Annotated in this window: 60 protein-coding genes and 1 tRNA gene (1 of these 61 only partly in view); 19 read left to right on the top strand and 42 right to left on the bottom strand. The window is 62.6% G+C overall.

Annotation, left to right across the window (positions count from 1 at the left end):
* Window positions 1–1,099: the 5' portion of an FAD-dependent monooxygenase gene (locus LZ605_RS02365; RefSeq protein ID WP_249843625.1), read on the bottom strand. 500 nt of this gene lie to the left of the window's left edge; the window shows 1,099 of its 1,599 coding nt (coding positions 1–1,099); it begins with the start codon at window positions 1,097–1,099; its stop codon lies beyond the left edge, outside the window.
* Window positions 1,100–1,181: 82 nt separating this feature from the next.
* On the opposite strand from LZ605_RS02365, the gene LZ605_RS02360 reads away from it, so the two are divergent.
* From LZ605_RS02360 to LZ605_RS02345, 4 genes are all read left to right on the top strand, one after another.
* Complete coding sequence (locus LZ605_RS02360) at window positions 1,182–1,826, top strand: TetR/AcrR family transcriptional regulator (protein WP_249843624.1); 645 nt, start codon at window positions 1,182–1,184, stop codon at window positions 1,824–1,826.
* Window positions 1,827–1,899: 73 nt separating this feature from the next.
* A complete protein-coding gene (locus tag LZ605_RS02355) occupies window positions 1,900–4,041 on the top strand; it encodes a TonB-dependent siderophore receptor (RefSeq protein ID WP_249843623.1) in 2,142 nt (713 codons plus the stop codon).
* A gap of 83 nt (window positions 4,042–4,124) precedes the next feature.
* On the top strand, window positions 4,125–4,793 hold the full coding sequence (locus LZ605_RS02350) for a hypothetical protein (protein WP_249843622.1): 669 nt from the start codon (window positions 4,125–4,127) through the stop codon (window positions 4,791–4,793).
* 103 nt (window positions 4,794–4,896) lie between these two features.
* Window positions 4,897–5,604 (top strand): hypothetical protein, encoded by a 708-nt coding sequence (locus LZ605_RS02345; protein WP_249843621.1) that lies wholly within the window; start codon window positions 4,897–4,899, stop codon window positions 5,602–5,604.
* Window positions 5,605–5,752: 148 nt separating this feature from the next.
* Here LZ605_RS02345 and LZ605_RS02340 read toward each other — a convergent pair whose 3' ends face one another.
* Together LZ605_RS02340 and LZ605_RS02335 are read right to left on the bottom strand one after the other, a co-directional pair.
* Window positions 5,753–5,905: a hypothetical protein gene (locus LZ605_RS02340; protein ID WP_249843620.1), complete on the bottom strand. Its 153-nt coding sequence runs from the start codon at window positions 5,903–5,905 to the stop codon at window positions 5,753–5,755.
* Window positions 5,906–6,293: 388 nt separating this feature from the next.
* Window positions 6,294–6,641 carry a winged helix-turn-helix transcriptional regulator gene (locus LZ605_RS02335; protein WP_249843619.1) on the bottom strand — a complete coding sequence of 116 codons (348 nt, stop codon included), beginning with the start codon at window positions 6,639–6,641 and terminating at the stop codon, window positions 6,294–6,296.
* Between the two features lie 102 nt (window positions 6,642–6,743).
* On the opposite strand from LZ605_RS02335, the gene LZ605_RS02330 reads away from it, so the two are divergent.
* The 3 genes from LZ605_RS02330 to LZ605_RS02320 all read left to right on the top strand — a co-directional run bounded on the left by LZ605_RS02330 (window position 6,744) and on the right by LZ605_RS02320 (window position 11,148).
* Window positions 6,744–7,733 (top strand): MDR family oxidoreductase, encoded by a 990-nt coding sequence (locus tag LZ605_RS02330; protein WP_249843618.1) that lies wholly within the window; start codon window positions 6,744–6,746, stop codon window positions 7,731–7,733.
* Between the two features lie 149 nt (window positions 7,734–7,882).
* Complete coding sequence (locus LZ605_RS02325; protein ID WP_249844983.1) at window positions 7,883–10,636, top strand: UvrD-helicase domain-containing protein; 2,754 nt, start codon at window positions 7,883–7,885, stop codon at window positions 10,634–10,636.
* Between the two features lie 128 nt (window positions 10,637–10,764).
* Window positions 10,765–11,148, top strand: coding sequence for a DUF6713 family protein (locus tag LZ605_RS02320; protein ID WP_249843617.1), 384 nt, complete (start codon window positions 10,765–10,767; stop codon window positions 11,146–11,148).
* Window positions 11,149–11,439: 291 nt separating this feature from the next.
* On the opposite strand, the gene LZ605_RS02315 is transcribed toward LZ605_RS02320, so the two are convergent.
* On the bottom strand, window positions 11,440–12,234 hold the full coding sequence (locus LZ605_RS02315; RefSeq protein ID WP_006375262.1) for a M15 family metallopeptidase: 795 nt from the start codon (window positions 12,232–12,234) through the stop codon (window positions 11,440–11,442).
* 256 nt (window positions 12,235–12,490) lie between these two features.
* Here LZ605_RS02315 and LZ605_RS02310 point away from each other — a divergent pair, with 256 nt between their 5' ends.
* From LZ605_RS02310 to LZ605_RS02300, 3 genes are all read left to right on the top strand, one after another.
* Window positions 12,491–14,251, top strand: a complete 1,761-nt coding sequence (locus tag LZ605_RS02310) for an adhesin (RefSeq protein WP_049398256.1) — start codon at window positions 12,491–12,493, stop codon at window positions 14,249–14,251.
* Between the two features lie 176 nt (window positions 14,252–14,427).
* The gene (locus LZ605_RS02305) at window positions 14,428–14,883 is read left to right on the top strand and encodes a GIY-YIG nuclease family protein (RefSeq protein ID WP_006375340.1); all 456 of its coding nucleotides are present in this window, start codon (window positions 14,428–14,430) and stop codon (window positions 14,881–14,883) included.
* Window positions 14,884–14,961: 78 nt separating this feature from the next.
* Window positions 14,962–15,552 (top strand): hypothetical protein, encoded by a 591-nt coding sequence (locus tag LZ605_RS02300; RefSeq protein WP_032971082.1) that lies wholly within the window; start codon window positions 14,962–14,964, stop codon window positions 15,550–15,552.
* A 4-nt stretch (window positions 15,553–15,556) separates the two neighbouring features.
* Here the strand turns inward: LZ605_RS02300 and mobF are convergent, their stop codons facing one another.
* The 11 genes from mobF to LZ605_RS02245 all read right to left on the bottom strand — a co-directional run bounded on the left by mobF (window position 15,557) and on the right by LZ605_RS02245 (window position 27,965).
* Complete coding sequence (mobF, locus tag LZ605_RS02295) at window positions 15,557–18,385, bottom strand: MobF family relaxase (protein WP_006375342.1); 2,829 nt, start codon at window positions 18,383–18,385, stop codon at window positions 15,557–15,559.
* Window positions 18,386–18,449: 64 nt separating this feature from the next.
* Window positions 18,450–20,336 carry a helicase HerA-like domain-containing protein gene (locus tag LZ605_RS02290; protein ID WP_006375344.1) on the bottom strand — a complete coding sequence of 629 codons (1,887 nt, stop codon included), beginning with the start codon at window positions 20,334–20,336 and terminating at the stop codon, window positions 18,450–18,452.
* A complete protein-coding gene (locus LZ605_RS02285) occupies window positions 20,314–21,135 on the bottom strand; it encodes an ankyrin repeat domain-containing protein (RefSeq protein ID WP_224481860.1) in 822 nt (273 codons plus the stop codon). Before LZ605_RS02285 ends, LZ605_RS02290 begins: the two co-directional genes overlap by 23 nt.
* 50 nt (window positions 21,136–21,185) lie before the next feature.
* A tRNA-Tyr gene (locus LZ605_RS02280) sits at window positions 21,186–21,272 on the bottom strand.
* A 151-nt stretch (window positions 21,273–21,423) separates the two neighbouring features.
* A complete protein-coding gene (locus tag LZ605_RS02275; protein WP_032971083.1) occupies window positions 21,424–21,627 on the bottom strand; it encodes a hypothetical protein in 204 nt (67 codons plus the stop codon).
* A 137-nt stretch (window positions 21,628–21,764) separates the two neighbouring features.
* Entirely contained in the window at window positions 21,765–22,289 is a 525-nt protein-coding gene (locus tag LZ605_RS02270; RefSeq protein WP_249843616.1) for a hypothetical protein, read from the bottom strand.
* Between the two features lie 86 nt (window positions 22,290–22,375).
* Window positions 22,376–25,354, bottom strand: a complete 2,979-nt coding sequence (locus LZ605_RS02265) for a TraM recognition domain-containing protein (RefSeq protein ID WP_006375350.1) — start codon at window positions 25,352–25,354, stop codon at window positions 22,376–22,378.
* A 23-nt stretch (window positions 25,355–25,377) separates the two neighbouring features.
* Window positions 25,378–25,710, bottom strand: a complete 333-nt coding sequence (locus LZ605_RS02260) for a hypothetical protein (protein ID WP_006375352.1) — start codon at window positions 25,708–25,710, stop codon at window positions 25,378–25,380.
* Window positions 25,711–25,775: 65 nt separating this feature from the next.
* Window positions 25,776–26,840 (bottom strand): hypothetical protein, encoded by a 1,065-nt coding sequence (locus LZ605_RS02255; RefSeq protein ID WP_224481862.1) that lies wholly within the window; start codon window positions 26,838–26,840, stop codon window positions 25,776–25,778.
* Between the two features lie 59 nt (window positions 26,841–26,899).
* Window positions 26,900–27,535, bottom strand: coding sequence for a hypothetical protein (locus LZ605_RS02250; RefSeq protein WP_006375355.1), 636 nt, complete (start codon window positions 27,533–27,535; stop codon window positions 26,900–26,902).
* A 28-nt stretch (window positions 27,536–27,563) separates the two neighbouring features.
* Window positions 27,564–27,965 carry a hypothetical protein gene (locus tag LZ605_RS02245; protein ID WP_006375357.1) on the bottom strand — a complete coding sequence of 134 codons (402 nt, stop codon included), beginning with the start codon at window positions 27,963–27,965 and terminating at the stop codon, window positions 27,564–27,566.
* A 765-nt stretch (window positions 27,966–28,730) separates the two neighbouring features.
* Here LZ605_RS02245 and LZ605_RS02240 point away from each other — a divergent pair.
* The 3 genes from LZ605_RS02240 to LZ605_RS02230 all read left to right on the top strand — a co-directional run bounded on the left by LZ605_RS02240 (window position 28,731) and on the right by LZ605_RS02230 (window position 30,989).
* Complete coding sequence (locus LZ605_RS02240; RefSeq protein WP_006375359.1) at window positions 28,731–29,822, top strand: hypothetical protein; 1,092 nt, start codon at window positions 28,731–28,733, stop codon at window positions 29,820–29,822.
* Between the two features lie 5 nt (window positions 29,823–29,827).
* The gene (locus LZ605_RS02235) at window positions 29,828–30,724 is read left to right on the top strand and encodes an HNH endonuclease (protein WP_032971086.1); all 897 of its coding nucleotides are present in this window, start codon (window positions 29,828–29,830) and stop codon (window positions 30,722–30,724) included.
* 118 nt (window positions 30,725–30,842) lie between these two features.
* Entirely contained in the window at window positions 30,843–30,989 is a 147-nt protein-coding gene (locus LZ605_RS02230) for a hypothetical protein (RefSeq protein ID WP_154354769.1), read from the top strand.
* Between the two features lie 40 nt (window positions 30,990–31,029).
* On the opposite strand, the gene LZ605_RS02225 is transcribed toward LZ605_RS02230, so the two are convergent.
* The 5 genes from LZ605_RS02225 to LZ605_RS02205 form a co-directional block, all read right to left on the bottom strand.
* Complete coding sequence (locus tag LZ605_RS02225) at window positions 31,030–32,136, bottom strand: hypothetical protein (RefSeq protein WP_224481863.1); 1,107 nt, start codon at window positions 32,134–32,136, stop codon at window positions 31,030–31,032.
* 2 nt (window positions 32,137–32,138) lie between these two features.
* Window positions 32,139–32,708: a hypothetical protein gene (locus LZ605_RS02220; RefSeq protein WP_224481864.1), complete on the bottom strand. Its 570-nt coding sequence runs from the start codon at window positions 32,706–32,708 to the stop codon at window positions 32,139–32,141.
* Window positions 32,709–32,743: 35 nt separating this feature from the next.
* On the bottom strand, window positions 32,744–33,340 hold the full coding sequence (locus LZ605_RS02215; RefSeq protein WP_006375366.1) for a ParA family protein: 597 nt from the start codon (window positions 33,338–33,340) through the stop codon (window positions 32,744–32,746).
* A gap of 114 nt (window positions 33,341–33,454) precedes the next feature.
* Window positions 33,455–33,919, bottom strand: coding sequence for a hypothetical protein (locus LZ605_RS02210; protein WP_006375367.1), 465 nt, complete (start codon window positions 33,917–33,919; stop codon window positions 33,455–33,457).
* Complete coding sequence (locus LZ605_RS02205; protein ID WP_006375368.1) at window positions 33,910–34,083, bottom strand: hypothetical protein; 174 nt, start codon at window positions 34,081–34,083, stop codon at window positions 33,910–33,912. Before LZ605_RS02205 ends, LZ605_RS02210 begins: the two co-directional genes overlap by 10 nt.
* A gap of 165 nt (window positions 34,084–34,248) precedes the next feature.
* Here LZ605_RS02205 and LZ605_RS02200 point away from each other — a divergent pair, with 165 nt between their 5' ends.
* Entirely contained in the window at window positions 34,249–36,036 is a 1,788-nt protein-coding gene (locus LZ605_RS02200) for a type II secretion system protein (RefSeq protein ID WP_080355149.1), read from the top strand.
* A gap of 161 nt (window positions 36,037–36,197) precedes the next feature.
* Here the strand turns inward: LZ605_RS02200 and LZ605_RS02195 are convergent, their stop codons facing one another.
* The 5 genes from LZ605_RS02195 to LZ605_RS02175 all read right to left on the bottom strand — a co-directional run bounded on the left by LZ605_RS02195 (window position 36,198) and on the right by LZ605_RS02175 (window position 39,736).
* Window positions 36,198–36,959, bottom strand: a complete 762-nt coding sequence (locus LZ605_RS02195; RefSeq protein WP_006375415.1) for a hypothetical protein — start codon at window positions 36,957–36,959, stop codon at window positions 36,198–36,200.
* On the bottom strand, window positions 36,956–37,873 hold the full coding sequence (locus tag LZ605_RS02190; protein ID WP_049400418.1) for a hypothetical protein: 918 nt from the start codon (window positions 37,871–37,873) through the stop codon (window positions 36,956–36,958). The genes LZ605_RS02195 and LZ605_RS02190 overlap by 4 nt, the downstream gene beginning before the upstream one ends.
* Window positions 37,874–37,961: 88 nt before the next feature.
* A complete protein-coding gene (locus tag LZ605_RS02185) occupies window positions 37,962–38,402 on the bottom strand; it encodes a DUF6573 family protein (protein WP_049400419.1) in 441 nt (146 codons plus the stop codon).
* 243 nt (window positions 38,403–38,645) lie between these two features.
* Window positions 38,646–39,209, bottom strand: a complete 564-nt coding sequence (locus tag LZ605_RS02180) for a GNAT family N-acetyltransferase (RefSeq protein ID WP_049400420.1) — start codon at window positions 39,207–39,209, stop codon at window positions 38,646–38,648.
* A complete protein-coding gene (locus tag LZ605_RS02175) occupies window positions 39,206–39,736 on the bottom strand; it encodes a hypothetical protein (protein WP_224481865.1) in 531 nt (176 codons plus the stop codon). Before LZ605_RS02175 ends, LZ605_RS02180 begins: the two co-directional genes overlap by 4 nt.
* A gap of 258 nt (window positions 39,737–39,994) precedes the next feature.
* Here LZ605_RS02175 and LZ605_RS23145 point away from each other — a divergent pair, with 258 nt between their 5' ends.
* Both LZ605_RS23145 and LZ605_RS02170 read left to right on the top strand, forming a co-directional pair.
* Window positions 39,995–40,288 (top strand): transposase, encoded by a 294-nt coding sequence (locus LZ605_RS23145; protein WP_019338990.1) that lies wholly within the window; start codon window positions 39,995–39,997, stop codon window positions 40,286–40,288.
* Window positions 40,285–41,118, top strand: a complete 834-nt coding sequence (locus LZ605_RS02170; RefSeq protein WP_404830271.1) for an IS3 family transposase — start codon at window positions 40,285–40,287, stop codon at window positions 41,116–41,118. The genes LZ605_RS23145 and LZ605_RS02170 overlap by 4 nt, the downstream gene beginning before the upstream one ends.
* Window positions 41,119–41,545: 427 nt before the next feature.
* Here LZ605_RS02170 and LZ605_RS02165 read toward each other — a convergent pair whose 3' ends face one another.
* The 9 genes from LZ605_RS02165 to LZ605_RS02125 all read right to left on the bottom strand — a co-directional run bounded on the left by LZ605_RS02165 (window position 41,546) and on the right by LZ605_RS02125 (window position 45,926).
* On the bottom strand, window positions 41,546–42,034 hold the full coding sequence (locus LZ605_RS02165) for a hypothetical protein (protein ID WP_049400423.1): 489 nt from the start codon (window positions 42,032–42,034) through the stop codon (window positions 41,546–41,548).
* Window positions 42,027–42,386, bottom strand: a complete 360-nt coding sequence (locus LZ605_RS02160; protein ID WP_152906877.1) for a hypothetical protein — start codon at window positions 42,384–42,386, stop codon at window positions 42,027–42,029. Before LZ605_RS02160 ends, LZ605_RS02165 begins: the two co-directional genes overlap by 8 nt.
* Before the next feature lie 13 nt (window positions 42,387–42,399).
* The gene (locus tag LZ605_RS02155) at window positions 42,400–42,621 is read right to left on the bottom strand and encodes a hypothetical protein (protein ID WP_024956690.1); all 222 of its coding nucleotides are present in this window, start codon (window positions 42,619–42,621) and stop codon (window positions 42,400–42,402) included.
* Window positions 42,622–42,659: 38 nt separating this feature from the next.
* On the bottom strand, window positions 42,660–43,157 hold the full coding sequence (locus LZ605_RS02150) for a hypothetical protein (RefSeq protein ID WP_049400425.1): 498 nt from the start codon (window positions 43,155–43,157) through the stop codon (window positions 42,660–42,662).
* The gene (locus LZ605_RS02145; protein ID WP_141098915.1) at window positions 43,154–43,429 is read right to left on the bottom strand and encodes a hypothetical protein; all 276 of its coding nucleotides are present in this window, start codon (window positions 43,427–43,429) and stop codon (window positions 43,154–43,156) included. Before LZ605_RS02145 ends, LZ605_RS02150 begins: the two co-directional genes overlap by 4 nt.
* Before the next feature lie 37 nt (window positions 43,430–43,466).
* Window positions 43,467–43,871 (bottom strand): hypothetical protein, encoded by a 405-nt coding sequence (locus tag LZ605_RS02140; RefSeq protein ID WP_088475618.1) that lies wholly within the window; start codon window positions 43,869–43,871, stop codon window positions 43,467–43,469.
* A gap of 293 nt (window positions 43,872–44,164) precedes the next feature.
* On the bottom strand, window positions 44,165–44,647 hold the full coding sequence (locus LZ605_RS02135) for a hypothetical protein (protein ID WP_049400428.1): 483 nt from the start codon (window positions 44,645–44,647) through the stop codon (window positions 44,165–44,167).
* Between the two features lie 59 nt (window positions 44,648–44,706).
* The gene (locus tag LZ605_RS02130; RefSeq protein ID WP_046272117.1) at window positions 44,707–45,069 is read right to left on the bottom strand and encodes a hypothetical protein; all 363 of its coding nucleotides are present in this window, start codon (window positions 45,067–45,069) and stop codon (window positions 44,707–44,709) included.
* Window positions 45,066–45,926, bottom strand: coding sequence for a hypothetical protein (locus tag LZ605_RS02125; RefSeq protein WP_046272118.1), 861 nt, complete (start codon window positions 45,924–45,926; stop codon window positions 45,066–45,068). The genes LZ605_RS02130 and LZ605_RS02125 overlap by 4 nt, the downstream gene beginning before the upstream one ends.
* Window positions 45,927–45,943: 17 nt before the next feature.
* On the opposite strand from LZ605_RS02125, the gene LZ605_RS02120 reads away from it, so the two are divergent.
* Window positions 45,944–46,393: a helix-turn-helix domain-containing protein gene (locus tag LZ605_RS02120; RefSeq protein ID WP_306803804.1), complete on the top strand. Its 450-nt coding sequence runs from the start codon at window positions 45,944–45,946 to the stop codon at window positions 46,391–46,393.
* A gap of 46 nt (window positions 46,394–46,439) precedes the next feature.
* Here the strand turns inward: LZ605_RS02120 and LZ605_RS02115 are convergent, their stop codons facing one another.
* A complete protein-coding gene (locus LZ605_RS02115) occupies window positions 46,440–46,937 on the bottom strand; it encodes a hypothetical protein (RefSeq protein ID WP_046272120.1) in 498 nt (165 codons plus the stop codon).
* Window positions 46,938–47,201: 264 nt separating this feature from the next.
* Between LZ605_RS02115 and LZ605_RS02110 the strand changes: the two genes are divergently transcribed.
* Complete coding sequence (locus LZ605_RS02110) at window positions 47,202–47,699, top strand: hypothetical protein (RefSeq protein ID WP_141098879.1); 498 nt, start codon at window positions 47,202–47,204, stop codon at window positions 47,697–47,699.
* 162 nt (window positions 47,700–47,861) lie between these two features.
* Here LZ605_RS02110 and LZ605_RS02105 read toward each other — a convergent pair whose 3' ends face one another.
* The 4 genes from LZ605_RS02105 to LZ605_RS02090 form a co-directional block, all read right to left on the bottom strand.
* The gene (locus LZ605_RS02105; protein WP_046272122.1) at window positions 47,862–48,059 is read right to left on the bottom strand and encodes a hypothetical protein; all 198 of its coding nucleotides are present in this window, start codon (window positions 48,057–48,059) and stop codon (window positions 47,862–47,864) included.
* Window positions 48,056–48,244 carry a hypothetical protein gene (locus LZ605_RS02100; RefSeq protein ID WP_152663647.1) on the bottom strand — a complete coding sequence of 63 codons (189 nt, stop codon included), beginning with the start codon at window positions 48,242–48,244 and terminating at the stop codon, window positions 48,056–48,058. The genes LZ605_RS02105 and LZ605_RS02100 overlap by 4 nt, the downstream gene beginning before the upstream one ends.
* The gene (locus LZ605_RS02095) at window positions 48,225–48,593 is read right to left on the bottom strand and encodes a hypothetical protein (protein ID WP_046272124.1); all 369 of its coding nucleotides are present in this window, start codon (window positions 48,591–48,593) and stop codon (window positions 48,225–48,227) included. The genes LZ605_RS02100 and LZ605_RS02095 overlap by 20 nt, the downstream gene beginning before the upstream one ends.
* A gap of 222 nt (window positions 48,594–48,815) precedes the next feature.
* The gene (locus LZ605_RS02090; protein ID WP_153643641.1) at window positions 48,816–48,983 is read right to left on the bottom strand and encodes a hypothetical protein; all 168 of its coding nucleotides are present in this window, start codon (window positions 48,981–48,983) and stop codon (window positions 48,816–48,818) included.
* Between the two features lie 241 nt (window positions 48,984–49,224).
* On the opposite strand from LZ605_RS02090, the gene LZ605_RS02085 reads away from it, so the two are divergent.
* Entirely contained in the window at window positions 49,225–50,670 is a 1,446-nt protein-coding gene (locus tag LZ605_RS02085) for an EAL domain-containing protein (RefSeq protein ID WP_046272226.1), read from the top strand.
* 478 nt (window positions 50,671–51,148) lie between these two features.
* Here LZ605_RS02085 and LZ605_RS02080 read toward each other — a convergent pair whose 3' ends face one another.
* The 3 genes from LZ605_RS02080 to LZ605_RS02070 all read right to left on the bottom strand — a co-directional run bounded on the left by LZ605_RS02080 (window position 51,149) and on the right by LZ605_RS02070 (window position 52,816).
* Window positions 51,149–51,355, bottom strand: a complete 207-nt coding sequence (locus tag LZ605_RS02080) for a hypothetical protein (RefSeq protein WP_153643642.1) — start codon at window positions 51,353–51,355, stop codon at window positions 51,149–51,151.
* Window positions 51,356–51,919: 564 nt separating this feature from the next.
* Window positions 51,920–52,534 carry a hypothetical protein gene (locus tag LZ605_RS02075; protein WP_032971128.1) on the bottom strand — a complete coding sequence of 205 codons (615 nt, stop codon included), beginning with the start codon at window positions 52,532–52,534 and terminating at the stop codon, window positions 51,920–51,922.
* A gap of 48 nt (window positions 52,535–52,582) precedes the next feature.
* Complete coding sequence (locus tag LZ605_RS02070) at window positions 52,583–52,816, bottom strand: hypothetical protein (protein ID WP_106468504.1); 234 nt, start codon at window positions 52,814–52,816, stop codon at window positions 52,583–52,585.
* Window positions 52,817–53,508 lie beyond the last annotated feature (692 nt).

Genomic DNA, 53,508 nt, shown 5'->3' with positions numbered 1-53,508 from the left:
GCATCAGCGCCACCTGCGCGCGCGACCAGTCCAGCACCCGCGCGCCGATCGGATGCCGCTCGGCGCCATAGCTGTCCAGCAGCGTGCTGTCGGCCTCACCGTGCACCACGGCCGCCAGCTTCCAGCCAAGATTCATCGCATCGCCGATGCCCAGGTTCAGGCCCTGCCCGCCCAGCGGCGAATGCACATGCGCGGCATCACCGGCCAGCAGCACGCGCCCGTTGCGATAGTTCGTCGCCTGGCGCGCACCATCGGTCCATGTGCTGTGCAGCTTCAGCGCGGTGAGGGTGGCCTCTCGCCCGGAAATGCGCCGCAGCAGGGCCTGCGCCGTCTCTCGATCGAGCAGCGTGCGATGGCCTGCGCCACCATCGAAATCAGCCAATGCCAGCACGCCGGGCGGATTGAAATTGCACATGCCGTGCGCGGTGTACTGGCGGCCCGGCGTCAGCACCGAAGGGTCGTCCAGTTCCACCAGCAACGAATGCCCGGTGAACTCCGGGTCGGTGCCGGCGAAGCTGAAGCCGCACTGCTTGCGCACGGTGCTGCGGCCGCCATCGCAGCCGACCAGCCAGGCGGCGCGCACCGGTCCGGCGGCGGTCTCGATGGTCACTTCCGCGTCGCCCGCCTGCACGGCCTGCAGCGCGCAGCCACGTTCGATGCGCACCCCCAGCGCGACCGCGCGTTCGCTCAGCACGGTTTCCAGCGCGTGCAGTTCCACCGCCATCTGGGTGCCAACCGGTGTAGCGAGGCGATACGGCCAGCGCCCGCGGTCAACGTTGTCCAGAGCGAACGGGATGCCGGCAAAGTGACCGCCCAGCGGCCGCGACTGCGCCAACCAATGCGCGGTACCGGGTGGCGGTGCGCCCTTGTCGGGCTTGAGCACCTGGGTCGCGGCCACCGCCTCGAGCAGGCCACGCCGGTCCAGCGCCTCCAGGGTGGGCGCATTCAAGCCGCGCAGACCGAACGGCAAGCGCTTCAGCGGCGACTGCGGCGATGCGGCCGCTTCCAGCACCAGCACCGAACAGCCGGCCAGGGCCAGCTCGCAGGACAGGAACAGGCCGACCGGACCCGCTCCGGCAATAACCACGTCGTACCACATGAGGATTCCTCGTGAGCACCGGGCCGGCGCTCTGGCGGTCACAATGTTACACTCGGTGTACGTTTTCACAAGTGAACCGCCGATGACCCCGCCCCCTGGCCGCCGTGAGCAGCGCAAAGCCGAGACCCGACAGGTGATTTCCGACGTCGCCACCGGGTTGATCATCGAGCGTGGCTTCGAAGCGGTGTCGATGTCGGACATTGCCGAGGCCGCCGGCGTCTCGCGCAAGACGGTGTTCAACTACTTCGCCAGCAAGGAAGACCTGGTCTTCGACCGCGACGAAGAGGCGCGCGCACTGCTGCGCGAAGGCATGGCCGAGCGCAGCAGCATGACGCCCCTGGCCGCGTTCCAGTCGCTGCTATGCAGCCTGCTGCACAGTGGCCACCCCCTGCTGCGGATCAACGCTGGCGCCGCAGCGTTCTGGGCCACGGTGGCCGACAGCCCGGTGCTGATCGCGCACGCGCGGCGCCTGCAGGCGCAGCTCACCGACGATCTGGCGCAGTTGATGGCCACCGCGGCCGGTCGCCCACCCCAGGATGCCGAGGCCCGGCTGGGCGCGGCGATGCTGCTGGCCTCGGTGGTGGCCGCCTACGAAAAGGGCCTGGCCAGCCACGCGCTGGGCGAGGATCCGCGCGAGGCGATGCTGCAGTTGATGGTGCGCGGCGCCACCGGCGTGCTGGTCGCGCTGGCCGGTACCCCCTACACCGACCCCGGCGCACGTCCATAGCGCATTCGGGGGATAGGTCACGAAGTATTGCAAATGCTACTCTTTCTCATTTGCAGCCACCTCCCCGCACGCCATGCCCTCTCCCCTGCTCCGCCCGCACGCCCTGTACCTGGCGCTGACGCTACCCCTGGCCACGCTCTGCCAGGCAGCCGAACCCTCCCCTCCAGCCGCTACAGCGCTGGACAAGGTGGAAGTGCGTGGCCGTGCGCAGACCCTGTACCGGGTGGACGATGCCGCGGTCGGTACCCGCACCGACACGCCGCTGGAGCTCGTTCCGCAATCGATCCAGGTGGTACCACGCGAGCTGATCGACGATCAGGCGGCGCGCCAGGTCACCGACCTGTACCGCAGCATCAGCGGCATCAGCTTCTTCAGCTATGCCGGCGTCACCCTGCGCGGCTTCCGCCAGGAGAACGTGCTGTACGACGGCCTGCGCGGCGACCCGTACGCCGGCTTCTCGGTGCCGCAGCTGTTCAACATCGAACGGGTGGAGGTCCTGAAGGGACCGGCCGGGGCGCTCTATGGTGGCGGTGATGCCGGAGGCGTCATCAACTACGTCACGCGCAAGCCGAAGGCCAGCGCCGAGCGCCGCATCGAAGTGCAGATGGGCAACAAGGATTTCCGCGCCGGCTCCATCGAAGGCACCGGCCCGTTGAACGCCGGTGGCAGCGTACGCTACCGCGCCGGGCTGTATGCCGATACCGAGCAGGGCGTGCGCTGGAACGCCGACAGCGAAAGCGTGATCGGTGATGCCTCGCTGGCCTTCGATGTCGGCCAGACCGGCGAGCTGGTGCTGCAGTTCACCGACATCACCCAGAACCTGGGCGGCAACCGCCTGCGCGGCGTGCCGGTGAACGATGCCGGCACCTTCCTGACCGACCGCCGCTGGAACCACAACGAGGCCAGCGACTTCCTCGACATGCGCGCGAAGGTGGCGTTGGCGCAGTACCGTTTCGCGCCGCGTGACAATCTGGATGTGGACCTCGCCGCACGCTGGTTCAGCAACAACGAGCACCAGATGTACCACGAGCCGATGGGTCTGATCGACCGCGACCGCGATGGCGTGGCCGAGTGGATGACCCGCCAGCTGCGCAACCAGGTCCGCGACAACCAGGCGTTCACCGCGAGCGGTAATGCCGTGTGGCGCCTTGACACCGGCCGAATCGGCCACAAGGTGCTGTTCGGCGCCGATGTGTACCAGCTCGACGCCGACTTCACTGCACAGACGGCCAACAGCGCTGACCTCGCGCGTGGCGCCGGCCCGGTGCGTGGCATCGACCTGTTCCACCCGGTGTACGGCGCCAGCACCTGGCACGACTACAACCTGGCCGCCCTGCCCTGGCGCAGCACTTCAACCCGCAGCACACGCTACGGCGCCTACCTGCAGGACGAACTCGCACTGGGACAGCGCTGGCACGTGCTGGCCGGGCTGCGCTGGGATGGCTTCAAGGATGAGGATCGTCTCGGCGCCAGCAGTGTCGATGGCAACGATCTGAGCTGGCGGCTCGGCAGCACGTTCACCGTTCGCCAGGGGCTGAACCTGTATGCCAACGTGGCCAGTGGCTTCGTTCCGCAGAGCGCGGCGAACCAGAACCCGGCCGCCGGCGGCCCGTTCGACGCCGAGCGCAGCAAGCAGTGGGAAATCGGCCTGAAGTCGCTGCTGGCCGAGCGCGTGAGCGTGAACATGGCGGCCTACCGCATCGACCGCAGCAACATCGTGCAGGCCACCGGCGAGGTGACCGGCGGCGTGAACCAGCTGGCCGCACTGGGCCTGGTGCGCAGCACCGGCATGGAGCTGGACCTGCTGGCCGATGTCACCGAGCGCTGGGTGCTGAACCTGACCTACGCCTACAACGATGCGCGGGTGAAGGACGCCGGCCCGGGCGGCATCACCAACGCCTCCGGCGACCGCTTCGCCAATGCGCCGCGCAACAAGGTGGGGTTGTGGACGCGCTACGACCTGCCGGCGATCAACTCCGCCATCGGCTTCGGCGCCGACCATGTCGGCGAGCGCGTCAGCCTCGACGGGCAGACGGTGAAGGCCTATACCGTGTTCGACATGAGCTGGAAGACCACCTGGAAGCAGTGGCAGTTCCAGGCCAACGTCAAGAACCTGTTCGACAAGGTGTATGCCGCCAGTGGCTTCATCGCACGCAACGGGCACTTCCCGGGCGAACCGCGACGGGTGTATGTGCAGGCCGCTTACACCTTCTGAGCGGCGGCCCTTGTCGGGCCGGGCCCAGACCCGGCTGCACCCGGCGTGATCTAATGGCCTCCCCATGGATGAGGCCTGATGCAATGACACGGATCCGTACCCTGCACCAGCGTGCATTGCCCTTTGCGCTGCTGCCCCTGCTTGCCGCGTGCCAGAACGAACAGGTCAGTGCATTCTTCAATCCTCCGCAGGACGTTCAGGCCAGCAGCGAATTCCGCATGAGTACCCCGCCGGGGCTGGTGCACAGCAACCTGCTGTCCTCGGCAGCGGTGAACGACGGCCAGGCCCGGGTGGATTCGGGCGGGCCGGGCTATCTCGATATCCGCTTTTTCCCCATCACCCATGCCGATGCGCTGGATACCATGGGCCCGCAGTGGCCGTCCTCGCAGCGCGACAGCGATCCCGATCTCGGCAACGTCGATTTCAGCAGCCACTTCGTGTTTCTGGTGGCGCACCCGGAACTGACCGGCTACGCCGCGATGCGCAGCGGTCAATACGCCACGTTCTTCAGCTCGGTGAAGGTTGCCTACCTGGACGACCGCGTGGTGGTGCATCTGGATGCGTCGCGGCTGGGCGACATCAGCCCGATGGCACTGCTCGGCAGCCCGTGGGCCGGCAAGCTCTACACGCTTGAGCGGCGTGGCCGCAAGCAGTTGGAGGTGAAGCTGTACGACAATCGCTACCAGTTCACGCTGGTGCCGGAGGTGGTGCCGCAGGTGGTGTCTGAGATTCCGCCGCCCAGGGTGAGCTGACCAGCTCCATTGGGGCCGATCAGACCCATGCAGATGCGCATAAGCCAGAGCGAACGCGCCTCCTGATTCCTGGAATTCTTCTCTAGAGAAACTGGAAAAAATCATGAATCCACGCACTTGGGCATTCTCCATCAAAGGCCCGCGAAGCTCGATTGAATGCCTACCCAGAACGTGCCCGTGGTGGTCGCTGAAAGTCGTCCACGTAGACGGCACCGTGGAGCGGGAAGCGTCTATTCCCGGTTCGGAGGCCTTCACAGACTACGACCATCACACCGACCTTGCGTTGGAAATCGTTGTTCTGATGAATGGAGTTGCAGTCTCCTGCGGACACTCTGGACTTATCGAAATAGACAAGCACGTTGAGTACTGCGAAGCAGGAAAGCGGACGCCAACTACGCCGCTCAGGCTCATCATCAAGAATACGAATCTAGGTGGATTCGGCGCTACGCCCCAAGCGTTGCCGGGTCTTGAAAATGCATCAATCGAGAACATCGGAACCATAAAGAAGTTGATGCTCTATTGGGGCCAGTCGAACTCGGAAACCTATGAGGGACTCTACAAGATCTACGAATTCATCAAAACATCCTACCCGCAGCTACTGGATGAGATGAAACACGAAATCAGCAGAAGGAAGATTTCGCAGCTTACTCAGACCTGTAACAGCATGTCATCAGGACCGACAGCACGGCACGCCGATGTTTCGCACCCTCCCGTGGAGCGCCCGATGGAGCTTTCGGAGATCAGGCGAATCGTCCGTACTCTTTCCGATGCGTTTCTAAAGCACCTGAAAGGCACCTCGGCCATTCGATGAAGTGCAGACACGTCACGGCCATGTGCTGCGGGCTCACTGACTGAAAAGATGACACGGGAACCGCCTGAATCTGAACGAGCGGCGAGCAGGACGCAGGATCGCAAACAGGCTTTCCCGACCCTGCCCGCCATCACCTGTTACAGAAATGTCAGGGAACAAGACAGCACTCGACCTGCAGCGACAGCGCCTCGCAGGCGTCGAACAGACCATCGATCAACGCTGCGGATGGACAGCTGCGCGGGTCATCGTTCTCACGCGCGACATGTGCGGCATGCAGCACTGGTATCACGGCTGCTTCCATGTAGCGGAAGTCATTGGCAAGAATGAAATAAGAACGGCGGTATCGGATTGCTCGACCGCACGCTCGTCTGGACCACCAGCGCCGCGCTTGGACGGGAAGAATAGGATATCCAGTTGACTACCAGGTGGTCCTTTCCGGATATACGCCAGACAACCCGGAGAATGGAGCGGTGGGACAGAAGCGTGTATTCAGCGCCTGCTTCCACCTGCGTCAACGCGCCGATGGCCGCGAGTTGAAGCCTGTCGTGGTGAGCTGTGGGAAGGTGCCTCCATCTCCGCTGCCCCCGTCTTGAGCGAAGGGCCAATGGTCTGCGCGGCACAGAGCACGATCGAATGAATCGCTGCGGCAGAAGCTTCATCGCACTTCCGGCCTCGTCGGTGCCGAGCCTTCAGCTGTCCCCACGCGCACTCTGGTAACCGCGATAGGTTTCACCCCATTCCCGCATCGCCAGCAGTACCGGCACCAGCGTGCGCCCGAATTCGGAAAGCTCGTATTCCACCTTGGGCGGCACCTCGGGATAGACATGGCGGATCACCACCCCGTCGGCCTCCAGTTCCCGCAGCTGGCTGGTCAGCATCGACTGGGTGGCGTTGGGTACCCGCCGCGTCAACTCCATGAAACGCCGCTTGCCGGCCATCAAGTGAAAAAGAATGATCGGCTTCCACACGCCGCCCATCACCGACAACGTGACTTCCACGGCACAACCGCTCTTGCCATCCCAACGCCTGCTACGCATGCATACTCCGGAAAACCATAGTACCTATGAAAAAACATCGTTCTTGTTGCGATAACGGTGCGAGCCTAGCATGGACCCATCCACTGAACGTGAGGCCCTTCCATGAGTTTCAAGGCACTACTGACCCGTAAAACCGACGACGGCGTTTCCACCGGACTGGTCGACTTCGATGAAGCGGACCTGATGGACGGCGACGTGCTGGTGCAGGTCGAGTACTCCACGCTCAACTACAAGGATGCGCTTGCCCTCACCGGCACGCGTCCAGTGATCCGGACATACCCGTTGATTCCGGGCATCGACCTGGCTGGCGTGGTACTGGAATCGAGCAATGCCGGTTTCCAGCCCGGTGACCGGGTCGTGTTGAACGGGTGGGATCTCAGCATGGGCCACCACGGCGGCCTCGCCCAGCGCGCCCGCGTTCGTGGCGAATGGCTGAACAAGATTCCGGACACCCTCACCACCCGCGATGCGATGGCTATCGGTACCGCCGGCTATACCGCCATGCTGTGCGTACTGGCATTGGAAGATGCGGGCGTGAGACCCGATAAGGGCGACGTGCTGGTAACGGGGGCCAACGGAGGCGTCGGCTCGATCGCGGTGGCGATCCTGTCCAAGCTGGGCTATCGCGTGGTAGCCGCAACCGGGCGCCCGGAACACGCCGGGTATCTGCACGCACTGGGTGCAGCGCAGATCATCGACCGCGCGCAGCTTTCAGAACCCCGCGACAGGCCAGTGAGTGCCGAGCGCTGGGCAGGCGTGGTGGATGTGGCCGGCGGCCCTACCCTCGTCAACGCCATTGCGGAGACGAAGTATCGAGGCGCAGTGGCCGCCTGTGGAATGGCACAGAGCGATGCCCTGCATGGCTCGGTGCTGCCCTTCATTCTCCGCAATGTGACCCTTGCGGGCGTGGATTCGGTGAATGCGCCGCAGGAGGTTCGCCAGCGCGCCTGGGATCGCCTCGCCACCGATCTGGATCCGCAGAAGCTGGAAAGCACCGTGCAGCAGATTGGTCTCGCCGAAGTGCTGGACGTCTATGAGCAGATCATTCCGGGCAAGGTGCGCGGACGGATCGTCGTGGATGTGAACGCCTGACGCCTGTTACGTCAGCGGTGGTGCAACGCCACCGCTGGCAGCTGGCCTGCCCGGCCAGACGCCCTGTGCACGGCACCAAGCCCCCTTATCATGGGGCTGTAAGGGTGCTTTACGCCCAGTGACGTACGCAAGGCAGTATCTGGATGTCTATGGAATGGCGCCCCTCGGGCTGGGGCCAGCGTGTGACCCGCTCGCCGGACTGGCGACTGCGGCTGGATGGCGAGCATGTCGAGCTTCTGATTGGAGGCCGGCAGTACTCGCAGCGCGTGGATCACAACCAGCGCGTGCGGGTGCTTCCGGGCGTGTTGTGGGCCAAGGTGGCGCTGCAGACCGAGGACGGCCAAACGCTGTCCGTGGATGGCCTGCCGAACCGCCAGGCTTCCCACCTCTCGACTGCTGTCCAGAACGTGCTCTTTGCGCGCACCACGCGCGGGCGCAAGGCGCTCTTTGAGGAGATCCTTGAGCAGATCCAGTCATGGCTGAGCGCGGCGGACGCGATGACCGATCGGGGTCACGCCAGCCGCCGCTGGATCACCCACGAGCAACAGCAGGCGCTGCTGGCTGAACGGCCTGCTCTGCCACTCTCCCCAGATGAGCTGGAGAGGCTGTTTCTCGATGCGAACGTGCACGACGACCTGCGCTCCAGCCGCCATCTGGCCGCGATGGAAGCACTCAATGACTGGCATCGGGATTGGCCCGCTGCCTGGGCCGAGGCCAACGAGGCCATGACCCAGCGCGAGCTGGTGCTGGCCAAGGACCTGCTGGACCACGTCGAGAGCAGGCCACTGACCGAAGAGCAGGCGCGCGCGGTCATCTGCTTCGACAACCGGGTACAGGTGGTGGCCTCGGCCGGCTCCGGCAAGACCTCCACCCTGGTTGCCAAGGCCGCCTACGCGATTGATCGCGGCTTCGTCGAGCCCGAGCGCGTGCTGATGCTCGCCTTCAACAAGGACGCAGCCGAGGAACTGGAAGCGCGTGCGCAGCGCGCGTTCCAGCGGCTTGGCATGACCGACGCCGTGGTGGAAGCTCGGACCTTCCATGCGCTGGGCCTGGCCATCATCGCCAGGGCCACGGGGCGCAAGCCCGATATCCCGGATTGGGCCACTGACGCCACGCTGGGCTTCAACAAGCTCGCCGAACTGGTGGACGACCTGAAGGACCGCTCGAGCCACTTCCGCACCCAGTGGGACATGTTCCGCCTGGTGTTCGGCCGCGACCTTCCCCCGTTCGGCGCCGAGATGCTGGCCGACGGCTACGACCGCGATGGCACGCCCTACATCCGCACCCTGCAGGGTGAGCGGGTGAAGAGTCTGGAAGAATGCGTCATTGCCGACTGGCTGTTCTACAACGGCGTGGCCTACGACTACGAGCGGCGCTACGAGTTCGATACCGCGACCGACACCCACCGCCAGTATCGCCCGGACTTCTATTACCCCGACGCCGCGCTGTATCACGAGCACTTTGCGCTGGATGCCGACGGTCAGCCGCCGAAGCATTTCGCCAACTACAGTGAAGGCATGCACTGGAAGCGCCAGCAACATGCTGCGCGCGGCACCTCACTGGTCGAAACAACCTCGTTTGGCCTTCGTAGCGGCCATGCGCTGCAGCACCTGGCGCGGGCGCTTGGCGAGTCTGATGTCGAACTGGACCCGAACCCGGACCGCGCGCTTCCCGAACAGGGCGCAAAGCCGATGCCGGACGCTGACCTGATCGGGCTGATGCGCACGTTCATCGCCCACGCCAAGAGCAACTGCCTGACGCTGGAGGACATGGCCGGGCGCCTGCGGCAGATGCCCGAAGACCAGTTCAAGGAACGGCACCGGCGTTTCCTGGAGATCGCCGGGCCGGTCTTCCAGGCCTGGGACAACGCGCTGGCCGACGAGCGCGGCATCGACTTCGAAGACATGCTCAACATGGCCGCAGGGCTGCTGGAACAGGGCCGGTACGAGTCCCCCTACGAGCTGGTGATGGCCGACGAATTCCAGGATGCCTCACGCGCCCGTGCCCGCCTCTGCCGCGCGTTGGTCAGTCAATCCGGTCGCCATCTGTTCGCGGTGGGCGATGATTGGCAGTCGATCAACCGCTTTGCCGGTGCCGATGTTTCAGTGATGACCGGCTTCCCGGAGTGGATGGCGCAAGGCCAGGTACTCAAGCTGGAACAGACCTTCCGCTGCCCGCAAGCGCTGTGCGATGTTTCCAGCCGCTTCATCAGCCGCAACCCCGCGCAGATGGCCAAGGCGGTCCGCTCGGCGACGCCGGCGGTGGGCCCGGTGCTGCAGGCGTTCCAGCTGGCCCGCCGTGAGGAAGTGCAGGACGGGGTTCGCCAGTACCTGGCCACGCTGCACCAGCAACTGCTGTCCGGCGCATTGCCTCGCGGCCGCACCGGTCGCGTGACGGTGTTCATTCTGGGCCGCTACCGGAATGAGCGCAGTGCCTTGCCTGCGGACTGGAAGACCGCGTTTGGCAGCACGATGGAGGTCGAGTTCCTGACCGCGCATCGTTCGAAGGGGCGCGAGGCCGACTACGTGATTCTGCCGGGGATGGTGAATCGTGGCTTCCCGAGCCTGCGCTCGGATGATCCGGTACTTTCGCTGGCGATGCCCGAAGGCGATGCCTTCCCGCTGGGCGAAGAGCGACGGTTGTTCTATGTGGCGCTGACGCGTGCGCGGCGCTCGGTGGCGATGTTCACCCTGCAGGGCAAGCACTCGCCGTTCCTCGATGAGCTGGTGCAGGACGGCGTGGTGGAAGTGACGAGCCTTTCGGGTGTGGCGATCAATGAGGAACGCTGCCCGGTATGCAAGGTGGGGGTGTTCGTGGAGCGGAATGGGCCGCATGGGGCTTTCAGATCGTGCTCCAGCTATCCGTTGTGCCATAACAAGCCCAAGGGTGGCCGCCGCGCATGAGTGCCTCTTTCTGTCTCTTCGTGGCGATGCGTGTACTGGCCTCACGATCATTCTGAGCTTCGCCCACGCCGGAGATCGACCCTCCATTCCGGCTGCTAGACTTGGCCGACGTTCAAACGGACGACCCTATGGAACGGTGGTATCTGGCAACACTGCTGGCGTTGATCCTGCACCAGATCGATGCCGCGTTCTGGCAGGAGTGGGCCCTGTTCGGTGTTCCCGGCGGCGTCCAGGGATTTCTGGTTTTCAACCTTATCGCCGTCGGCGCGCTGCTGCATGGCTACCGCCAGGTGGTGCTGGCCAAGCCTTCGGCGCGGGCCTATGCCCGTCTGTGCGGGGCAGTGGGCGCCGGCACCGCCATGATCCATGTGGGTTTCGCCGCGGCCGGCCGTGACGAGTTTCTGCTTCCTCTCTCGATCGCAACCCTGGCGGCATGCCTGGCGGCCGGTGCCGGCCTGCTCGTGCAAAGCCGCCGTGCTACGGCTCGCGTGCAGGTCGAGGGCTTGGACTGAAGAAACGAAAAAGCCCCTGAATGCAGGGGCTTTTTACAAGGAATGGCGGAGAGAGTGGGACTTCCTTGAGAAGTGCCCTCACCCCTTGGACGGCTTGGGTTTCACGAATCTGGGAGGTGCCCTTGAATGTGCCCACGATGAGCATACCCCTTGCGGTGCAACGGATCCAGCCGTTTTTGCCGCCCTTGGGATCGCCAATCTCGATCTTCTCCAAACCGGCGCGATCAGGGCAGATGACCCGTTCGCCCCCACTCTCCGCCGAAAAGGGAAGCAATCCGGTGGACCGCTTCCTCATGTGTGCCTCAGGGCAATTGGGGCCATGGGACAGGACGCCTCAGCAAACGGTTCTGGACGGAGTCCTTTCAACGGCGGCCTTACGCCATAGCTCCATGGCCGGCTCACCGTCGCCCACGACACACTGCAAAGCACGGATTCGCACGCCCAGTCCGGCGCCAGCTCGGAATCGACGCTCCAGGCCCAACGGGGTGCTTTCGGTGCGTCAGACACTGACTCGGCCTTGGCAATCACTGTTTGCAGCGATCGGCGGGGGGCAGATCCGCCACGAATGGCTACCAGGCACTCGCTGCGCATCTCGACGTGGGGCATGTCCTTGAAGCTCTTCCAAGCCCCGCCCCACCTCAATCCCGCCTGCTGGGCGAGCTCACCGAAGCGTTGGTAGCCCTGCCGCACCTGCTCGTCCTTCAGGTCCCAAGAAGGGCGCCCGCGCTTGTAGATGACCATGTCCGCGGCCCAACCGTGGTTGTGGCAGCTGCTGCCTGGCCCCACCTGGGTCACGCCCTTTTGGCTGGCGAGCAGCTCGGCCTGGCGCTGTTTAGAACGGTAGCCCTCCATCAGCCGCAGGTCGTAGCCCTCGTCCTTCATCTGCAAGGCGATGCGTTCCAGCGCTGAGCGAAGCTCGGGCTGGACACCGTCCCACTGCGGGGCGTCTTTGTGGCGGTGGAACAGGCGTTTGAAAAACCCAGGCTTCTTCCCGTGGACCTCAACGGAATCGGTGGCTGGCGCGTGCGCGTGGACCAAGACGGGTGCGCTGGCCAGTGCGAGCGCGAGCAACAAGCGTTGAAACATGAGTAGGCCTCCTTACTCACATGAGCGATACACCCATGCAAGCGGAGAATCGAAAACGCGCAAGGGGGCTTGCGGAATTTTTTCCCTGTCGTAGAAGAACAGGGGTGGGGAAAAGTCGGCCCCACCGCTTCCTGGCGCACCGGCCCCTCCTGCCGTTGCGCCGGGAAGTTTCGTTGGGGGGGGGCTTGCGCATTCCAGGATCTGATCTATTCGTGAGTGCACACGCTCACTCATTTCAGACCCAGGAGGCCACCCCATGAAACGCTCCCTCATCCACTGCGCTTTGCTGGCAGGCCTTGTTGCTGGCACGGCGCAAGCCCAGGTTCAAGTGGGCAACGGTGCCGTTGCCACCAAACCCGAGACCACTGCGGTAGGCGACCGCGCCCAATCGTTGACCGTTGGGGCCACGACCATCGGGGCGGACGCCCTCGCCGACGGCGGGATAATGGTGGATGAAAATGGCGTTCCGGGTGAGTGCCTGGGGGCCACTGCGGTGGGCAATCGCGCCACCGCTCGCGGATGCCATACAACCGCTCTGGGGTTCTCGAGCGAAGCGCAGGGCTCAAATGCGCTCGCCATTGGCTCTCGCGCACAGGCATTTGCGGTTTACGCCGTCGCCGTCGGACCCCAAGCCCAAGCCACCGGCGATTCCGCGGTGGCCATTGGCGGGCACAGCCTGGCCAGCGGGATCACCGGTGTGGCCATCGGCTCTAGTGCCCGCGCGCTCGGGGATGGCGGGACCGCTGTAGGCTCAACCGCAAGAGCCGATGGAAACGGCGCGGCGGCTTTCGGGGCCGGGGCGAATGCTCAAGGCGATCGCAACCTCGCGTTGGGCGCCGCATCCCAGACCGAGGGCGAAGGTGCATCCGCCGTGGGGCCCGGTGCCAACGCAACCGCCGACTTTGCCGGCGCCTACGGTTACAGCGCTGGCGTTGCCGGCGAGGCCGGCACCGCCGTGGGTCCATGGGCACAGGCGTTTGCGCCCTACTCTGCCGCCTTCGGCGCGTCTGCCACGGCCAACGCCACAGAAAGTGTGGCATTGGGGCCCCGTGCCGTGGCCAACGCATGGGGATGCGTGGCCGTGGGCGCCAACACCACGTGCGATGAAGAAGACACTGCAGCCTTTGGCAACCGCCGCTTGACCCAAGTTGCCTTGGGCAAAGCGGACGACGACGCCGTGGCCGTCAGCCAACTGCGGACCGCCGTGGAAACCTTGGGCGCTGGCGCCTCCATGGTGAACGGCTTGATCGTGGCGCCGAACTACCAGCTGAGCAGCGGTAACAACTACACCACCGTGGCCGGTGCCATCTACGATCTCGATGGGCGCGTTCACCAGCTGGAACAAAACCCTGGCGGCGGTGGTGGCACCCCCGGTCCACAGGGCCCCACCGGTCCGCAAGGCCCAGCAGGCAAGGACGGTAAGGACGGAGGAAGCAGCACCACGGTGGCCGGGGCCAACATCGAGGTCACTGACAACGGGGACGGCACCCAAACCGTTGGCTTGAAAGACAACGTTGGACTGTCCGAAAAGGGCTCGGTCCAGGTGGCCAAGGCCATCCACAACAGCGACGGCTTCACTGTCCAGGGCGGTCCATCGGTCACCAGATCCGGGATCAACGCCGGCAACCAGCGGGTAACCGGGGTGGCAGCGGGGGCGATCGCCGCAGGGTCCACGGACGCGATCAACGGTGGCCAATTGTGGGATTACCAGCGGCAGCAAGACGACCGCTGGAACCTGACGGACCGCCGTTTCCGCCAGCTCGACAAGCGGGTGAGCGGTATCTGCGCCATGGCCCAAGCCAACGCCCAGATGGCCACCTCGACGTCGGCCATCCATGGGGAGAACCGCAACCGCTTGGCCGTAGGCGTAGGTGGCTGCAGCGGCCAAGCCGCCATTTCCATCGGCTACACCCGCGACGTGACCACCCCACGCGGATCCCCATCGGCCTTCTCGATCGGGGTTTCCCGCAGCGGGCAGGACACGGCCATGGGCGCAGCCTGGGCCATCGGCTGGTAACGAATGTCAGCAGCGAAAAGGAGGTGATCGTGTCTCGGCAAGGGCCCTTCGGGGCCCTTGTTCGTTGCCAAGTGCTTACATGAATGCCTATAGGCGTCTCGAACCCTTCGCAGCAGGCTTGCCAACTCAAGATTCTGATCTATTCGTGAGTGGGTCGTTTTACTCACGGAGAGACCATGCCCCACCGCCACAACCTCGGACGCAGCGAGAAGTATCACGCACTGCCCCGCACCCTTTACGCCCTGCTGTTCGACGACGGGGGCTGCTACATCGGCCAAAGCTCGAACCCGCAGCAGCGGGAGAAGCAGCACCGCTCCCCCAAAGGCGGCTGGCACCGTCCCTTCCGGTTCCATGCGCTGGAGGTGGTGACCGCCACCAGGGCGGAAGCCGAAGCGTATGAGCAGGCGTGGCGGGTGAAGGCCTCCCGGGAGGGGTGGCGCATCTACGCTAAGCCGCCAGGGATTGTGGTCAACCCCCACCGTCGGGCAACGCCCCACGTGCGATGGCTGGCCCATCAGCGGCGGTGGCAGCTGGGAACACCGGTGAAAGCCCCTTCCGAATGCGTGGGGTGGTGGCCGTGGGTAGTGGCGGGGACCAGTGTCTTATTGCTGGCCCGCTGCATCACTGGGTAAACGTAGACGCCATTCCCCCGTTGACAAGTTGAACGACTCTTGCCTCAGAATGGGCTTTCAAACAAAGCACCTAAAAAAATGAAGACCACCCCCAACGTTTACATCATCGAATCCCTTTATCCGAATGATGAGGGCAATGGCCGGTTTGAGGGTGTCTTCTTAGCTCAGATTCTTCGTCTCCACGGGAAGGAGACCAAGTATTCGTATGTCCGCACTCGAAAGGAGTTCAAGGCAGCAGTTCGAGATTTCAGGGCCTCAGGATACAGATACCTGCACATCTCTGCTCATGGGGACAAGAACGGCATCGACACGACCAATCAAGAAGGAGTCACCTATCAGCGACTGGCTGAACTTCTGTCTGGCATCCCAAAGAACTGCCGCCTATTCATGTCCTCATGCGAAGTAGTTCATGAAGAATCCGCTGAGGCATTGGTTACCGAGGGCAGATTCCGCTCGCTTCTTGGCCCGCGAAATCGTATCAAGTTTCACGACAGCGCAGCGACATGGGCCGCCATCTACCACCTCATCTTCAAAGCGAAATCAACATCCATGGCGGACTCAAGGATTTCTACCATCATGAAATCCATCATTGAACTCTATGCGGTCAATTTCGCTTTCTTCACAGAGACTGATGACGGGGAAATCGAAGACCGACTGGCAATGGACTAACCATTCAATGGTTGTGCACTGCGCCCCGATGCTTTTCTACCGGCACCTGGGTTTGCGATTTCAATCCTGCCAACAACTCTTCCACGTCCTGGACCAGGTTATGCACCGGGACGGCCTGCCTCTTGGACAGTCCGACGCTCAGCGCCATTTCTTTGTGCCGTTCGGTTCCCAGCCGTTCGGCCAAGCGATCCATCACGTTGTCCGTCGTATACATGCGGTAGCTGCCTTTGGTGAGGCGGGTGAACGCCACCAAGGCAGACTGCTGGTCGAGCATGCCCATGTTCGTGGCCAGGTGGTAAACCTCGGATTTCCCCTGCCCCTGCGCCTTGTGAACGGTCATGGCATACCGGTGGGCCAAGGCGTTGTGCTCGCTGGTGTTGAACTTCAGGATGCGCCCGTCCTCTTTCGGGTTCGAAGAGTCGATGCGCACCACCAGGTCGTAGCCACCGGATTTGTCCTTCCGAATGCTCTCCACCGTGCCCTCGGTGCCGTTGATGACGCCCAAGTCGTTGTTGGTCGCCGTGAACATCACACGGTCGCGGCGTGAGAGCGTCAGGTCCTCCCACTGCCCTTTCACGATCGAGCGGAAGGTGAATTCCTCCTTGTCCAGCACGCCTTGTTCCTGGAGCCCCTTTCGGATTCCTGTGGTGAGCGCCTTGACTTCAGAGCGCGTGTGGGCCAAGACCAGCTTCTCGTCCATGGGCGTCTTGTCTTTCAAGTAATCGTCCACCAACGCTTTGATGGCCTGCTTGTCCGTGCCGAAGTCGTCGATGCAGTCGCGTTGCTTGAGGTTGTTCAGGATTTCTTCGCCCATATGGAATGTGCCTTGGCGGCTGCGGTGCCCGCGTCGCATGTTCTTGACCTTTCCCTCGGCGTCCCGCTCGTAGAAGCTGTTGGCGGTGGTCAGGTCATCAGCGTTCTTCTGCCGGCGGATTTCGGTCAGTTTCTTGTCCCCCAAGGCCATCTTCGCGAGCTCAAAGCCGTTGCCCGCAGCGATGGGCTGAAGCTGGTCACTGTCTCCCTGCATGACAAGCTTGGCGCCCACCCCCTGGCAGTAGGTCATGAGTTTCAAGGTGTCATCGGTGGCCACCATGCCGGCTTCATCGAGCACCACCACGTCCTTCTTCGTCAGAGCAACCTTGCCCTGCCGGATCTGGGAAAAGAACTTTGCAACAGACATGCAGGGCATCCCGGACTCTTCTTCCAGCTTGGCCGCGGCTTTACCCGACACGGCCAAGCCCATCAACTGCTTTCCTTCGGCTTCGAAGCACTGCTTGTAGACCTCGGCCACGGTGGTCTTGCCGGTGCCGGCCAACCCCGACATGACCCCCACACCGGCCGTGCCGTAAGTGAGGTGACCGATGGCGGCTTTCTGCTCCTCTGTGAGGGTGAACCCCTTTCGCTTTTCGTAAGCGGCGATCTCCCGATCCACGGTGGAGCGGAAAAGCTTCAGGTCCGTCTCGCTCTCTCGCTCCTTCGAGCGGCGGATGATCTCGGCCTCCAATTCGACCATCCAGGTGGCGGAAAAACGGTCCTCACTGTGCCTTCGTGCCAGCCTAGCGCCACGGTCCTCTTTGTGGAGGTATTCGGGTTTCACGCGCACCAGATCGTCCTGCTCGGTGAACTCTTTCACCATTTGGAGAACCTCTTCCGAGTTCTTTTGCCCGGCGAACTCCATCCCCAACTCCCGGACCAGGTTATGCTCGCAGAACATCGCCTCGTTCTCGTGCATGCGCTTCAAAACCTCGTCAAACGTATGCGGGTCCAGGTGCTGGCCTTTCGTCTGCTTGAGCGACTGGGTGGTGGGAACCAGCTCCGGGTGCTCTTTAGCGATGTTGGACAAGGTTTGCTGCCAGTCCTTGACCACCTGCTCGAAGGGCGGTTCTTCCTTCTTCTTGCGGGTGGCCTTGCAGGCCTCGTCGTGGCTGGCGTTGGGGTGTTCTTTGACGTAGTCCAGGATTTCCTGGCGGCGGGTCTTCATCTTAAGCACCAGCTCCCGGTCGATTCCGGCAATCGTGGTGAGAATCTGGCCCGTCTCGTGCCCCATCACGTCCACCTCCCGTTCCCGCTGGATCCCATAGCCCAACGCTTTCATTGCGTTGTAGAGCTCGGCCTTGTAGAGGTGATCCGCAGCGCGGGTGTGACGATAGATCTCAATTGCGTCGTAGGTGCCCCACCGACCGTCCTCGCCCCTCGAAACCCCGAACACAAGATGATGGGTGTGCAGGTCGGATTCCACGTTCCGGTTGCTGACGTGGTCGGCGGCTGCCCAAACCAATCCCGCCGTGCCTATAACGTCTACGCCCGCTTCTCCGCGCCGGGTCTCTACCTTGCTCTCGATGTAGCGCATCGCGACGGCGCAGGCCTGGCGGTGGGCCTCCAGGATGGCCAGCTTCTCGCGATCATCCGCCAGCGCGAACGCCACGCTCACGTCCCCGGGGGCGGAAATGGTCAGATCGAACCCCACCCGATGGCCCCCCTCCCACTTCTCCATCGGCTTGCCGTCGTCGTCCAACCGCACGTTTCCCCAGCGATCCGTTTTGATAACCAATTGGGGCTCCTTGCCCGCGTTTTTGCACAACGGCCTTCCGGTGGGAGAAAAGCCCTTGCCAAGCTTTTCCATCACCTCACGGGTGACCGGCTGCCCTTCCAGGCCGAGTTCGGCGGCGAGCTTGCCGCCCCAGTTGAGCGTCTGCCGCGGATCGGGACCGCTGCCGGCGTAATAGGCCACGGCGCTGTCGATGGTCAGGCGCTCGGTGGCCAGCATGTAGTCGAACATGTTGCCACTGTGCGAGTTTTGGCCCTTGGCATTGATGGGCGTGCGATTGATCATGGGGCTCCCCTAAAGAACGTTGACTGTTCCAAGGTCCCAGAAAACGGAGAGTTGGCAAGGCCGCTCACCGCTGGAAAAGCGCGTCGATTTCCTCCGGTGTCATGGTCAATACCCGCTGCACCGCATCGATGCCTTCGGCGGTGGTTGGGAAGGCGGACGCGCCAGCGCTTGCAGGGGACGCGGCCGGTGATGGCCCTTCACCCTCGACCACCGGGCCAGCTGGCTTGGTGGTCCACGCAGCGGCCACCTGCCCCTCGCGAACCGTTGGGTGGCTCTTCCCGGGCCATGTCAGCAACAGCACGTCCCCACCCATCTGCACGATCGCCTCGATGCCCCACGTCTCGGGACCGTAGCGCTTGCCTTTTCGGAAACCCAGCCGATCGGTGAGCTCACCGCTGGAAACCAACGCGCGGCTTTCTTCGTGGACTTGGGCTTTGTCCTCGTGCCCACGCCAGGCGATTTTTCGCTTGCCGAGCTGGCTGGCCAGCTTGTCCCGGGTCGCCCCCATTTGCACTTGGCACACCACGTGGGTCCCCACCAGCGACGAGAAGGCCTGGGCGGTCTTGTCCCCATAGACCAACTCAATCTGGGAGTGATCCTGGACCGCCATGATGGCCACCACTCCTTTGCTGCGTCCCAACGCCAGCAAGGGATCGATGTTCAAGCGCCCGGCGCTGGTCAGCTCGTCGAACACGAAGTAGAGCCCACGCCCGCCCTCGTTGTCCGGCAAGCCTGGCCCAATGAGATCCGGCACGGCCACGTTGATCATGGCGGCGATGTAGGCCTTCGTCAGGGTTGGGTCCGGTCCGGATTGAACGATGACCTGCTTGCGCCCGTTGTAGTCGTCCCGTATCCACTCGGTCATCGAGAAACGGCGCTTGCCAACCTTGGGCCATGCGATGGCCAGATCGTCGATAAGGCGGGTGAAGCCCCCCAAGGAAGACAGCACGCTGGACGTGGTCTGGCTTTCCGGGTCACGCACCAGTGCGGCGCCGCGGGGGTAATGCGGGCGCATGCCTGCGGCCATCTCCGCGGCCGGACGGCGCACCACGGCCGCCAGATCGCGCCACCCCCACTGGCCAGGCCGGGTGTTTTGGAGCTCGCGCACGCACCCAATTAACAAGTCCTGGGCGGCCATGCTCCAGAACTTTGCGTTGCCGTCGCCCTCCGGGATGATCGAGGCAGCGAACGCCGCCGCTTGGGTCGGGGTCCGCACGTCGGCGGCGACGTCCCACACGTGGGAGCGCGCATCGAAGGGCGACACGATGATGGGCCTTTTGAAAATCGACGTGAAATCACCCTTGATGTCGTAAAGGAACAGCTTTGCGTCCCTCTTTCGCGTCAGTTGTTCCAGGATGTGCTTGAGGATGACGCTCTTGCCCGAACCCACCGAGCCGGTGATCAGGACGTGGCGCGCCCAATGCTTTTTAGACAGCAACAGATCGGGGTGGAGGGACAGGGCGAAGGGATCCGCCTCGGCTTCCTTGGGTGTCATCAAGCGGTGCCGGGCTTCGTCCACGGCCTCTTTTCCTTCCAGCAACCGCGGTCCGGACAGGTGCCAGGTGTTGCTCACCGGCTCGGTCGCCTTGAGGAACACCCGCAGACCGAGGCCCGCCGCCAGCAGAAGCGACACCCCGATCCGGGACCATGTCGCCACTGGGTGGTGGTAGGACACCAGTTCGATGAACTCCCGTGCCGGAGCACGTGCCGAGATGCCAGCGGTCAGGAAGTGAAAAGCGGTCACCAGACCACCTTTCAAAGCATCGGCGAAGCGGATGAGCGAGCCATCGGGATTCGGCAAGAGCCAGGCAACGCCCATGCTCCCCACGTAGGCCAAGCCAAAAACGAATGCACCGGCAAGAACGGCGCGGTGCCAGTATCGGACCGGCTGGGAAGGCGCAACGCTGCCGGGCACGTCACCCAGCGCGTCAAAGGGCTTGGGTTTGCTCATGTCGGTGCATGCGCGTTGGGGTCCGCCCTCGCCACCCTGGCTGCTCAGGATTGGCGCCGTGGGCCATCAAGTGGAGGCAGGCCCGGGCGTGCTTGTGAAGGGCGGCAAGGTGGAGCGGTGCCCACCCGTGGCCGTTGAGGGCCGCCACATCAGCGCCGGCTTGGACCAGCGGGGTGACCAGCAAGGCGCGACCAAACCGGGCCGCATGATGCAGTGGCGTGTTGCCGCTGGCATCGGGCAGCCGGGCGTCCGCGCCCATGCCGATGCAGGCCAGCAGTGCTGCTTCGTGGCCCGCCCGGGACGCCCCCACGAGCCAGCCCTGCCATGGTGCGTTCTCCCGCAACCGGTTTGCATCGGACTGCCGTGCCCGCGCTTCCTCCACCGCCATCGCCATGCCTTGGAAGAGCGAGACGTGCTCTGCCATGGACAACCCAGCCACCCTCTCTGCCAAGGTGCTGTAAACCATCGGCTCGTCACGGTCTGCCAAGCGCCTCTCGTAAGCACGCACCAGGTTCTGGGTGGACGCCCGCGTGGGCGCGTCGAACCCAAGCCTATGCAAGCCCCAGCGCAGGTCCACTTGGGGCACATCATCGTGCTTCCGCTGGCGGACCTGCCAGACCAGATCGCCCAACCGACCCTCGACAGGGGCAACGCTCAGGGCGTGGGCACGCGCCAACACTTGCGAATCGTGAAGGCCTTTGGACGCATCGGCTTCGCGCGCGAGCGCGCCCGTCAAGGCCTCCGCTCGCTGGAGGCCCAGGGGACGCAAGAGGCGCAACAGGGATTCTTGGGTGTCCATCCCCATGGTTGTAGCGTTGAATCGCTGGCCGTCAAGCCAACACGCAGAAATGGTGGGTCAGGCAGGACTTGAACCTGCAGGGGAGTGAACCAGCAGTTTTACAGACTGCCCCGGCTTCGTTACCGGACTACTGACCCGAACGCTAAACGCTGTCGGGTGGGCCAAAGACGATCCAACCCAACATGTAGAAAATCAGCGCGGGGTAGAACCAGAAATCAAACCCATCCCAGTCAAACCGGCGCCAACGCTTCCTGCACCTTGCACGCAGCTTGAGCCAGCGCCGGCTGCTCACCGGAAGGAAGTCTGGACCACTACCCCGATGGTCACAAAGCCCGCCACCGCCATGGCCACCACTTTGAGCAGAACCGGAACGGCCGGGGGGTAGACGAGAACAGCCGCTGCGAAGGCCGCGGTCAGCAGGAACAAGCTGGTCAGCAGTGGAACCGCGTTTTCGAAAGCGAAGTCTTTGAGGGCATTGAACAACGTGGACATGGTGGCTCTCCTTTTGGCTTTATGAGTAGGTCTACCTACTCTTTACAAAACCAGTAAAGCACCATCAAACTGGACGTCAAGACGCAAAAATGCCCGATTCTGCGCAGAACCGGGCAGATTTGAACATCGATGAAAAATTACTGTCGGAAGACGTTCGGTTGGGCCTGCTTCTGGTGCTTCTCCCAATCGTAATTGGCAGCGTAGTCCTTCATGAAAGCCACCTCCTTCAACGAACTGCGGGCGTAATCGGCGTATCCCAGGCGCCCAGGTCCGTTCTCCATCCGCTGCTCACGGGTCAACATGGGAGGGGTCTCCTCCCGCTGGGCCCCGCGTTGCTGCCGCCACTGCGCAACGGTCGCATGAACCACCTGCTCGTGCTTGTCGTCCGGCTTTGCATCACGAACGGCTTTGTCGGCCTCCTGGATCTTTGCCTGGAGCGCGGCGATCTGATCGGGCGAGGCCTTCTCTGCCCAATCCAGAACGCGCTGTCGGCGTTGCTCGATGGCGTCTTGGTCTTGGGCCACGTTCTGCTCGAAGTCGGCCCGGGCCGCGCTGTCCTTCTGGGGCGGTGGGCGATCGACCAGAAGCCGCTCGTTGCGCTGCGCCTGGAGTGCTCGCAGCTCGGTCATTTCTTCGATGGGTTGGGAGAGGGTGTTGCTCATGTTTGTTTCCTCCGCTGGGGTGAATAGGCTCATCGTTGATCAATCCGCAGGTTTGGCAAGGGGGCAAACCCCCTCGCCTATCCGCATCAATCCGCGTCGGGCAGCAGCTCCGCCAGGTCGAAGCGCTTGATGCCGGCACGGCTCAGCGCCACGATGGCGTGACCGCGGGGCTCAAGAAGAGCGGAGTATTCTTCCTGCAGGAAGAGCGGCTGCACCTCGCGCTTGCCCCCGGTGGGCATGTCGATGTCGCGCGCGATCTCGTCTTGGCCCAGCGTGTCCTCCGATCCAATCCGCCAGCGGCGACCCGTCACGGCGTCGATGCGCGAAGCCGTCAACCGCCCGGCCCCTTCCATTCGCATCTTGTCGTAGGCGGACGCGTAGGCATGATCCGGGTCGTTGAGCACGGAGTGGCGCCAATTGTTCATGCCGCCTTGGTAGTCGATGCCCCGGGTGCGCTGTTTGAACGTGGTCAACGTTGCCTGTCCGAACCGCTTTTCCAGGTATTCGTGGGTGTTGTGCGAGCACTTCAGCGCGATCACCGATTGCATCGTGTTGGCCATCAGCTCCGCCTCGTTGACTGATCCAAAGGCGTTGACCAAGCTTTCAAACCCTTGCGTTGCAAGCACGGGCATCAACCCCAGCGAGCGCGAAACGGAGAACAGGTTGATGTCATCGGCCGTCAACAACAGGTGGGCCTCGTCCATCATCAACATCACCTCGGTTTGCCCAGGCAACGCTTCGCGCCACTTGTCGCCGAATGCACCACGCGCCTTGATTCCGTTCATGACCCGCTGTTTGAGCAGGCGCATCATCATTTCACCCGCTTCACCGAATTGGGTGGGGGGCAAGAAGAGGCCTACCATGGCTCCATAGAGTGCGTCGGACACGTCCACCTCGCCCGTCTCAATCGAATGCCAAGGCATGTCCGTCTTGCTGTCCCGCAGCTTTTCGCCCCGCAAGAGCTTCTCCAGCAGCCCTCGTGAGTTGAGCGTGAACGATTGTCTCTGTTCCGGATGCATCGCGGGAATCTCCTGGAACGCCCATTCCAGCGAGCTCTGCAGCTGAGACATGGGACGGAAGAGGTCTGGATGGATGGTTTCGGGAGCGTTGTCCTGACGAAGGCGGTGCTGCTGCAGGTAAGCCGCATAGGCCAGCCGCCCCTCTTCTTCATGGCTCGTGTCCGCCTCTTCCAGGCCCAAGTATTTCACCACCTCCATCAGCTTTGCATTGGCACGAGGCGCGGGGCTGGCGGGAATCACGCGTTCCACAATGGACAACAACTTGATGTGGTGGAATGGCGTGTAATGCCATTGCCTGTCGTCGCTCACCGGGATTCGATGGATGGCGATCTGCTCGGCGATCCGCTCGATCAACGCCTCAGTCTCGGCCACGTCCTCGCCCAGCTTTCGCTGTTTGACCAGCTCAAGCTCCGCGTTCATCTGTGCACGCTCCAACCCTTCCAGCTTGGCCGAGCACCAGGACCTGTAAGCCATCTCGTGATCCACGAGCGCACGAAGGATGATGCCCGTGTGGTAGAGAAACGCATCGCCACCATCCGTCCAAAGCTTGGATTTCTCGTCCACGCGCCCACCGGATGCGCCGCGCAATGCCCGCACGATCTGATCCGGCGCCAACCCTTCATAGGGCCCCACGCGCATTCCTGGCTTGACGACGATGTCGAACAATCCTTCCAGATCCGCGATGATTGCTCCGTCTTTACCGTCGGCAATGAGAGCACCGCCGGCCAGCTTCTGCCGCGTCAAACGCTCCCTTACATCGCCTTGTTCCGACGCCACACACGCCATTGCCAAGGCGGCTTTACGGAACCGACGAGCGATGGGTCGCAACGCGGCATAGGATTTGCCCGAACCGATGGCCCCGAACACGAGCAGGCCCTGCTGGCAATCGCGCCATGAGAACATCATCACGGTGCCCAAGTCGGGCGAGTAGCCATAACCTTTGTCGGACAGATGCCCCGTGGCGCGCCCGATGGTGATCAGCGGGGTCTTGTCCCGCAGGGCCGCCTCGGCTTGCTGTTCACGTGCCTTGACGTGTGAGTTGATCAACGCCCCTTGGGTGGCCAGGTTGTTGTCGTTGTTCTGCAGGTAGAGCCGGGCGGCGTTTTGGACAAAGTTGCCTTCGGCGTATTGCATCGCATACATGCAGGCCAACACGTAAGGTGCCGCCTCGCCCAAGCCAAACGGCAGGACCTTGGCGACAACCAAGGCGGCAAAGATGAGGCCCACCCACTGCATCGCTTGAATGAAGCGCGCGGCTGTCCCGCCAATGACGCCCCGGTGCGGGTGCGAGGCCGCCGCCACAAAGCAAACCACAAACAGGACGCCGACCAAGCCAAAGGCCCACCACAGGTAGGTCTTGGCCATCTGGGCATACACAGCCATGCCGCCGGCTTGCATTGCCACCTCGGTGCCGCCCTTGCTGTCGCCGACCATGAACTGAAGCGCCATCGGAACCCATTGCAGCAGCACCAGGGCTTTCAGGGCCTCCTTCATGCCCTCGCCTTGCTTGAGGGCGATGAAGTATGGAATGGTCAGCAGCAGAGCGGCCCAGCCGGCCCAACCGATGAGGCTCACCAGGAAGGTTGCCAGAACGCCGATCACGGGGAAGGCCAGATACATCAAGGGAGTGGCCAGGCTGTCGCCGCCCTGCCCCATGTCGTTGCCCTGCAAGAAGCCCTCGGCACGCCGCCCACGCTTCGTCGTGATGATCCGCGATTGGGTGTCACGCAAATCCTCCGGAACCTTCGGCCACCACTCCTGGAACTCGTCCTCGCTGCGTCCTTCGGGCACCTTGAACACCTGGGCGTTCTCGTCCCAGACCGCGCCGCATTCCTTCGCGAAATCCCGATCAGCCTCCGGCACATCGAGCTCTCGGCTGCGAACGCGATCGGTCACGTCAAAGCGACCCACGAGGTTTTCATACTCCTCGTGGGACTGGACGATGATTTCTTCTTTCACGCCCGAAGGCTCGCCGCTCTTCCGTCGGAACTTGCGGCCCAAGCCACTCGTCCAGTCAAGCACGTTGAACAAACTGATTGCTTCCATCTCTGTTTCCCTCCCCTGTCAAATCAACGAAGCCAATGCGCCAAGACGGCAAGCACCAAGCAAAGCGGCGCGCACGCCAGGAAGCCCGCCTTGGCCACCCAGCGCTCTGCGACCTGCTCAACCTTGCTCGCGTAGAGCCGATCCTTGGTCCACGCCTCATACGCGGCGTCGTCTCTGACCGGAGGCCTGCGATCGGCGCGCAAGTAGTAGAAAGTGCGGCGGACGCCTTCGCTCAGGTGGCCCATGCCAAACGATTCAGGGCTGCCGAGGAACAAGCGCCCGTGCAGGTTCAGCCACTTTGAGCCGAAGTGAAGTTTTCCGGGTTCCCGGTATTGCGTGAACAGCCACTTGAACATGTCGCCCCCTTATTCGTGAGTAGGTCACTTCTTTCTAGATCGAATCCGCGGATGCGCAAGGGGGATCAGTCGATCCCCGACTTCTTCGCCCAAGCGTCCAGGTCTGCGTTGGCTTTTTGCTGCCAGTCATTCCTTGGCTCGGCGGCGGGTGCGGGGGCCGTCCTCGGCAATGGGGCGGTCGCACGTTTCGGCGAAGGCTTGGGCTGGGACGCAATCAGCGCTGTCGTCGTTACCGGGGGAGCGTCGACCGGCTCTGGCTTCTCGATCGCAGGTTCTGGCTCGGCCTGCTCTGGAAGCACTGCTGGAACGGGCGGGACCACGGGGTCCTCCACCACCTTGGGCAGCTGCTCGGGAACGGCTGGAGTGGCAACCGGCATCAAGGGAGGCGGTGTGCTCGGAGGCACCTGGTTGTTCTTCCCAAGCAAGAAGTAGATCGCCCCCGCGGCCAATACCACCGCCACCACACCGGCCAAGACCCAAGGCAAACGAGAGCGGGGGCTGGGTTGGATTGGAGTTACTGGCTGCTCTGGTGACGCGGCCTCCGGGGGCCGGTTGGACCCTTCAAGCACCGCGGGAACGGACAGGACTTCCACTGCGTCCTGCTGAGACAGATTGACCAAGGCTGCCGTATCTTCATTGCTCAACGCCTTGGCGTCCACCGATGGGCCACCCAATCCATCTGCAACCTGTGCGCCAGGCTCTCCAAATTCATCAACCAGTTCCCAAACGGTGCACATTCCCTTATCACCCGCTCCTACGAGAACCGGTGCAGCTGCATCGGACGTCAGTTGCCTGACCAACATTTCCTGCTCCACGGTGAGCGGAGCGTCTTGAGGCTTCTCTTCGACACCACGATGTTCCTGGGCTTCTCGGGTGCGCTTTGCGTCCAGTTGCGCCTTGGCTTGCTTCGCCTTCTCTGCAGCGGCAACAAAGCCCTTCTGGGTCAACTCGGCAGTGCGCTTGCTGATCACCCCGGCCCAGTGACCGGCAGCTTTCAGGTTTTCTTTCACGCCATCGGAAACCAGCCGCTCTTCCTGCGTGGGCGAAGCGGTTGGGGTTGCCTTGGCACGCTCAAGCAGTTCCTTGCGCTTGCGCTGAAGGATTCTTTGGTTCTTTTCTTCTGGGGTCATGTGGGCTCCTCGGAAGGGGGAAGGAAGCCCGAGCATCGATCGACACCCGGGCACTGAGATCACCGGACGTCAGGCACCGGGGTAACGACGATCACGGGCTCACCGCTGCCGCAGCGGTCGTCCACCGTGACCTTGGACAGCGCGCCACGCTTGGCCAGCTCAACGATGGGCACCTGGCAGGCGGCCTTGTCGGCGCCTTTGAACACCACCGTCAACCCGTTGCTGGACTTGTTCAACAGACCCGCGAACTTGTCGAGGAAGGCCCGAGTTTCGCTGTCCAACCGCTTCATGTCGGTGGGGTTGTAGTTCAAGCGCAACGAATCCAGGACGGCTTCCTGCTTGCCATCCACGGTTTCGGTCTTGGTGACCACTTCGGCCTTCATGCCAGCCGCACGGGCGGCGTCGGCGGCCTGCTCGGCGTGCTCCCGCTGCTGCTTCACGTAGGACGCCGAAGCCCCCACTGCAGCACCGGCGGCGCAAGCGCCCAGGGCCTTGTCTTTCTTGCCCGTGAGCAAGGCGATGGCTCCGCCGGCCACGCAGCCGATGCCACCGGCTTTGAACAGACGCTTCTTGTCGGCATTGGGCTTGCCATCGTCCTCCGCGGCATGGACCGCATCAGGGGCGGCTTGGGCGGAAACCTGAAGCGGCAAGAACGCCGCCAGGCAGAGAGTGAGAGGAACGGAAAAACGTTTCATGGGATGGATCTCCTGCTGTGGGGGAAAATTAGGTGCGTGGAGCAGTCATGGGTCCGGTTGCGGGCACCTTGGCCGCACCAGAACCTTTTGGAGAGGGTTGCGAGAGGGCCGCCGTCACGACCTTGCGAAGCGCTTTTTCGTAGCGCTGAATGGCGCTGTCCTGCTCCGCCTTCGTTTCGTCTCGCAACCGCCGCAGGTCTTCTTGGAGCGCACTCCGGAACAGCGCGTTCTCTTCCCGCAGATCGTCAATGAGGCGCTCCAGCTGAGCGTTGGCGTTCTCCAGCACGCTCACCACGGACGTGGCGGTGTTGTGTCGCTCCAGCGCCTCTCGCACGTAAGCGCTGAACCCACTGCCCGATTCACGGGCAAGCCGCTGAGCAAGTTTCAGCTGCCCACGGTCGAGGTTTACGTTTTGACGAACGAACGCCATTGGTCGAGTAACTCCGTTTCGGGATTACTCCACCGATACCGCGAATCTCGGAGTTGGCAAGGCCCCACGTCAGGAGCCTGAAAAACATGGGCCAAACGAGCTAACAAGCACTGACACTGTCTCCATTCGGTGGTGACATGGCCAGGCCTTGATTGCATTGAGGTTTCGGCAGGCGTTACAGCGATTCTTGGGCGAAAAACGCACTCCCACTTCAGTGCGTCATGTGTATGACGACTCTGGGGAACCGTCCGGGCTCCTGCTTCTCTGCCACTGCCGACATTGCTTCCACACACGTTGGGCTCTTGCAGTTGCTTTTCGGCGGCCCCTTGCGTGTTGCCCCAGGTGCGCTATTGGTGGTCTACGCCCCTCGCCCCACAGGACCATCGCCCACACCATGCCCACGCAACGCTCCCGCTCTTCCACCCCTCACGCCCACCGATGCCCCACCCCGGGAATCCGTGCGGAGTTTCTCAGCCCACTATTTCGCATTGCCTCGAATCCCCAGGACAGGTTGCCCTCGCCCACCCGCCGCACCACCCCACGACACCCAAGCCACGTTGGTTTTAGTCAAACGTGTGCAATGCCCTTGGATACACCGACACCGTGTTTTCCGAATCGCAAGTGGGCAGCCAAAGAACCCCTGGAAGGAAAGCGCGGAGCCCTCGCCCCATTTCGTTTTAGTCAAACAAGGGTGCGCGCCATGGCCTTCATTCACCGCCATTGGCCCATCAATGATCCACCTGCTTTCGTTTCAGGAGTGCTCCCATGACCACCGCTGACCTGGACGCGTTTGCCCGTCGCGTGCTGGCCTTCCATGCCGTCCGTGCGCCTGCCACTCCCCGTTGGGCGCTGGACGTGGCCCGCCGTTCCGAACGCCCTGTGTGCGCTTTCTGCACCGCCCCCCTGGACTTGGATCGTCGCCACGCCTGGGGGCTTTCACCGCTCGTTCCGTTGAGCCAGGGCGGCCCAACGGACACCGAGAACCTGCGCATGGCTTGCAAGCGCTGCATCACCGAGCGGGGCAGCCGTGACCTGTTGGCCTGGCCCGAGTTGAGCCAGCGGCTGCCACCAGACACCTTGGACGCCTTGCTGGCCGACCGGCTGTTTGTCCTGCAGCGCTCCAACAACCACCTGGTCGAGGTGGGGCGCTTTGCCAAGCCAGCCACCGTCCTTGCCCAGCTCCAAGAGCGCTGGATGCACCCCCGGTTCCTCGTCCACGTGGAGCGGCATTCGGACAGCTGGATGTTGGGGTGGCCACTGGCCCAGCGTGCCCATCTGACGCGAAACGACTTGGCCGCGCTCTTGCGCAACGTGCACCAGGGCGAATGGCTGGAACACCCCGAGGTGGTGGCCTTCCGGTTGACCGCGGATGTTTTTCAATTGGCGGTGTGGCAACTGATTGCCCTCCACGCGTTGGTCATTCCCCTGCCTTTGGGGACTGCTCCCCCTCCCGACCGCACCTTTGAGAACCGGTGGATGGCCCGGTATCCAAGCCTGCGCCAGATCCGCCTGCGGCGACAGGGCGCGCACGAAACACTGTGGCCCAGCATGGGCAAAGACCACGTCCCGGCTTACAGCGACAAGCCCAATGCGGTTCGCATGCGGACCCAGCGTCAAGCCACACGTGAGGGGGAAACGAAAGCCCAGTGGTTGGAAGCAAGGCGGCGTTTGGCGAAGCGAGACGCGGGCGTGGCCAAAGGGACGTTGAGGGCATGGCTGCCTGGAGAGCGGGCCGCGCTGCAGGCAGACGTGGACGATCTGGCGGCGGCGTGGTTGAAAGCCCGCAAGCGCCAGTCGAAAGGGCGCCCGGACACCAGGGATCCCTTACCATTGAGGCAAGCTCAGACAATCAATTGACCGACATGGATGAAAAGGATCAGGACAAGGGAAGCGACAGTAAGGCTAACCGGACCCCGTCGAAGCCTCAGCGGCGAAAGAAGAAGTGGAAGGAGCAATTCAACAAGCCCTTCAGCAGCCTGTTCACCATCCGCGCTGACGAAGATGGAAACCCGCCGGAGCTGGAGGAATACCTGGTTCGTCAACACCTGCAAAAGGGGCTGAGCCACCTTCGGATGAGCAGCCGGGATATTAGGTCCGCGCTGAAGGTATACAGCCTTACCGAGCTGAACCAACTCTGGAACATGCGCGAAAAGAAGCTCAAGTATGTGGAGGACGCCGCACTTCTGTTGGCGCACATCCGGCACCGGTCCGGGATTGACCTTCAGCTGCGCCCGGCATCCGAGCTTTTCAGTCACGACGTGATCCAAGCCCTCCAAGGCGTGCTTGAGGAAAGCGGGCGATTAAGGGTGGAAAAGCCATTGCCCCCCGCTCCTGACGCTGTCGCAGCAGAGGGAAAGCGAATGGAGCAGGTCCTCCGTGTGATCCGAGAGGGCCAAGCCGAGTTTCGCAAACGCCTGGTCGATCACTACGGAGCGGTGTGCATGGTCACCGGCACCGCCCTGGCAAGCGTCATCGACGCGGCCCACATCGTCCCCTACAACGGGGCATCTACCAACGCCTTGAGCAACGGGCTACTGCTACGGAAGGACATCCACGCGTTGTTCGATGCGGGCCTGTTGACCATCGGGCCGGACCTGGTCGTTTACGTCACTGCTGGGGTGGATGATCCCTACTACCGTTCGTTGGACGGGAAGGATCTTACGTTAACCGCCCCACCGAAGATGTCCAAGGAAGCTTTAAGAAAGAGGCTGGTGGGGCACGGGTCGTCCGAGTTAAACAGCACCGCCCTACCGGGATAGCCGGTGCTTGGCCCCCGTATTCCCCACGGATTCGTCAAACTTCCAAGATTCCTAACCCACTCCCCCCGCTCTCCCTCCTACGCTGACCGCTCACCCAACCTCCTGAAAGGAGAACACAATGAGCAACAGCAAGAAGAAGCCAATGACGCAGACGGCCCAGCGACGCATCCAAAGCGCGGTGGATCGGCAACCCAGCCCCTCTCCTCAGCAACGGGCGTTCAAGGCCAAAGCAGCCTCAGTGGTTGCGAAGCGGAACGGCAAGTGAGCCATGGCGGCTTCGCCTCGAAGTGAGGGGAGCCGCTTCATCATTTGCTCTGCGAGAACTGGGACCAGTAGGGTTGGACCCATGGGGTTTTGACCCGCCCCTGGTTGCACAGAGCATTCCACCATTGGTTGTAGCGCTCACCGGCCAGCATTACCGCCTCCACACCCTGCTCTTCCACCCTCCCCCACGCTTGGGCTGCAGCATAGAGACGGCGCATCGTCCATGACACGTCTTTCCCCGAAACGTGTCCGACGTGCGCGATCACCGATAGCACATCCTCTTCTCGAAGCGCTTTGGTTCCATTGCGCCAACGCACCACCCAGGACTGGCCTCCGGATTCAGGCGGGCCGCCCATGAGCGCGTCCTCGATCTCCCTGACCTTCGGCAAACTCTCTGGCAGGTCACGCCCGCGTGCGGCAAGCGCCAAGGCGAAGTAGATGTCCAAAAGTCGGTGCTGAACCCGCTTCCTCGCCCCACTTCCGGGCGAATCAATCAAAAGTGCCACCAAGCTGTTGATCTCACCCGCGTTAGCCATCAGGGGAGTGGTGAGGTCGTGATCCATCTGAGCCAATAGCAGGAGCAACCCGTCCAAGCCTGGATCGAGCCGGCTGTCCGGCTGCATAGCTCCCGCGGGTAGCCCAATTACCTCTGCTGCCGCTTTGACCACCGCCACGGAAAGGCCATCCCTGGATAGCCGCCCGTGCACAACATCTGCGGAAACCTCATCTAAGGCAACTGCTAGTGCTTCCAAGCGGTCTCCACCCGCGATGCCAACTGTCTGGTGGAAAAAACTGCATGGAGGAAGCGTTGGATATTCGGCCAGCGCGCGTGCGGCTCGCTCCATTGCACGGGCTTGGCGCTCCGCACACTCCGGCATCAGTTCAGTGTGGCTTTGCTGGACGTAAGCAACCAGACCATCGCAGACCTGCTGCCGCTTCTTAGGCCTGCGTGGAATCCCGATCTCCCACGTCTTGGCGGAGACCTTAAAAATCTTGAGCACCCGATCAGAAAGCGTGCGCTTGTCTGCCCAGATTCCCATCGAGTGAAGCAGCCAACCCGTCAGCGGCTGTGCCGTCATGCCTGGGATACGCCAGGTTTTGGCCCAGATCGCGTCCTCTTGATCAGCGTTCAGAGGGGCAAGTGCCACGCTCAGTAGATCTTACCGTTCTTGCTCATCCCCAGATTCCGCACCGCCACCCTGGCGGCCTTGCGGACCTCCGCGTGCTCGTCCACCGGCGAGCTCACGATTAGCAGCGTGTTGTCCTGGATGAGCGACGCGGCCGCGTAGTCTGCCAGCGCCACCATGGCGGTGGTCAACGCGACTTCACTACCGGCGTCCTCCGAATCGTCAAAGCCGAACAGCTTGGCGATGTTCTCGCGGAGCTTTGGCGGGATAGTCACCATGGCCCGGTGGTGGCGCAGCCCATCCTCCCGACGGCGGTAGTCGTGCAGCGTGACCGATCGGGGCATGACCATGTGAACCCGCTTGCCTCCCACGCTTCCTGCCTTCTGGCTGTCGTCGTAGTCAAAGTAGGACTTGCGCTGCGGGTAGTCGCCCGGCCCCAGCAACAGGTGCTCCGGGATGCGGGCGACAGTCGAAGTGTCCGCTTTGCTGGCCCGGCGGGGTTTGGCATGGGTCACGTCCTTGACGTCATCCAAGGTGCGCTTGACGGCCTTCTTCGTGGCAGCCTTCTTGGCAGGAGCTTTGCGAGTGGCCATGGGTAGGTCTGGGAGGGAAACCAAGGGAAGCTCCATCATGCCGCAGCCCTCCGGCCTGCACCAGCGACAAGGATGTCGTGCACCCGGACAGCCAGGGCGTGGATCTCCTCCTGGGCCACCCGGGCCCAGCGACCGTTGGCGTCGAACACGGTCTTTCCCTCCTCGTAGCAGTCCGCAAACAACGCTCGATCGCGCACCAGGATCGCTCCCGACATCTTGGGGTGCTCCAGGCGGCGGCGATGGGCTGCCCGCTTCTCGTTGGCCCTATTGGCGATCGGCAGATAACGCTTCCCCTTTTTCTCCAGCACATCCACGGTTCGCAGGAAAATGACAAAACTCGCCACATCGAGCAACGTGGGCACCAGGTAAAGATCGGCATCCGGGAGTGCTTCGTTATCAGGCATGTCGTTACGCATGTCCATGATCTCGATATCGAAGCCGGGGGAGCGTGAGCGGGATACGGTAAAAGGTGTTTCGTCCGACAGCCCGGAGAATGCCAGGCATGAACTCTGCCTGTCCCGGTCGTTGACCAACACACGCAGGTTGGGGTCACGGGCATAGCACCCGGCAAGATTCAGGGCCAGCGTCGTGCGGCCGACGCCACCCTTGAGTGAGAAGTTGCACAGGCGCATACGGCATCCTTTCGTGAGTAGATAGGGGTTCCTACCGAATCTACCCCGACGCCACCGTTGCGCAAGTGCATGTTTTTGCAACCCTTTCGGGCCGTTCAGGCCTTGGATTCTTTTCTATTCTTCCCGCGAGGCGACTGGACGACGGCAGTCCCACCGCAGCGTGTGGGCGACGCTTGAAGGCGAGCAATGCAAATCGAACGGCTGGGAGGCCATCCATGCTTTGACAGACGGTGGTGCTGCGCCATGCAGTGCTTCAATGATCGTCCAGCGTTGCTTTGCCGGACCAAACTCCGCGAACACGTCCGCCCCGGCTTCGGCCAGGATTCCGGCCATCTTGTCGTAGCACTGCCGTTTGTGTGGGTGGTCCTGGTTTACGTGCCACGCCATGCAAGCGACGTGGAAAGCGGTTATTCCGTTGGGCCCCACCGGGTGGTCCAAGGACGGGAAAGCCGTTAGGCCCCTCCAAGCCTCCAGGCGCGCCTCGCGGACAGCAGCGATGGCTTCTCTCAGCGCCCAAGGGTTGCAGTGCTCAATGGCCTGTAACAGTCGTTCTGCAAGCCGGTGGACGGTCATTTCCATTTCAGCTCCTTCCGCAGTTGGCGCTCGAAGTGGCGTTGTTGGCGGGCCAGCCGGGCTTGCCGGCGAAGCTTGCCTTCGGGCAGGAACGCGGGAGCCGTGGGTGGGATGTGCGCGAAGGGAAGGCCAGCAATGGGGCGGGCCGAGCGGGTGGGGCTTTCAATCATGGCGGCGGTCTCTTGGGTTATTTAAATCGGTCTTCGTGAGTAGGTCGCCCCACTCCCCTAACTCCATGCAACCAGACCACCGAGCAATGTCAAGATGGAAAATCCAACTTTTTTTGACTAGAAACAGGGGCTTGCGGAATCCAAGGTGCATCGCATGCTGAATGCATGACGCACACGATCCGCCCCCGCTGTTCGCCCACCCTCACCCGCCTTTCCAAGGGCGTGCGCAGCGCGCTGGGCTTCACCCTCACCGAGACCTTGCTGGCGCTGGGCGTTGTGACCGCCGCCACAGGCGCGATGTTCCTGTTCTTCGGGCAGGTCGATGCAAAGGCCAAGCTGGCCAGCGAAACGCGCAACCTGCGCGAGCTGTCCCGACGCATCGAGAGCAGTTTTGGGATGGTGGGGACGTTTCGCGGGGTGAGCACCACGGCCGTGGTGGTCGATGGCTTGGCCCCTGAATCCCAACTCGGCGCCGGGGAAAGCGTCTTGACCAACGCGTGGGGCGGCGCGGTGAACGTCCAGCCCTACACCGTCGAACGCTTCGGGGATTCGTTCTCCGTCAGCTACGCCGGCCTTGATCGTCAAGCGTGCGTGGCCCTGGTCGCGGCCAACGCGGGCGGGGTGTGGGACGCGCAGGTGTCGGACGTGTCGGTGATTCGAAACACCGGCGGCCAGCTCGACGTCGGATTGCTGAGCCGCACGTGTGCGGACAAATCGCGCGTGGTCTTCGTCTACCACAGCGGGTTGTTGGGGGGCGAATGGACCGGATCACCGCTGGTGTTGCCAGCTGCAACGCCCCCGGTCACCCCACCCGCTTCTCCGCCCGTGGGATCCCCGGTGGGGCCCGTAGGTCCGGTGCCACCTTCCACGGGGGTGTCGCCCCCAACCGCCCCGCCACCAAGCGTTCCTCCCACGACACCCCCACCGGTCACGCCGCCCGCCCCCCCGGTGAGCGTGACGCCTCCGGCCCCACCGAGTTCACCCCCGGCCACACCGCCACCGACAAGCACGGTGCCGTCTTGCCAGGAGTGGAGCGAGAACCGAACGATCAATTGCCCATCGGGCCAGGTCGGCCAGGTGTTCCAGAACCGCCGTCACCACTGCGGACCCGACCCGAGCGTTTACGAGGCGTGGGCTGGGTCCACGACGGCCGGCAGTTGGACCACGACCAGCAGCGCCTGCGCGCCGTGCCCTGCTCCCGAGACGCGCAACGTGGGATGCCCTGCAGGTCAGTTTGGCGCGATTGGGCAGCAGCGGACCTTCGCGTGCACGGGCACCGGTTCGTGGAACGCGTGGACCCAGACCAACACCACCTGCGCGGCTTGCCCAGCGCCTTTCCCACAAGCCGAAACCCAGTGGGTCGCCGCGAGTGCCGCTTGCCCGGCAGGCCAGAGTGGATCGCACACGTGGCAGGCCGAGCAGCGGCGGACGAGGACCGGGTCATACAACTGCCCAGCCACCACGTGGTCGCTGCCCAGCCCGACGTTCACCACTTGGACAAATTGGGCGGAGACTGGGTTTCGTCGCAACGAGGCCAATACATGCACCCCCAACGCACCACCTCCGACGTTTCCCGAATACACCGGGCGATCTTGGCATTCGTGGGGAGACGGAGGGCACTACGGCTGGGCGATCTTCTGCAACGCTCCCCGGACCCTGGCCGAGCTTCAAGCCACCTCGTTGGCATGCACTTGGCAATACGAAACGAACGACACCCCCACGTTTACGCCAGAGCCACCTGGCGTGACCCGCCCAACACCGGCTTTGGAAGCCTGTGTCTACGCGCTGCGCGCCAACTTGACTCCGATGCCAGGTTACGGCTTCGTCAACCACCCAGGCACCGCGGTTTGGCCGGCGGCTTGCTCGTGCAGCGTCGTGGGTCCAGGCGCGCGGTTCTACTGGCAAGACCTGGGAGCGAGCGACTGGGTGGGCTTTGAATTCAAGTGCCCTTGACGGCAAAGAAGGCGGGGGCATCCCTCACGTTGGAAGTGGCAAAGCTTCGGATTTCCAAAACCGACCGGAGGCGATGCCCTCGCACCAAGCGTGCTTTCCAGAAGGCAGGTGGCTTGGCCACCTGCGGCGGCTTCTGGGCTCTTCGCTGTTGTGCTTCGAAGTCAAAGCCCAGCCAAGGTTTTCCACATCGCCTTGCCCTGGGCTTCGTGAACCGACGCGTATTGCTGCGGATCCCAACGGGTTCCGGTCAAGAGCAGCCCCAGCTCTGCCACGATGGCCTGACAGCGATCGCCAAAAGCCAAGACCTCATTGAAGGTCAACCCAAGCGTGTTGATGTCAAACGCGCCAGGCTCCTCGTCCAGCTTGCGCATTTCCAGGTGGGCATGGTGCTTGTCCCGGAGGGTCTTGATTTTCGCTGCCACGGGATCAGCCGAAAGGATCACCATTTCATTGGAGACCCTTTCCCAGCCACTATCGAAGCGCGAGTAGTTCTCGTCCCGATCGTTCTGTCTGAACTTCTCCTGGAAAACAGCCGAGCTTTCGGGCGGCAGGTCACTGATCGGTTCGTCGTGGAAGTGATCGAAGATGCGACCGTAGCGCTCCCGGTAGTGCTCCCTGATCGCGGGATCTGCTTGAAGCTTTCGCCAGAGGTTGGTCAGGCTACCGGACCGCGAATCGTTATCCAGAAAAAGCCGTGACTGATCGCGCACCAGGTCTTGTCCAAGAAGCGGCGCCAAGTGGTTCCAGGCATTGGCCCCCGGCGTCTTGTCCAGCTTGGCTTTCAGCCCTGCCTGAATCTCGGGGTCTTGAATGAGTGGGGACAGAATGTGCCGGCGCTCGTCGAGGATGTGGCACTCCTGCGTGAGCACCCGAACGAATCCATCGATTTGGCGAATACGTTGTTCCAGTTCCTCAGGCTTCATTCTTGCTCCGCCTCCAGCGGCACCTGCTGGAACCGCACCTGCAGCCGCTTGATGAGCGCACGGGTTTCCGCGTTCGGAGCGCGCGTGGACACCAGCACCGCCTCCCCGTTGGGCACGTGGCGGATGGCCTTCTGCTCGGCCCGGAGAACGGCGCGGTATTTCACCGCTTGATAGACGCCTCGCTGGAGTTCGTCCTCCGAGCACTTGCTGGTTTTAACTTCCACCGCCAGGCGATGTCTTCCGTTATCGAAATGCGCGTCCAGTCGGTCACCCGAGCTCAACAACTTCTCGTTGCTCCCCATGGGGAAGCACCCAAAGTCCTCGAACTCTTCGGGATGGCTGGCCATCCACGCCTTCAACGCTTTGTGCTCGTCGCTCTCTGGCCGCCCCCCCTCCTGGACTTTAGGAAGGGGAAGAGGCGCATCCGCTGCCACCTCTTCAACCGCCCCGGCGGACGGGGTCAGCATGGTGGCTCCCAGAGCGCGGGCGACCCGGTCCCAATTGGGATAGGTGAAAACGTCTTCCATCGCCTCTCGCAAGTGCGCACGGCGCTCTTCCTCGGTGTCCAGCTTCTTCCCCGCGAAGTAAGCTGGCGAGATGGTGATCGCCCCCTCGCCAGGGTGTTTCGTGTTCTTGTTGACGACGATTGCGTGGAGGGGCGGGATGGGTTCCTTCCACTGCTCGCTGAGCCACTGCAGGGCCTGGGCCACTCCCCCGGCGACGGTGCCGTAGAGGTCTTTGCGGGGTTTGATCTCGTGTCCGAAGGTGTCGTGCAGCTCTTGGGCCAGGTCGCTGTAGGAATGAGCTTCGCCCTCCTGCGCCCACCGGATGAGGATGGGCAGCGCGTCCGGGATAACCCGGCTCCGCCAGGGTGTGCGTGCAAACTCCACCTTCGACCAATCGAACTTTTCCATCCCCTACTCCTCCCTTGTCGTCCCGCCATGGTAGCTGCGGGACCAGCACGGGAAAACGATGAGGGCCGGTGTCCTGCCCCCTCCCTTCTCAATCCTCGTTGGGCAGCATGATGCTGACCACCGGTTCCAAGGCGTCCCCGGGCCCGCACAGCGCTTTCAAGGTGATCTGGCGATGGGTCGACCGCGTCAGGCCCGACCCGGTCGCCGGGTGGGCTTCGTTCGACAACCAGTCGCCGGCGTCGGGCAGAGCCACGTGGAGCTGGTAGTGGATCTCCGAACCGTTGCCCTGCTGCCGCTTGATGGCCACGTGGAGCATGAAAAGCACGTCCCAGAGCCGGCCGTCCACCGACTGGCCGCGCAGTTCCAACCCTATGGGCACTTCCACGTAGCGAGACCACGCAGCGCGGGTGATGGTCACGGGAAGCTTGAAGCCGGCTTCTTTGGCCACATCGGACACGTCCACCAGGACGCCGTCCTCGATTGCCTGGGCGCGGGTGTAAGAATGGATGAGGTCGGAAGGCTCGAACATGTTGTTCCTCGCTTGGTAAGTGATGGCCCGCCCAGGGCATCCGGTCGGGATGTCCTGGAATGGGAAACCCACCGCCCCACCGCTCGGCGCGGTCAAGGGAGGAAATGGAAGGGCTGGCGCGGCCCGCAGCGCAGCGAGGACACGGGCCCTGGAATGGCCCTTGACCGGAGGAGCCGGGAGATGGGGCCGCGCGGAGCGCAAGGGGCTTGAATGGCGTGCCGCGATCGGCACACCGACTGGCCCTCAATCGGCCCGCCTGAATCCTCCAAGGAGGCGCTGCCACCAGGACCGGGGAACCGCTTCCGCGTTCTCTGGCAATGGAAACGCCCTGTCCCAGTCCAACTCGATCGGATCGCCGCCACTGGTGCGCACGAAGCCATGGGCCTTCAATGCCTCAATGGCGACGCTGGACGTCGCGTAGCACCGTGCGAAGACCCTGCCTTCCCCCGATGAACTGGCCAACGCGTGGCGCACCAATGCCTTGAAGCAACCACGCCGGGTGAATTCTGGTCGCGTGCCGGCGAGATGGAGCTCGTAGCCTTCGCGATCATGCATGCAGATCAGAAACGCCGCCGGCTGACCCTCCCAGGTCGCAACCCTCACGTCGCCGTCCACCCTGCAAACCTCCGGTCGATTGTGTCGCAGCTTCATCATCGTCAAGAAGCCGACATGAAGCAGCCCTTCCACCAAGGGAACCGCTTGGGCGCTGAGGGTTTCCCGGAAATGCCCTTGCCGTGCTCCGTCGCGAAGCAGAGCAGCTATCCATGCGGCATCTTCTGCAACAGCGGAACGAATGGAAATGGTCATACGTATGAGCAAACCTGGGGAACGTTGTTCATCCAACCACTCTGCGCCGCGGACGCTTCAGCGGTGAGCGGGCCCAAACCGCGGATGAAGCGAAGAGACGCCAGTTGGACGTCGTCCTGGGGCCAATACGGGCCATCCGGCGAAAACACGAAGTGGTCCCCTTGAAGGGCCCCGCAGGTGGTGCAATGGTGGGCCAAGTAGGTTTGCCCGGACGTCCGGGTGGCGTCGAAGCGAAGCCAAGGGGCGTGGCCGGCAACGAACGCAGCGGCCTCCTCGTTCAAGCGCTCGATGTAGCGCAACAAAGCACCCTCCCCCTGATCCACCAACCCTTCGTCGTCGTGCTCCTCGAACGAGGGCACCCAGACCGCGGCGGTGGGAGTGGGGGCATGGCAGAAATGGCACTCGGTCTGAGCGAGCAGCAGGCCGTAGGCCGGGGCGTGGAGGATGGATGCAGGGGCTTCATGGGTCATGGAGCCATTTTGCCCGGCCCGTGTATCAACCGGTGAGACGAGCTTGCGTTGAATCATGGGTGTTGCGGAGCGTGCCACGCTGCGAACCCAGCCACGCCATCTGCTTGTATTCGTCTCTACTGAGCAACTTGGACACCCCCAACCACTGCACCAGATGGTAGTGCGCAATCGTTCGTGGGTAGCGCTGAATCCCCTCGTGCAACAGTTTTGGCAGGAAACACACAGAACCATCCTGTCGCTCGTAAGCGTAGTAGTGTGGTGGTCTAATCAACTTGGACACTCGATAGGATCAATTTCGAGCATCGAGGTAGACCCATGGCAAAACAGATCACTCAGGGCATGAGGGATGAGGCGGTTCGCCTTGTCGTTGTGGAGGGGCAGACAGTCAGGGACGTCTGCCAGCTGATGGATGTCGGCCCGACGGCGCTGAGGCGCTGGATCGAGCAATGGCGGCGAAAGCATGACCCTCAGGCCGAGGCACCGCCGGTGGATGCCCAGGTCAGAATCGCCGAGCTGGAGGCCCAGAATCGCAGGCTCAAGGAGGAGCGCGACCTGCTAAAAAAATCCATCGCCTTCTTCATTCGGGACAGCGATCACCGGAACAGGTGATCCAGGAATTGGGGAAGGTCGCTCCGATCCGGTTGGTGTGTCAGTTGATGGACTATCCCCGTAGCAGCTACTACGCCTGGCTGCACCGGGAGCCCCGGATTGACCGGGCGCTGCTGGCCCAGGTTGATCTGGTTCGTCGCATTCATCAGTCCCATCGGGGGAGCTGTGGCTCTCGCAAGATGGCCAGGGAGCTGACCAACTGCGGCCTACCCATGGGGCGCTACCGCGCCCGGACGCTGATGCGCCGAGCCGGTGTCAGGGCGCGACAGCACCGGCGGCACAAGTACCACAGCCTTGGGCCGCAGGCACTGACGGCGCCCAACGTGTTGGAACGCCAATTCAACCCGGCGGCCCCCAACCAGGTCTGGGCAGGGGATATCACCTACATCCCGACCCAGCAAGGCTGGCTCTATCTGGCCATCGTGGTGGATCTGTTTGCCCGCCGGATCGTGGGCTGGGCTCACTCTCACGAAGGGGATGCCTGGCTGGCCGTCAGAGCCCTGCGCGGGGCGCTGAAACAGCGTCGTCCCAACGGGCGACTACTTTTCCACTCGGATCAAGGTCGGCAGTACACCAGCCATGCCATGGCCGAAATCCTGCGTGACAACGGCATCACCCAGAGCATGAGCCGGAAGGGCAACTGCTGGGACAACGCGGTGGTGGAACGGGTTTTCGCCACCCTCAAAGGGGAATGGCTTTACTCCAAATACCCCACTCGACAGGAGGCGGCAGCAGACATCGAGCAGTTCGTGGACTGGTACAACCACCGTCGGCTACACAGTGCCAACGGCCTTGTGCCACCTGCGCTTTGTGAAGAGCAGGTGGCCTGAACTCCCTTTGGGAGTGTCCAAAAATACTGGACCACCACATAGCGATGGCGGGAGGCACGCGTGGTCATGGCATTTCTCTCAGTGCGCCCAGAGGGCGCGGTCGATACAGCGTTCAAGGCGCTGGGCCAACCAAACGCTGAATGGAAGGGCGATGGGGGCGGCAATGGCGAGAAGGGAAAGGGTCATGTCGGCGGTTCCAGTCGGTTGAAAGAGCGGTGCGTTCTTCCTGATCCCAAGGTAGATCGCCCTGGAAATTTGTCCACGGTTGCAGTGGACAAAATCTTGACTAAAAGTGAAAACTGCGGAGCTAAGGCCGCAGTTATTCCTAACATCACTTCTCTCGCCGAAGGCGTCACCTGCTCTTTTCCACCGACGCTTCTACAGAGTCCGGCGCGCAGCGGCCGGTGGCGGCGTTGCGCCGTTGGCTCTACAGCCTTGCCCGCTTTGCACTGACACTTCCCCGGGCTGCCCATGCCTGCTCCAGGTGGACCGCGCGTTGTTCGGCTTCCACCGTGGCCACCACGTGCGGCATCGCCGTCTTCAGCGATGGCGTGTTCCAAAATGGGCTGCCCCGGTGAGGGTTGCCACCCAGCCGCAGCAGCAGCAAAGCCGTCTGCTCAAGACGATTGCGCTCGTCGGCGTCGTCGCTCAACTGGTAGTCCGCCGCCAGCTTTTCGAGCGGGCGCTCGCACCAGTGGTTCCTCTCTTGAGGGTGCGCACCAGCTTGCAGGAGGGCTTCGACGATGCGGGGCCAGGGAAGTGCGGAATGGAGCGCAGGACCTTCGTTGAGGCGCCACGCGTTGGGGTTGGCGCCCTGCCGCAGCGCCTGTAGAACGCCGAAAAGGCTTCCTTCGACGCACGCGTGAATCAGCTCGGCGCTCGGAGTTCCTGGCAGTGGTGGGCGGTGGTCAGCCATGGCGGCTGCCCCGAACCTGGTTCCCGAGGAGATCTCCTTGGACGTAGTCTCGGATGATCTGGCGCACCGCTTCTGCGGTGGAAATCCCCGCGTTCACCGCGCCCTGCTCCACCGCCTCCAAGACGCTGCGCTGCAGCGGAAGGTAGGCCAGGCGCACGTCCCTCTCCCCACCCAGCCGACGCTTGCTCAGTGCGTAAGGGTGGGCGGCATACATGGCGAGCACTTGGCGCACGGCTTCGTTTCGGGTGACCTGCGCGCGCGCGGCGGCCGCCTGCAAGCGCTCCAAATCACGGGAGTAGCCCCGGGAGGACGGAAGGGTGACAAGTTTTGGGGAAGGGACAGGTTGAAGCACGTCGCGCTCCGGCTTAGGACGCCGCGTCCAACGGCTTGGCGGCCGCCTCTCGGACCACCGCGATGGCACGCCAACGGTTGATCGCAGCGCCGGCGAAATACAGGGCGTCCACCAGTTCTTGCGCGGCCCCCTTCTCAAGCAGGGCCCGGTTGCAGGAGGCGAACCCTGCAAGGATTCCGTAGCGGTCCGCGTCGTCTTTGGCTTTGTTCATGGCTTCCGCAATTTGAACGTTCATGTCGAATCTCCTGATTTTTGCTGGTGGGTGATCGGCGGTTACAGACGCACGCGCTGACGAGGAGCTTCCAGGACAGCCGCCGGAGCTTCGCTGTGCGCCTCTTGCCGTGGGTTCCAGACCTGCCCACCGATGACCATGCTCGGGCCGCCTGCAGCAGGAAGGACCTGCGAAAGCCTGGCTTGCTTCGCTGCGGCGTTGATCGCACGCACGGTGCCCTCTTCCATGCCTTTGGCTTCGTAGATCACCTGCCCCTCCAGGTGATCCCCCGCTTCATCCACAAGGGCGGCAAGGGTTCGACCGAACTTCGACTTTGGTCCTTGGTTGCGAGCATCGGCGTCCCAACGCTCGATCACTTCGAACGTCTTCTCATGACGATGGCCAGACTTGTTGAGTTCTTGGAGCACCGCTTCGGCGTCTTTCACGTTGAAGCGAATGGCGGAGAGCTTCACCGGGTGCGCGTAGCCACCGCCACTCGAAGCCGATTGCGTGATGGCGACCGCTTGGTTGCCGTCGCTGACGAGGTGATGAATTTTCATGTCGATTTCCTTGATGGTTCCCGGAAGGCGCGATTGCCTATCCACAAACTCAAGGTAGATCGCCCCATGATTTTGTCCACTGCTTGAGTGGACAAAACTTTGACTAAAAGCAAAAACTGCGGAACTAAGGCCGCAGTTATTCCTAACATCACTTCTCGCGCCGAAGGCGTCATCCGCGCTTCTTCCATCGCCGCTTTCCAGAAACCTGCGCGAAGCGACCGGCGGTTGGTTTTTTGCACAAAAAAGGCCCCTCGCGGGGCCTCAAAGGACATGAATTGTTCTTACGCGATCAGTTTTTGTCAGCACGCCTTACTCCGCGCACTCCACGCCGATCCATTCTTCATCGAACCATTCGTCCAGCGTCGCCAGGTCCTTGACCTTGCAATTGGTGCCGTAATCCGACCCTTCCATGTCGAACACCACCTCATAAAGGAGCTGCCCGTCCTCTTGGCGCTCCACGTTGACGGAGACGGTTTGGTCAGCCAACAGCTCGTCGTCTTCGCATCCCAGCTCTGCCGAATTGCGGTTCAGCAGGAAAGCCAGCAGCGCGTCTTCAACGGAAGGCTGGAACGCGGGATAGAGATAGCCCGCCGCGCCGGTCGAAAAGGTATACCCAGACAACTGGTCAAACAAAGTGCTGGCAGCGGCATGCGCAGCTTCGTGAGCTTCCTTGATGGTGATGGTGTCGTTTGTGATGAGCATCGCGTGGTTCATGGCGAGATCCTTGTTTGTCGGTTGGCACGATTGCCTTCCCATGTATCCAAGGTAGATCACCATAAAAATTTGTCCACGGTTTCGGTGGACAAAATCTTGACTAAAAGCAAAAACTGCGGAGCTAAGGCCGCAGTTATTCCTAACATCACTTCTCGCGCCGAAGGCGTCATCTGCTCTTTTCCCACCACCGCTTTTACAGAAGCCGGCGCGAAGCGACCGGCGGTGGCTCTGGGCTTTGTTCTTTGAAAAAAAAAAGGCCCCCTCGCGGGGGCCCCAAAGGACATGGACTGATCTTACAGGCTGGTGGAGCGCCAGAGCTTGCCTGCGATGCCACCCACGATCAGCGCCACGGGCATGAGCGCCGTCAGAGCCATCGGGGGCACGGAGGTGAAGAAGTTTCGCTCGCCCTCTTCCAGGCCCGGGTAGAGCAGGCCCACGGCAACGCTGACCAGCTGCAGGGCAACGACGAAGAGCAAGCCCACCAGGGCGCCCTTTCCAAAGCCACCTTTGCGCGGCGAAACCGGGAGCCCGCAGGCCCTTGCCGCGCGCACGCGGGCCGCGCGCCAGTTCAACACGTAGAGCAGGAGCAGCAAGAGCAGCACGGCTGCCCCACCAGCGGCCGCCAGGCCGGCCTCCCAGCCGTAGCCCATGTTCTCGCCGATCTCTTGGGCTCCGGCAAGAAACAGCAGGCCTGCACCACCGAGGATGACGGTGCCCGGTGCCAGCAAGCCCCACTGCATGTGACCGCCGGGGGTGTGGTGAGCGTTGTAAGACATGGGACCTCCTTGAAGTGGTGTTCCCTCAATGCATAGCGCGATTCCGCGCCTTGGCAAGGTCAGCCCTTCTTCTGGGCTCCGACCGGCACCCAGCCTGTGGGTTGCTTCTCAAAGATGAAGTCGTAAGCCGACGGCACGGGAACGGGATCGGGCTTCAACTGCTGCCCGCCCTGGAACCCGACCACGTCCAGCGTTCCACCGGTCACGCACGTGGCCCGCTGGGGACCACTGGAGGTGCAATCCGCGGTGAGGTCTTTCCAACCCCAAACCTCGATTCGTTGGCCCATTTCGCTGGAAAGGTTGGCGTTGGCATGCGCCTCGTAAGCGTGGGCGACTTGTTCGATGGTGGGCAAATCCGCCTTGCTGCTGCAGGCGGCCAAGCCTGCGGTGATCAGGGCGAGGGAAACGTGGGTTGCTTTCATGCCGGTGCTCCTTGCGTATGGGTTAAATCAACGTCGATGGTTTCGTCGCGGTATCCGAGCCGAACCCTCTCTATCGTCACGTCCATCTTCGGCACCGTGCCCTCCACCCAGACCCGGTTGACGGAGAACACCACCAGATCGTCTCGGTAGCTGCGACCTTGTCGCGCCAAGTTGGCGGCCTCTTGGGCGCCCACTCGGATGAGCAGGTGGAAGCGGCCGGCGTTGGGTGGGCTGGACACCCCCGTGGAGGTGCGGTGAACCCACGGCACAAAGCCCTTGCCGGTGACGCTTTGTCCCGCCGCGGACACCTGAGACATCGGGATGAATCCTTCCAGCACGCCACGGTCGGCCCGATAGGCGACATCGCCCAGGGCTTGGAACGTGGGACGAACGGCAAACCGTCGGATGGCCTTGAAGCGCTGCAGGCGCGCGTCGAAAGCCGGGCCATAACGGCGCTCGATGGCAGCCGGATCATCGCCTGAGATGCCGTTGGCGCCCTGGGCCTTCGTGTCCATCAGCCACCATTGCCTCAGGCACCATTGGCGCTTGTCGGCGTCGATGCGATAGGACGAATGGGCCATGGCGAGCAGCTGCATGTCGCAAGTGTCCACGCCGCCACCACCCACAGCCGTCACCCCGGCCCGCAGGTGCTGAGCCCCTTCCAAGACGTCCTGATCCAGGTCCCAGTAGGTCCCGGTCGGCTCGACGTAAGGGCTCCTTGCCCTATCACTGACCACCTTGGGCGTGCCTTGGATGGCTCGGCCGATCTGGCGAAGCAGATCCGATTCGGCCCGGGCCTGCTCAGCGGTGCACCAAAAGATTGCAACAGCCCCCGCTACGCACAGCATCTTCTTCATGCTCCTACCCCTGTCGGATGCACGTTCCTATTTGCCATTTTGGCAAATGCAAGCGATGCTTGGAAGCATCACACTGGCGGGCCGATCCATGCGTTCAGCTTCGACCGATGCCAGCCCCGCTTCCTGTGTCCACTACCTACGGCCGCCGCCTCCGTGAGGCTCGCCTGGCCCGAGGGCTGAGCCAGGCGGATCTCGGGGCGGTTTTGGGATTGGAAGACCAGAACTCTGCGGCACCGCGCATTTCTCGCTATGAGAGAGGGGAGCGCATGCCCGACGAAGCAACCATGGAACGCTTGGCCGAAGAACTGGGACTGCCAGTGGCCTATTTCCACGCCGCGTCCGACGTGCTGGCGGAAGTGATCTTGGTGGTCTCCCGGCTCCCACCCGAACGCCAGCGTGAATTGCTGGCGCGGGTGAGAACCTACGCGGAATCTTTAGAGCTTTCGGAACGGGAAACCAAGTCGTAGTCCTGTCCCCGCCAGGGGTCGATCAGGGCTGTTGGACGACTGCCCTTTACTTCTTACCGTAGATTTCCCAGAGTTCCTCGCCGACCTTCAGAGTGCCCTTTGCCCAATCTGGCAACAGGTCACCCAAAGCCTCACGGAAGCTTCCAGAAATTGAGTGCGTGGCGTCGCCCGCTCGCTTCCCTGGCCCAATCCACCGGCGAATCCATTCTTTCCTGCGGTTAGTCTCGCTAGGCGGAGAGGAGCCAACAGCTCTGAGAGCATGGCGCTGCAACGCGATAACAGCGTCTACCTCTGCATAAAGCGCCCTAGCGAGCTCTGGAGCATCTCGTCTGCCCTCCAGTGCAGTCACCATGGCGCGAATGAAGTTATCGGAAAGAAGTGCAATCTCGGTTGCCTCCACCCACACGTGCCCATAGCGCTGAACGTCGTCCGACCTAAGGTTCAGCCCAAGCCGCGACAACTGCACCCCGTTTCGAAAAAGTTCCTCAAGCTTTTCCTCCCAGCTCATTTCCTCAAGCGGTGTTGTGCTTGCTTCTTCGCTCATGACCGTCCTTTCCTTGGGTGGTGGATCGTTATACCAATCGGCCGGAGGCACGGGTAGCTTGAGCATCCCATCGCGTTAGGGCCGCTGCTTAAAGCGGAAGCCACGTCTCCACGCCGCAGCTAGCTCTCATGGCGGCGCTGAAGCGGCGAATTCTGCGACGTCCTTGGGTGTCAACGGCCAACAGCGCAATAATCGGTCCTATTGACACCGATTTTTACAAACCTCAAAATCGGTCCCGTTAAGACCATTTTCCGAGATGAGGCCATGCAGACAACAGTCACCACGTCGCGCGCAGCGGCAATCATAGGCATTGGATATGAGGGACTTCGGAGCTACCTAAAGCGAGGACTGCTGGGTAAAAGTGGACTGATGCCCCCATTGGTTTCGAAGGATTCGCCTGCCCCAGACCAGAGTGCGGTTCGCGCCTCTTGGAAGCGCTTTGGATTCACAGACCTCTGCCTCATGCGTTTGGCAAAACAGCTGGTGGACATGGGACTGAGCTTTGATCAGGCCAACTCCATCGTTTCGAACGAAGAAATGCGTGCGCTTTTCAGCGAAGGCAGTGCCACCACAGACGCCGTGGTCATGTGCTGGCCACCTTTTCAGGAATACATGGTCTTCGTGGGTGAGGAACGACGATACCTAGCCGATCACTTGGCACAGGCAAACGGAACTGCTCTTGTGATCGAACTGAAGGCTATTGCCCAGACCGTCACGTCGAAGCTCAAGGAAATCCGGAATGAGGGGGTTTCGGCTCTTTAAGGCGTATGGCCTGCGCTCTCCACCTGTTGTCCGTCAACGATTGTGACAGCAGCACGCGAACGAGTTCGCTGACGTGCATTCCCTCCCGGTCAGCCACCTGCTCCAACAGGTCTTTCAGCTCCTGTGGCACGCGAACGGCCATCTGCACGTAAGGTGGCCGGCTCACGTGGACAGCCTCGCCAGGGTGAGCACCCACGCCAGCACTAGCCCAGCCAGGATTTGGGCACGCAAGCGGTAACGCACACGAAGCGCCCCGCTGGCGTGCCGTGCATTGACCCAGAAGATGCCAGCCAGGCCCAACACGGTGGCCAGGAACGCTGCAGCCAGGACGGCGGCCAACACCGCGCCCACGGTGGTCATGCCAGCGCCCCTGCCATGGTGGCCAGGACGAACCACTGTCCAGCGATGAGGCCGTAGCCGATGAGCAATCCCTCCAAGCCCGCCCAGCGTTGGCCGGGGGTGCGCAGCAGCGCCGCGCTGTCGTTGAGCAAGGACCACCCGGAGAGGATGGACAGCCACTCAAAATCAATGGTCATAGCGGTCATAGATCGAGCCCTCCCCTCCAGCGGAATTGATGGTGGAGGGCAACATGACCTCCTCGTTTTTCACGCGTCCGAACACGCTGGCAAACACGTCCATCAGCGAGGTGCTTTGGGCCGCGTCCCGTTCGGCCTGGCGCGCATACTCGTCCAACCCAGACGGGACAACCTGGCGTGCGCCGTTGACGGCGCCGCGCAACCCGCTGGCGTTGGGCATGCTCGCCCCAAAGGTGCGGTTCCACGTGTCGGAAAACCGGTCCAAGCCGTCCATGCCCATAAACAGCAATCGCGCCAGCACCAGGACAACCACGGCGTTGACGACAAGCCGCGTCGTCAGTCTGAATCCAATGAACATCTTCCCCCCTTTCGTTTCGTTGGTCGGTGTCAGACGCACGCATCGCGAACGCCATACGTTTGGGATACACCGGCACGCGAAACCCACAAGGGGGTTATTTTGACTAAAGCTAAAAATTGGGAGAAAAGCCCAATCACGCTGCAGGCGCGGCTGCACTTGCCCGTCAGCCGGCGCTCGACTGGGGCATTGCGTTGAACGGTCCGAGTGACCAAATTGGCAGGGCTAAATCGGGCCCAAGTCTTTGACCACCGCCTGGCCAGGCTTCAAAAAGCCCAATAGCAACCGTCCGCCGGCGACGGTCCGCCCCATGCTGGCGTTGAGGTATCGAGCCTGGAGCTGCGCTGCCACCAGCAGGTCCTGGGTGGCCATGCTGGCGATCGCCGGGCTCACGGCCTGCTGCTGTACAGTTCAGACGCAGATGCATGGTTGTTCGATCAAGGCTTGCAAGCCAGTGGAGCTGGGGCTGAAGTTCATGGAAAGCTTGCCGATAAACCTGTAACAAGGTAAATGAGGCGAGAAGCCAAGCGAAGCGATGGCGCGTTTCAGATCGGGGGTTGCTTTGAGCGTTCGAGAAAATCGGCTTCGCTACGTCTTGACCGTAATAGGAGCCACGGCGGCGTGCGTCTTGGCGATGCTCGCGGTCGCCCAAGCCATCCTCTACGTGCGTGACAAGGAAGGGGCGGAGGCAGTGGCGGAAGCCGCGGTGACGCGCTCGGAGGCTTTATCCCTTGCAAGGCGCGTCGCGGCCGAACAAGCCTCTCGCATTGGACAGCCGCCTTGCTCCGCCACCGACATTGACTCACTGAAAGAGATCGCGTTCCGCTCCAGCTACATGAACGACATCGGTCGCATCCGAGACGGACGCCTTGTCTGCAGCGCTCTCTGGGGGCGCTCGCGCCCCTACACCCTCCCCGCCCCACGCTTCTCCAGCGGCGCTGTCCGGCTTTGGCACGCATCGGATCTCGTTGGCTCCCCCTACACCGGGTCCAATCTGATCGCCCAAGGCGACACATTCACCGTGTCCTCCCCGTCTGCCTTCGAGAGCTTGGACCCTGCGCGCAGCAGCTCCATCAGCATCGAAACGAAGGACCGATCGTTTACATTCCGCACCTTGTCCCCGACCAGCCGCGTCGGCACCCCGTCTCTCGTCCAAGCTCAACATTGCAGCCGGGTGGCCGACGTTTGCGCGTTCGTTACCAGCCCTAGGCACGTGGTGTCCGAACTGCCCTCGGCGTTGCTCACCACCATCCTGTCAGCGGGTGCCTCGGTAGGGCTTTTGCTCGCGTTCTTGCTGATCAAACACCAAATCACGGCTCGGCAAACCATCCAGCAACGGTTGGTGCTTGCACTGAAGCGCAGCGAGATCGAACTGGCCTACCAGCCACTGCGTCGAATTGGCACGCGGGAGCTCGTGGGATTTGAAGCGCTCAGCCGCTGGCGCCCGCCGGGAGACGATGAAATCCCGCCGGCCATCTTCGTGCCCATCGCCCACCGATTCGGCCTGAGTCCTGATCTTTTTCGATACGTGCTGGCCCGTGCCATGAATGATCTCGCCCCCGCGCTGAGGGAGCATAGGAACCTCTACGTAAGCATCAATGCCGAGCCCGTGGACATGGCCCAAGAGTGCGTCGTTCGCTACATCGGCAGCGTCACCAACGATTTTGGCGTGTTGCCAGAGCAAATTCGCATCGAGATCACCGAGCGGGAAGAACTCGTGTCCGCTGCCGCAAAGAGCAACATGCAGGCCCTCTCAGTTCTGGGATACCGGTTCTTGATCGACGACTTCGGGACCGGCAGCGCCAACTTCTCCCGCCTCGCCCAATCGCCGTTTCGAGGAATCAAGATCGATCGCATGTTCGTGGCCGCTATCAACGAGGACTCCCCCCTGCGGCCCGTTTTGCCAGGGATGTATCGCATCGCACGTGAGCTTGGGCTGGATGTCATCGCAGAAGGCGTCGAATCAGAGGCGCAAGATTTGCTGCTCTACCGGATTGCTCCAGAGGCTATTGGCCAAGGGTGGCACTATGGCTGCCCTCTCTCAACCAAAGACGCGCTTGCCGCCATCCAAGTTGGGTAGCCCTCGCGCACGGGTCGACCCGAGCGCGTTCACTGGCGCTTGACGTTCGCCCTAGCAAGATGTCCGTGCGTCCGATGGACGCGACAATCGTGAAAATCTCCGCTATGGCGCTGACCCCAGTTGGCGCCGCCGAACCCAACGGGGTGACTCCCCCTCCCCTAGGTGACGCCCCGGCAGTTCAGGGCATCGTCGTGATCGGCCCCCCTAGCAGGCGGCCTCTTTAGGGCAACGCGCGACACACACCCTCAGCAGTGGTCCGCAACCGACTGGCCGCCGGTCTGGCCTTTTGCTGGTTAACGAACTGGCTCAGCGCTTTCCAACAGCGCCGCTCGGTTACTTCCCTGTGCCTAAGGCTGTCGCCGTGCAGCCCGCCTCTTTATCATGCTCCTGCGACGGCAATAGAGGGATCGGACAGCGGTATCTGGCGTGCGGACTGCGCGGACGACCCCGTAGATGAATTCTTCAGAATCCAATTGTCTCATCTGGTTCCGGTGGGGTTGTCGCGGTGCATCATATGCATTCCGCTCTGTTCAGCTTTTTGTTCATCTTCATGCCCAACATTGGACGTTTCTTCATCGATCAGGTTGAGGGTGTGCGGCGGGCCGACGGCTCGCTCTTGCAGGTCACGCGGATCAGTTGCGCTTGTCTGGAATGCGGCCGCCAACTGCGATTGGTTCCAGGGCATGGCCTGCTGGACTTGGACGGCGCCGCCGTGCTCACTTGCCCGCTCTGTGACAACCGCTAGGCGGTGGCACGCGCGAGGTTGGAAAAGCTTTGCCCCCAACCTAACCACCCGCGCATGGCGAGTCTTGATTGAAGAGTGGACCGCTGTGTGCTGGCCCGAAAGGGCCGATTGACGGTGCAGTCAAGCGGAACGCTCACCGGTTTCCAACGCTTGAGCTTGGGGCCACCCTGCTGCCAGACCGCGATTCGGTGGCCAGCCAATGGAGGAGGGGTATGCACAAGGCTGAGACGGAGGCGTTGGTCAAGTTGGAGCTCCGCCTGAGCGAGTGCGAGAGGCGCCTGCCCAACGCTGAGGGCGAAACCAATGCCTTGGAGTATGCGGTCAGGGCTTTGGTGGCCAGTTCTGCCAATCCCACCGCGGTGCGCCTTGCATGGGCCCACCTGATGCCCATGATCGTCGACATCCATGTGCCTCCCCAGCCAACGCTCCAATGCGGACTTTCTGCTTGGCTTGCGTCATGGACTGAGGTCCGTGGCCGAGCAAATCGACGCTTTGCCCTGCCCCCTAGAGACCTCCCAGATCGAGAACGGTTGCTTGGCCCTTTGAGAGAATTGCTGCCAACAGACGACCGCCCGCTAATGGCCGCTCGCTGTCGCCGTTGAGGTAAGCGGCTTGCAAGCGTCCTGCTGCCATCAACTCCGCCCGTCCCATGCCTGCTGGCTGATTCCGCAAGGGCTCTCCTGGCGACGCCAAGCCTCCCACCAGCGCTTGGACCACGGCGGGACGGCCATCTTCGGACTTTGCATAAGCGGTGGCAACCATGCGCTGGGCGTGCGCCGACCAGCCGCCCAAAACCAACTCGGTGTGCATAGCGCTGATGGGTATGCCAGCGGCTGCCGCCGCGCTCACGTAGTTTGGCCAGAGGCGATCAATCACGCCGCCAAGCTCGCCGGACAGCCGCTCTATCGTGAAGTCTGCTCGAAAACTGGCTTGGAGACAGAGCTCGTAGATTCTTAGGAAGAACTGGGCCGACCCACGCGTGGCCAAGACGGCGTTGTGCTGAGGCAGCAGAAGCAACTTGGCGCCCTCTGAGTGCGCCCCGGTTTGAGCATCTTGCGCAAGGGTATCGACGGTCACAGCCAAGTGATCGGCACTCAGCAACACGTTCAAAATGCTCATCTGCCGTCCTTGGGATCCATTCCGTCGATTGAACCTTCCAACGCCAATTCAGCCATAGGGGTTGTTGAGAATCTCAGACGCAATCCGCTCTCCCGCGTCCAACGCATGGAGGCACGACGACGCTTTGATGCTCAAATCCGAGCGCCCTCCCACGCCGTGGACCTCGACAGCGAGAAGAACCCAACGGCTTTCACTGAGCCGCCAGATCTCGGAGGTGTAAACGTGCTCTCCCACCGACAAGGTGACCCGTTCTAAATCTTTGCCCGGCTTGGAAGTACCCATGGCCCTCGAACCCTGACTGTTCAAAAGCAGTGTGCACGCGAACGCCGCTGGCCTCAACTGATCGCCTTCCTGCGACGCGGGGAGTCACACTCAAGCGAAATGCCCCCCGATGGATCAGACCCAGTCCTCATTGGATGCCGGCGATGTGACCGTGACCTGCCCAACCTGGGGTGGCCGTCATGGCGTTGAAAGGGCGGGACATAGTGAGGGGGCCGCGCCCACCGCGTTCGGGGCATCTCCGGCCGACTCCACCGCTGAAATGGGCCCGATCTGCAGCAGAGCCAAGGCCGCCAAGCACGCCTGCCGACTGGCGAACGTCTCCCGGGGAGCCATCAAAACATGCCCGCGTGGCGCCACCAGCCGCCAGCGCCAACCTTCCGCCCCGGTGATCCCGGCCCAAAATCCCACCCGGTGGTATACCTCAACGTACATAGCTGCCTTGCGTGATCAATCTGCGATGCTAGCGCGATCGAACCGAGCTCGGCCTATCTTCCGGCCGGGCGTTTAACTCGTCTTTTGAACAACGCGCTCAGGCGTGCGTCGCTAGAGCCTGCTCCGGCCCCGGGACGCCCCGGCTCACAGGCTCATCCAGCAGGTTTGAGCCCCCAGGACGTCCGGGAAGAGACCGCAACAATTGACTCACCCTGTGGACGCTTCCTCCCCTACCCCCCTCCGCACCCAGCACGTAGAGA

Source organism: Stenotrophomonas maltophilia (assembly GCF_023518235.1).
Lineage (GTDB): Bacteria > Pseudomonadota > Gammaproteobacteria > Xanthomonadales > Xanthomonadaceae > Stenotrophomonas.
Note: the sequence above shows the minus strand (reverse complement) of the source record. Positions and strands in the feature narration are given on the sequence as shown.

What these genes read in the sequence shown, in the direction of transcription:
- LZ605_RS02360 (WP_249843624.1), top strand. Translation starts at nt 1,182, where the DNA reads ATGACCCCGCCCCCTGGCCGCCGTGAGCAGCGCAAAGCCGAGACCCGA.
- LZ605_RS02355 (WP_249843623.1), top strand. Translation starts at nt 1,900, where the DNA reads ATGCCCTCTCCCCTGCTCCGCCCGCACGCCCTGTACCTGGCGCTGACG.
- LZ605_RS02350 (WP_249843622.1), top strand. Translation starts at nt 4,125, where the DNA reads ATGACACGGATCCGTACCCTGCACCAGCGTGCATTGCCCTTTGCGCTG.
- LZ605_RS02345 (WP_249843621.1), top strand. Translation starts at nt 4,897, where the DNA reads ATGAATCCACGCACTTGGGCATTCTCCATCAAAGGCCCGCGAAGCTCG.
- LZ605_RS02340 (WP_249843620.1), bottom strand. Translation starts at nt 5,905, where the DNA reads ATGGAAGCAGCCGTGATACCAGTGCTGCATGCCGCACATGTCGCGCGT.
- LZ605_RS02335 (WP_249843619.1), bottom strand. Translation starts at nt 6,641, where the DNA reads ATGCGTAGCAGGCGTTGGGATGGCAAGAGCGGTTGTGCCGTGGAAGTC.
- LZ605_RS02330 (WP_249843618.1), top strand. Translation starts at nt 6,744, where the DNA reads ATGAGTTTCAAGGCACTACTGACCCGTAAAACCGACGACGGCGTTTCC.
- LZ605_RS02325 (WP_249844983.1), top strand. Translation starts at nt 7,883, where the DNA reads ATGGAATGGCGCCCCTCGGGCTGGGGCCAGCGTGTGACCCGCTCGCCG.
- LZ605_RS02320 (WP_249843617.1), top strand. Translation starts at nt 10,765, where the DNA reads ATGGAACGGTGGTATCTGGCAACACTGCTGGCGTTGATCCTGCACCAG.
- LZ605_RS02315 (WP_006375262.1), bottom strand. Translation starts at nt 12,234, where the DNA reads ATGTTTCAACGCTTGTTGCTCGCGCTCGCACTGGCCAGCGCACCCGTC.
- LZ605_RS02310 (WP_049398256.1), top strand. Translation starts at nt 12,491, where the DNA reads ATGAAACGCTCCCTCATCCACTGCGCTTTGCTGGCAGGCCTTGTTGCT.
- LZ605_RS02305 (WP_006375340.1), top strand. Translation starts at nt 14,428, where the DNA reads ATGCCCCACCGCCACAACCTCGGACGCAGCGAGAAGTATCACGCACTG.
- LZ605_RS02300 (WP_032971082.1), top strand. Translation starts at nt 14,962, where the DNA reads ATGAAGACCACCCCCAACGTTTACATCATCGAATCCCTTTATCCGAAT.
- mobF (WP_006375342.1), bottom strand. Translation starts at nt 18,385, where the DNA reads ATGATCAATCGCACGCCCATCAATGCCAAGGGCCAAAACTCGCACAGT.
- LZ605_RS02290 (WP_006375344.1), bottom strand. Translation starts at nt 20,336, where the DNA reads ATGAGCAAACCCAAGCCCTTTGACGCGCTGGGTGACGTGCCCGGCAGC.
- LZ605_RS02285 (WP_224481860.1), bottom strand. Translation starts at nt 21,135, where the DNA reads ATGGACACCCAAGAATCCCTGTTGCGCCTCTTGCGTCCCCTGGGCCTC.
- LZ605_RS02275 (WP_032971083.1), bottom strand. Translation starts at nt 21,627, where the DNA reads ATGTCCACGTTGTTCAATGCCCTCAAAGACTTCGCTTTCGAAAACGCG.
- LZ605_RS02270 (WP_249843616.1), bottom strand. Translation starts at nt 22,289, where the DNA reads ATGAGCAACACCCTCTCCCAACCCATCGAAGAAATGACCGAGCTGCGA.
- LZ605_RS02265 (WP_006375350.1), bottom strand. Translation starts at nt 25,354, where the DNA reads ATGGAAGCAATCAGTTTGTTCAACGTGCTTGACTGGACGAGTGGCTTG.
- LZ605_RS02260 (WP_006375352.1), bottom strand. Translation starts at nt 25,710, where the DNA reads ATGTTCAAGTGGCTGTTCACGCAATACCGGGAACCCGGAAAACTTCAC.
- LZ605_RS02255 (WP_224481862.1), bottom strand. Translation starts at nt 26,840, where the DNA reads ATGACCCCAGAAGAAAAGAACCAAAGAATCCTTCAGCGCAAGCGCAAG.
- LZ605_RS02250 (WP_006375355.1), bottom strand. Translation starts at nt 27,535, where the DNA reads ATGAAACGTTTTTCCGTTCCTCTCACTCTCTGCCTGGCGGCGTTCTTG.
- LZ605_RS02245 (WP_006375357.1), bottom strand. Translation starts at nt 27,965, where the DNA reads ATGGCGTTCGTTCGTCAAAACGTAAACCTCGACCGTGGGCAGCTGAAA.
- LZ605_RS02240 (WP_006375359.1), top strand. Translation starts at nt 28,731, where the DNA reads ATGACCACCGCTGACCTGGACGCGTTTGCCCGTCGCGTGCTGGCCTTC.
- LZ605_RS02235 (WP_032971086.1), top strand. Translation starts at nt 29,828, where the DNA reads ATGGATGAAAAGGATCAGGACAAGGGAAGCGACAGTAAGGCTAACCGG.
- LZ605_RS02230 (WP_154354769.1), top strand. Translation starts at nt 30,843, where the DNA reads ATGAGCAACAGCAAGAAGAAGCCAATGACGCAGACGGCCCAGCGACGC.
- LZ605_RS02220 (WP_224481864.1), bottom strand. Translation starts at nt 32,708, where the DNA reads ATGGCCACTCGCAAAGCTCCTGCCAAGAAGGCTGCCACGAAGAAGGCC.
- LZ605_RS02215 (WP_006375366.1), bottom strand. Translation starts at nt 33,340, where the DNA reads ATGCGCCTGTGCAACTTCTCACTCAAGGGTGGCGTCGGCCGCACGACG.
- LZ605_RS02210 (WP_006375367.1), bottom strand. Translation starts at nt 33,919, where the DNA reads ATGGAAATGACCGTCCACCGGCTTGCAGAACGACTGTTACAGGCCATT.
- LZ605_RS02205 (WP_006375368.1), bottom strand. Translation starts at nt 34,083, where the DNA reads ATGATTGAAAGCCCCACCCGCTCGGCCCGCCCCATTGCTGGCCTTCCC.
- LZ605_RS02200 (WP_080355149.1), top strand. Translation starts at nt 34,249, where the DNA reads ATGACGCACACGATCCGCCCCCGCTGTTCGCCCACCCTCACCCGCCTT.
- LZ605_RS02195 (WP_006375415.1), bottom strand. Translation starts at nt 36,959, where the DNA reads ATGAAGCCTGAGGAACTGGAACAACGTATTCGCCAAATCGATGGATTC.
- LZ605_RS02190 (WP_049400418.1), bottom strand. Translation starts at nt 37,873, where the DNA reads ATGGAAAAGTTCGATTGGTCGAAGGTGGAGTTTGCACGCACACCCTGG.
- LZ605_RS02185 (WP_049400419.1), bottom strand. Translation starts at nt 38,402, where the DNA reads ATGTTCGAGCCTTCCGACCTCATCCATTCTTACACCCGCGCCCAGGCA.
- LZ605_RS02180 (WP_049400420.1), bottom strand. Translation starts at nt 39,209, where the DNA reads ATGACCATTTCCATTCGTTCCGCTGTTGCAGAAGATGCCGCATGGATA.
- LZ605_RS02175 (WP_224481865.1), bottom strand. Translation starts at nt 39,736, where the DNA reads ATGATTCAACGCAAGCTCGTCTCACCGGTTGATACACGGGCCGGGCAA.
- LZ605_RS23145 (WP_019338990.1), top strand. Translation starts at nt 39,995, where the DNA reads ATGGCAAAACAGATCACTCAGGGCATGAGGGATGAGGCGGTTCGCCTT.
- LZ605_RS02165 (WP_049400423.1), bottom strand. Translation starts at nt 42,034, where the DNA reads ATGGCTGACCACCGCCCACCACTGCCAGGAACTCCGAGCGCCGAGCTG.
- LZ605_RS02155 (WP_024956690.1), bottom strand. Translation starts at nt 42,621, where the DNA reads ATGAACGTTCAAATTGCGGAAGCCATGAACAAAGCCAAAGACGACGCG.
- LZ605_RS02150 (WP_049400425.1), bottom strand. Translation starts at nt 43,157, where the DNA reads ATGAAAATTCATCACCTCGTCAGCGACGGCAACCAAGCGGTCGCCATC.
- LZ605_RS02145 (WP_141098915.1), bottom strand. Translation starts at nt 43,429, where the DNA reads ATGTCCTTTGAGGCCCCGCGAGGGGCCTTTTTTGTGCAAAAAACCAAC.
- LZ605_RS02140 (WP_088475618.1), bottom strand. Translation starts at nt 43,871, where the DNA reads ATGAACCACGCGATGCTCATCACAAACGACACCATCACCATCAAGGAA.
- LZ605_RS02135 (WP_049400428.1), bottom strand. Translation starts at nt 44,647, where the DNA reads ATGTCTTACAACGCTCACCACACCCCCGGCGGTCACATGCAGTGGGGC.
- LZ605_RS02130 (WP_046272117.1), bottom strand. Translation starts at nt 45,069, where the DNA reads ATGAAAGCAACCCACGTTTCCCTCGCCCTGATCACCGCAGGCTTGGCC.
- LZ605_RS02125 (WP_046272118.1), bottom strand. Translation starts at nt 45,926, where the DNA reads ATGAAGAAGATGCTGTGCGTAGCGGGGGCTGTTGCAATCTTTTGGTGC.
- LZ605_RS02120 (WP_306803804.1), top strand. Translation starts at nt 45,944, where the DNA reads ATGCACGTTCCTATTTGCCATTTTGGCAAATGCAAGCGATGCTTGGAA.
- LZ605_RS02115 (WP_046272120.1), bottom strand. Translation starts at nt 46,937, where the DNA reads ATGAGCGAAGAAGCAAGCACAACACCGCTTGAGGAAATGAGCTGGGAG.
- LZ605_RS02110 (WP_141098879.1), top strand. Translation starts at nt 47,202, where the DNA reads ATGCAGACAACAGTCACCACGTCGCGCGCAGCGGCAATCATAGGCATT.
- LZ605_RS02105 (WP_046272122.1), bottom strand. Translation starts at nt 48,059, where the DNA reads ATGACCACCGTGGGCGCGGTGTTGGCCGCCGTCCTGGCTGCAGCGTTC.
- LZ605_RS02100 (WP_152663647.1), bottom strand. Translation starts at nt 48,244, where the DNA reads ATGACCGCTATGACCATTGATTTTGAGTGGCTGTCCATCCTCTCCGGG.
- LZ605_RS02095 (WP_046272124.1), bottom strand. Translation starts at nt 48,593, where the DNA reads ATGTTCATTGGATTCAGACTGACGACGCGGCTTGTCGTCAACGCCGTG.
- LZ605_RS02085 (WP_046272226.1), top strand. Translation starts at nt 49,225, where the DNA reads ATGCTCGCGGTCGCCCAAGCCATCCTCTACGTGCGTGACAAGGAAGGG.
- LZ605_RS02080 (WP_153643642.1), bottom strand. Translation starts at nt 51,355, where the DNA reads ATGCCCTGGAACCAATCGCAGTTGGCGGCCGCATTCCAGACAAGCGCA.
- LZ605_RS02075 (WP_032971128.1), bottom strand. Translation starts at nt 52,534, where the DNA reads ATGAGCATTTTGAACGTGTTGCTGAGTGCCGATCACTTGGCTGTGACC.
- LZ605_RS02070 (WP_106468504.1), bottom strand. Translation starts at nt 52,816, where the DNA reads ATGGGTACTTCCAAGCCGGGCAAAGATTTAGAACGGGTCACCTTGTCG.